Origin of the sequence: Sphingomonas ginsenosidimutans, assembly GCF_002374835.1 — a bacterium.
GTDB lineage: Bacteria > Pseudomonadota > Alphaproteobacteria > Sphingomonadales > Sphingomonadaceae > Sphingomonas > Sphingomonas ginsenosidimutans.
The window spans coordinates 1-57,671 of record NZ_NWVD01000006.1; the positions used below are offsets into that span (position 1 = coordinate 1).

General features: G+C 68.9%; 33 protein-coding genes and 1 pseudogene (1 of these 34 running past the window's edge). 24 read left to right on the forward strand and 10 right to left on the reverse strand.

Going from position 1 to position 57,671, the window contains the following annotated elements; translation table 11 throughout:
* The 3 genes and pseudogenes from COA17_RS20170 to COA17_RS19410 form a co-directional block, all read left to right on the forward strand.
* The coding region (locus COA17_RS20170) for an ATP-binding protein (protein ID WP_217991017.1) at positions 1-73 on the forward strand (73 nt) is incomplete at its 5' end.
* Between the two features lie 176 nt (positions 74-249).
* Positions 250-1,608: pseudogene (locus tag COA17_RS13075) on the forward strand (transketolase); the annotation flags it as partial.
* A gap of 93 nt (positions 1,609-1,701) precedes the next feature.
* Positions 1,702-1,848 carry a hypothetical protein gene (locus COA17_RS19410; protein WP_176484905.1) on the forward strand — a complete coding sequence of 49 codons (147 nt, stop codon included), beginning with the start codon at positions 1,702-1,704 and terminating at the stop codon, positions 1,846-1,848.
* 65 nt (positions 1,849-1,913) lie between these two features.
* On the opposite strand, the gene COA17_RS13080 is transcribed toward COA17_RS19410, so the two are convergent.
* Positions 1,914-2,906: an aldo/keto reductase gene (locus tag COA17_RS13080; protein ID WP_096613022.1), complete on the reverse strand. Its 993-nt coding sequence runs from the start codon at positions 2,904-2,906 to the stop codon at positions 1,914-1,916.
* A gap of 100 nt (positions 2,907-3,006) precedes the next feature.
* Here COA17_RS13080 and COA17_RS13085 point away from each other — a divergent pair, with 100 nt between their 5' ends.
* A complete protein-coding gene (locus COA17_RS13085; protein ID WP_096613024.1) occupies positions 3,007-3,912 on the forward strand; it encodes a LysR family transcriptional regulator in 906 nt (301 codons plus the stop codon).
* A 6-nt stretch (positions 3,913-3,918) separates the two neighbouring features.
* Here COA17_RS13085 and COA17_RS13090 read toward each other — a convergent pair whose 3' ends face one another.
* Positions 3,919-4,818: a LysR family transcriptional regulator gene (locus COA17_RS13090; RefSeq protein WP_096613026.1), complete on the reverse strand. Its 900-nt coding sequence runs from the start codon at positions 4,816-4,818 to the stop codon at positions 3,919-3,921.
* A gap of 94 nt (positions 4,819-4,912) precedes the next feature.
* On the opposite strand from COA17_RS13090, the gene COA17_RS13095 reads away from it, so the two are divergent.
* Both COA17_RS13095 and COA17_RS13100 read left to right on the forward strand, forming a co-directional pair.
* A complete protein-coding gene (locus tag COA17_RS13095; protein ID WP_096613194.1) occupies positions 4,913-6,097 on the forward strand; it encodes an MFS transporter in 1,185 nt (394 codons plus the stop codon).
* Between the two features lie 26 nt (positions 6,098-6,123).
* Positions 6,124-7,140: a zinc-binding alcohol dehydrogenase family protein gene (locus tag COA17_RS13100; protein ID WP_096613028.1), complete on the forward strand. Its 1,017-nt coding sequence runs from the start codon at positions 6,124-6,126 to the stop codon at positions 7,138-7,140.
* A gap of 219 nt (positions 7,141-7,359) precedes the next feature.
* Here COA17_RS13100 and COA17_RS13105 read toward each other — a convergent pair whose 3' ends face one another.
* Entirely contained in the window at positions 7,360-8,013 is a 654-nt protein-coding gene (locus COA17_RS13105) for a Crp/Fnr family transcriptional regulator (protein ID WP_176484906.1), read from the reverse strand.
* A gap of 85 nt (positions 8,014-8,098) precedes the next feature.
* Here COA17_RS13105 and COA17_RS13110 point away from each other — a divergent pair, with 85 nt between their 5' ends.
* Positions 8,099-8,932: a TauD/TfdA dioxygenase family protein gene (locus COA17_RS13110; protein WP_066490967.1), complete on the forward strand. Its 834-nt coding sequence runs from the start codon at positions 8,099-8,101 to the stop codon at positions 8,930-8,932.
* Between the two features lie 4 nt (positions 8,933-8,936).
* Here the strand turns inward: COA17_RS13110 and COA17_RS13115 are convergent, their stop codons facing one another.
* Together COA17_RS13115 and COA17_RS13120 are read right to left on the reverse strand one after the other, a co-directional pair.
* Positions 8,937-10,376 (reverse strand): TolC family protein, encoded by a 1,440-nt coding sequence (locus COA17_RS13115; protein ID WP_066490969.1) that lies wholly within the window; start codon positions 10,374-10,376, stop codon positions 8,937-8,939.
* Between the two features lie 80 nt (positions 10,377-10,456).
* Positions 10,457-11,845, reverse strand: a complete 1,389-nt coding sequence (locus COA17_RS13120; protein WP_176484907.1) for an HlyD family type I secretion periplasmic adaptor subunit — start codon at positions 11,843-11,845, stop codon at positions 10,457-10,459.
* 203 nt (positions 11,846-12,048) lie between these two features.
* On the opposite strand from COA17_RS13120, the gene COA17_RS13125 reads away from it, so the two are divergent.
* The 5 genes from COA17_RS13125 to COA17_RS19930 all read left to right on the forward strand — a co-directional run bounded on the left by COA17_RS13125 (position 12,049) and on the right by COA17_RS19930 (position 38,164).
* Positions 12,049-14,154: an ATP-binding cassette domain-containing protein gene (locus COA17_RS13125; protein WP_176484908.1), complete on the forward strand. Its 2,106-nt coding sequence runs from the start codon at positions 12,049-12,051 to the stop codon at positions 14,152-14,154.
* Between the two features lie 83 nt (positions 14,155-14,237).
* Complete coding sequence (locus COA17_RS13130) at positions 14,238-14,996, forward strand: hypothetical protein (RefSeq protein WP_096613036.1); 759 nt, start codon at positions 14,238-14,240, stop codon at positions 14,994-14,996.
* Positions 14,997-15,007: 11 nt separating this feature from the next.
* Entirely contained in the window at positions 15,008-16,630 is a 1,623-nt protein-coding gene (locus COA17_RS13135) for a coiled-coil domain-containing protein (protein ID WP_096613038.1), read from the forward strand.
* Positions 16,631-16,635: 5 nt separating this feature from the next.
* Complete coding sequence (locus COA17_RS13140) at positions 16,636-17,013, forward strand: PilZ domain-containing protein (protein WP_141397098.1); 378 nt, start codon at positions 16,636-16,638, stop codon at positions 17,011-17,013.
* A 127-nt stretch (positions 17,014-17,140) separates the two neighbouring features.
* Positions 17,141-38,164, forward strand: a complete 21,024-nt coding sequence (locus tag COA17_RS19930) for a cadherin domain-containing protein (protein ID WP_096613042.1) — start codon at positions 17,141-17,143, stop codon at positions 38,162-38,164.
* Positions 38,165-38,186: 22 nt separating this feature from the next.
* Here COA17_RS19930 and COA17_RS13150 read toward each other — a convergent pair whose 3' ends face one another.
* Together COA17_RS13150 and COA17_RS13155 are read right to left on the reverse strand one after the other, a co-directional pair.
* Positions 38,187-39,152 carry a FecR family protein gene (locus tag COA17_RS13150; RefSeq protein WP_096613044.1) on the reverse strand — a complete coding sequence of 322 codons (966 nt, stop codon included), beginning with the start codon at positions 39,150-39,152 and terminating at the stop codon, positions 38,187-38,189.
* Entirely contained in the window at positions 39,149-39,703 is a 555-nt protein-coding gene (locus tag COA17_RS13155) for an RNA polymerase sigma factor (RefSeq protein WP_096613046.1), read from the reverse strand. The genes COA17_RS13150 and COA17_RS13155 overlap by 4 nt, the downstream gene beginning before the upstream one ends.
* A gap of 163 nt (positions 39,704-39,866) precedes the next feature.
* On the opposite strand from COA17_RS13155, the gene COA17_RS13160 reads away from it, so the two are divergent.
* The 10 genes from COA17_RS13160 (at position 39,867) to COA17_RS13200 (ending at position 52,467) form a co-directional block, all read left to right on the forward strand.
* Positions 39,867-43,268 carry a TonB-dependent receptor gene (locus COA17_RS13160; protein WP_096613048.1) on the forward strand — a complete coding sequence of 1,134 codons (3,402 nt, stop codon included), beginning with the start codon at positions 39,867-39,869 and terminating at the stop codon, positions 43,266-43,268.
* A gap of 15 nt (positions 43,269-43,283) precedes the next feature.
* The gene (gene ggt / locus COA17_RS13165; RefSeq protein ID WP_096613050.1) at positions 43,284-45,032 is read left to right on the forward strand and encodes a gamma-glutamyltransferase; all 1,749 of its coding nucleotides are present in this window, start codon (positions 43,284-43,286) and stop codon (positions 45,030-45,032) included.
* A gap of 49 nt (positions 45,033-45,081) precedes the next feature.
* Complete coding sequence (locus COA17_RS13170) at positions 45,082-45,876, forward strand: thymidylate synthase (protein WP_096613196.1); 795 nt, start codon at positions 45,082-45,084, stop codon at positions 45,874-45,876.
* Between the two features lie 68 nt (positions 45,877-45,944).
* Entirely contained in the window at positions 45,945-46,070 is a 126-nt protein-coding gene (locus tag COA17_RS20090) for a hypothetical protein (RefSeq protein ID WP_269450497.1), read from the forward strand.
* 37 nt (positions 46,071-46,107) lie between these two features.
* A complete protein-coding gene (locus COA17_RS13175; protein WP_096613052.1) occupies positions 46,108-46,575 on the forward strand; it encodes a dihydrofolate reductase in 468 nt (155 codons plus the stop codon).
* Between the two features lie 32 nt (positions 46,576-46,607).
* Positions 46,608-47,759 (forward strand): dipeptidase, encoded by a 1,152-nt coding sequence (locus COA17_RS13180; protein WP_066489848.1) that lies wholly within the window; start codon positions 46,608-46,610, stop codon positions 47,757-47,759.
* Between the two features lie 10 nt (positions 47,760-47,769).
* Positions 47,770-48,696 (forward strand): bifunctional riboflavin kinase/FAD synthetase, encoded by a 927-nt coding sequence (locus COA17_RS13185; RefSeq protein WP_096613054.1) that lies wholly within the window; start codon positions 47,770-47,772, stop codon positions 48,694-48,696.
* Between the two features lie 24 nt (positions 48,697-48,720).
* The gene (gene ileS / locus COA17_RS13190; RefSeq protein ID WP_096613056.1) at positions 48,721-51,516 is read left to right on the forward strand and encodes an isoleucine--tRNA ligase; all 2,796 of its coding nucleotides are present in this window, start codon (positions 48,721-48,723) and stop codon (positions 51,514-51,516) included.
* A gap of 5 nt (positions 51,517-51,521) precedes the next feature.
* Positions 51,522-52,022, forward strand: coding sequence for a signal peptidase II (gene lspA / locus COA17_RS13195; protein ID WP_066489859.1), 501 nt, complete (start codon positions 51,522-51,524; stop codon positions 52,020-52,022).
* Positions 52,015-52,467, forward strand: coding sequence for a DUF3035 domain-containing protein (locus tag COA17_RS13200; RefSeq protein WP_096613058.1), 453 nt, complete (start codon positions 52,015-52,017; stop codon positions 52,465-52,467). The genes lspA and COA17_RS13200 overlap by 8 nt, the downstream gene beginning before the upstream one ends.
* A 154-nt stretch (positions 52,468-52,621) precedes the next feature.
* Here the strand turns inward: COA17_RS13200 and COA17_RS13205 are convergent, their stop codons facing one another.
* Genes COA17_RS13205 through COA17_RS13215 form a run of 3 tightly spaced genes read right to left on the reverse strand, consistent with a single transcriptional unit; the run spans position 52,622 to position 55,952 of the window.
* Positions 52,622-53,905, reverse strand: a complete 1,284-nt coding sequence (locus COA17_RS13205; protein ID WP_070321426.1) for a mechanosensitive ion channel family protein — start codon at positions 53,903-53,905, stop codon at positions 52,622-52,624.
* Entirely contained in the window at positions 53,902-55,107 is a 1,206-nt protein-coding gene (gene metC, locus COA17_RS13210) for a cystathionine beta-lyase (RefSeq protein WP_096613060.1), read from the reverse strand. Before metC ends, COA17_RS13205 begins: the two co-directional genes overlap by 4 nt.
* Entirely contained in the window at positions 55,104-55,952 is an 849-nt protein-coding gene (locus COA17_RS13215; protein WP_096613062.1) for a sulfurtransferase, read from the reverse strand. Before COA17_RS13215 ends, metC begins: the two co-directional genes overlap by 4 nt.
* Positions 55,953-56,026: 74 nt before the next feature.
* Between COA17_RS13215 and queF the strand changes: the two genes are divergently transcribed.
* Together queF and COA17_RS13225 are read left to right on the forward strand one after the other, a co-directional pair.
* On the forward strand, positions 56,027-56,473 hold the full coding sequence (queF, locus tag COA17_RS13220) for a preQ(1) synthase (RefSeq protein WP_066484278.1): 447 nt from the start codon (positions 56,027-56,029) through the stop codon (positions 56,471-56,473).
* Between the two features lie 170 nt (positions 56,474-56,643).
* Positions 56,644-57,671 carry the 5' end (the start) of a glycosyltransferase family 4 protein gene (locus COA17_RS13225; RefSeq protein WP_096613064.1) on the forward strand. The gene runs 1,249 nt beyond the window's last position, so 1,028 of the gene's 2,277 nt are visible here — the first part of the coding sequence; its start codon is at positions 56,644-56,646; its stop codon lies beyond the right edge, outside the window.

Sequence of the window (57,671 nt, forward strand, 5' to 3'; positions counted from 1 at the left end):
CGACCGCATTACCCACCACTGCGACATCGTCGAGACCGGCAACGACAGCTGGCGATTCAAGCACCGCAGCTGACGCGCGGGACCACCGGCAGAAGATGCTTCGCGCTGGTTGCGCCTCCGGTCGGGCTACGCCCGCCCTACGCCGCAACCAGCGCGAACGGCACGCCCGCCATACCCGTCACACCGCTCGACAAACGGGGTCCCTTTTGGACGCCGATAGGGGGTCCTTTTTGGACGCCGATTGACACCTATACGATCAAGGGCCACGGGCTGCCCTTCGCCGGACACAAGGACAATCACGCCGGCCTCATGAACCCGGCGCAGATCGCCGCGCTGCGCAACGAGATGGGGATCGCGCCGGGCGACGAATGGACGCGCTGGGCGGGTGCGGGCAGCAACGTCGCGGCGGCGCTGGCCGATCTGGTCGCCGCCACGCCGATCGCACGGCAGAAGCGCTCGACCGCGCTGCCCGAGTTGCCGGTGCCGAGCATCGCCGCGCCGGCGGGCACGGAACAGTCGACGCAGGCAGCGTTCGGCAAGATCCTGCTCGATCTGGCCAAGGACGGCTCGCCGCTCGCCGATCGCATCGTCACCACCTCGCCCGACGTCACGGTCTCGACCAATCTCGGGGCGTGGGTGAACCAGCGTGGATTGTTCCGGCGACAGCAGTTCGAGGACGTGTTCCGCCGCGCACGCATCCCGTCGGCCCAGAAGTGGGAGGGCGGGGCAGCCGGGCAGCATATCGAGCTGGGCATCGCCGAGAACAACCTGTTCCTCATGCTGGCCGCCCTGGGGCTGGCGGGCGCGGTGTTCGGCGAGCGGTTGATCCCGATCGGTACCGTCTACGATCCCTTCATCGCGCGTGGCCTTGATGCGCTGAACTACGCCTGCTACCAGGATGCCCGCTTCGTGCTGGTCGCGACGCCATCAGGCGTGACGCTGGGACCGGAAGGCGGCGCGCACCAGTCGATCAACCCGCCGCTGATCGCGATGGGGCAGCCCGGCCTGCGGCATTACGAGCCTGCCTTCGTCGACGAGCTTGCCGTGCTGATGGAGGAAGCATTCCACCTCGTGCAGGCACCCGACGGAGAGTCGGTCTATTTCCGTCTGACCACGCGCAGCGTGGCGCAAGTCGCGCGCACCGACGACGCCTGGCGGGCGGATGCGATCCGTGGCGCCTATTGGCTGAAGGTGCCCGGCACCGCGGCGGAGGCCGCGATCGTCGTGATGGGGGCGCTCGCGACCGAGGCGCTCGCGGCATGGGAGATGATGCGCGACGACTTGCCCGGCCTGGGCCTGCTGGTCGTCACTTCCCCCGACCTGCTGCGCCGCGACTGGGGCGCGGCAACCGCGGCCTGGGGCCCGGTGCGTCGGGGCTCGCACATCCAGCGGTTGCTCGGCGCCTTGCCGCCTGGCGCCGGGCTGGTCACCATGGTGGATGGTTCACCGGGTGCGTTGTCGTGGTTGGGCAGCGTCGATGGACGGCGCGTCTCCCCGCTCGGCGTCGACCGGTTCGGTCAGACCGGCGACCTGCCGGATCTATATCGGCATCACCGCCTCGACGCCGATGCGGCGGTCGACGCGATGGCCCATCTGTTCGTGGGCTGACGCCGGTGTGCCGCACCACGTCGCCGCGGTCTCGGGGAGGCGACGGTCGCGCATTGCCTCCCCTAGGCGAAGCAGGCGATCCCGTACATCTACGTGACCATCGATATCTGTATGGATGTACTGCCTACTCTTCGCCCGGATTTGAATGTGGCATCGGCTGCGCGCGATGTGCAGCTGATGGTCGATGATTTCATCTTCAGGGCGCTGGCGCTGATCGAGGTTGGGGGTGCAACGCGATGATCCGTACGGACGAGCCGGGGCGGACGGCACGGCCCGGGTCGACCACCCGACCCAGGCCTTCGCGTCTATCGTTGCGGCAGCATCGCCATCTCGCGCTCGGCATAGCGCGCGCCCTGCACGCCGCTCATGGCGTCCGCGATCCGCGCGCGGTCCTCGGGCGTCAGCTCGATGTCGACCGCGTCGATATTGTCGTCGAGGTTGGCGATCTTGCGCGAGCCGGGAATGGGGACGATGTCGTCGCCCTGCGCCAGCACCCAGGCGAGCGCGAGTTGCGCAGGCGTCACGCCCTTCTCCTCGGCGATCGCGCGCAGGCGGTCGACCAGCTTCAGGTTTGCGTCGAGATTGGCGGCGTCGAAGCGCGGTAGCGTGGCGCGGAAGTCGTTGGCTTCGAGATCGGCCTTGCTGCGAATCTTACCCGACAGGAAGCCACGGCCGAGGGGGCTGTAGGGCACCAGGCCGATGCCGAGTTCGCGGCAGGTCGCCAGCATCTCCTCTTCGACGTAGCGTTCCCAGAGCGAGTATTCGCTCTGCAGCGCGGTGATCGGATGGACCGCATGGGCGCGGCGGAGCTGGTCGGCGGTGACTTCTGACAGGCCGAGGAAGCGCGCCTTGCCTGCCTGTACCAGTTCGGCCATCGCGCCGACCGACTCCTCGATCGGCGTCTTGGGGTCGGGGCGGTGCAGATAGAACAGGTCGATCACGTCGGTGCCGAGCCGTCGCAGCGATCCCTCGATCGCGCGACGGGCATTGTCCGGCGTGCCGTCGGCGCCGCGCATCCGCTCGAATCCGGTGCCACCCTCCGGCGCGACGTCGAAGCCGAACTTGGTGGCGATCACGACCTTGTCGCGGACGTCCTTGAGTCCGCGGCCGACGATCTCCTCATTCTCATAGGGGCCATAGACCTCGGCGGTGTCGAAGAAGGTGATGCCGCGGTCGACCGCATGGTGCAACGTGGCGATCGACGCCGCCTCGTCCTGTCCGCCATAGGCGGCGGTGAAGCCCATGCAGCCGAGGCCGATCGCGGATACCTCGAGCTCGCCCAGTTTGCGTTCTTGCATCGTCGTCGCTCCTTGTTTCGATGACGGCGGCATTATTGGCTCCCCGCATTGTGCGGAGTAGATGGTGCTGATCGAACGTGCTGTTCGACCAGGTGAGACAATGGATCGCGAACGGCTGGCACGATTGAGCATCTTCGCAGCGGTCGCGAAGGCGGGCGGGTTCCGGGCGGCGGCCAGGGGGCTGCGGCTGTCGCCCTCCGCCGTCAGCCATGCGGTGGCGGAACTGGAGGCGGCGCTCGGGGTGCGGCTATTCAACCGGTCGACGCGCAGCCTGGCGCTGACCGATGCCGGATGCGCCCTGCTCGATCGCGTCGGCCCCGCGCTCGGCGAGATCGACGCGGCGGTGGCCGATGCACGCGACAGCGATGCGGCGCCGGCGGGACCGGTGCGGATCACCTTGACGCCCTTGTCCGCGCATGCCCTGTTCGCACCGCATCTCGCCGCCTTCGTGGCGGCCTATCCGGGGATCACGCTCGATCTGGTGATCGACGACCGGTTCGTCGATACGGTGGCGGAGGGCTATGACCTCGGCGTGCGACTGGGCGAAACGCTGCGGCCCGACATGATCGCGACGCGGATCGGCGGGGCGCTGCGGATGGCGGCAGTGGCCTCGCCCGGCTACCTCGCGCGTCATGGGCGGCCCCGGACATTGGAAGACCTGCCCAGCCACCGCTGCCTGCATCGTCGGCTCGGCGCGGGCGTGTATCGCTGGGAAGTGACGCGCGATGGCGCGGACCTGATCCTCGATGCCCTGCCGCAAACGCTGATCGTCAACGACGATGCGCTGCTGCGGCGCGCGGTGTGCGACGGGGCGGGCATCGCGTTCGTGATCGAAAGCGTCATCGCCGACGACTTGGCGGCGGGGCGACTGGTTGAGCTGTTCCCCGAACATTGCCCGCCCTTTCCCGGCTTCTTCATCTATCACGCCAGCCGCCGGCAGATGCGTCCGGCGGTGCGGGCGACGATCGACTTCTTCGTCGCCGCCAACCGCGTCGATGGAGGATGAACCGCTTCACGCTCCATCGCCCAGCCGCTCGGCGAGGAAGTCGATCAGGACGCGTACGCGGGCGGGCATGGTCGAGCCCCCGACGAACAGCAGGTGAAGCGGTTCGCGGTCCTGCGGATTGAACGCTTCGAGCAACGGGATCAGCCGGCCATCGGCCAGCTCGTCCTTCACCGCGAACGTCCCGATCCGCGCGATGCCGACCCCGGCGAGCGCAAGCTGGGCGAGCGATTCTCCGTTATTGGCCTCGATCGAGCCGGTAACGTCTGGTGCCATGTCGACACCGCCGCGGCGAAAGGGCCAGCCCGGCTCCGCGCGCCGAAAGCTGAAGCTGAGGCAATTGTGTCGGAACAGGTCTTCGGGCTGCTCGGGTGTCCCGTGGCGTGCGAGATACGAGGGCGAGGCGACCACCACCCGGCCGGTCTCGCCAATGCGGCGCGCCGTCAGCGGGCTGTCGGCTAGCTGCCCGAAGCGTATCGCAACATCGGCCTGTCCGCCAAGTATGTCGACCACACGGTCGCTGAGGTTGAGATCGACGAGGATGTCGGGATAGCGGGCGGTAAATTCCGCCAGCAGCGGCACGACATAGAGGCGGCCATGGGCGAGCGAGGCGGTCAGGCGCACACGCCCACGCGGCGATGCCTGATCGGCGATGGCTTCCTCCACCTCGGTCAGGTCGGCAAGGATCCGGCGCGCAGCGCGCAGATAGGTCTGGCCTTCTGCGGTCAGCGTCAGGGTCCGCGTGGTCCGGATCAGTAGCCGAACACCCAGCCGCGCCTCGATCCGCGCGATCACCCGGCTGACCGCGGACGGTGCCAGTTGCAAGGCGCGGGCCGCCGCCGACAGGCTGCCCTGCTCCATGACGGTGACGAACACCATCATCTCACCCGATCGGCCGCTGAAATCCATTCGTGCTTCCATCGCAAAGGTGCTTGCCAGAATCACAGGCTACACAGTGCGGCTTCGGATCGCCATTCCTGCTCACGCAATGATGGAGGTCGATATGCGCTTGAATCCCTCTCTGCTCGCGCTGGCGGCGGGCGCCTTCGGTATCGGCGTCACGGAATTCGCGCCGATGGGGATGCTGCCATCGATCGCGGCCGATCTGCACATCTCCATTCCCGTCGCCGGGTTGCTGGTCAGCGCCTATGCGATCGGGGTGGTGATCGGCGCGCCGTTGATGACGCTGACCACGGGGCGGGTGGACCGGCGGACGTTGCTTATCGCGCTGATGGGCATCTTCACGCTCGGCAACCTGCTGTCCGCGCTGGCGAGCGGCTATTGGATGCTGATGGCGGCGCGGATCGTGACCTCGTTCAACCATGGCGCCTTCTTCGGCGTGGGATCGGTGGTCGCGGCGAGTCTCGTCGCGCCCGACAAACGCGCGGGTGCGGTTGCGGCGATGTTCACCGGGCTGACGATCGCGACGATCGGCGGCGTGCCGCTGGCGACCTGGGCGGGCGAGGTGCTGGGCTGGCGCACCGCCTTTGCCGGGATCGCAGGGGTCGGCGTCGTGGCGATGCTGTCGCTGCGGCTCGCGTTGCCGTCGCTACCGGCGGTGGAGGGCGGCGATATACGTGCGGAACTGGGCGTGCTGACCCGCAGGCCGGTGCTGCTGGCGCTGGCGCTGACGGTGGTGGGGGCGAGCGCGATGTTCACCGTCTTCACCTATATCGTCCCGATCCTGCGCCACGAGACACAGGCCTCGACCGGGTTCGTGACGGCAATGCTGGTGCTGTACGGGATCGGCCTGACAATCGGGAACATGGTCGGTGGCAAGCTGGCCGACCGCTCGGTCGAGCGGACGCTGGTGGGCAGCTTCATCGTGCTGGCCGCGGTGCTGGTCATGTTCGCGGGCGCGATGCACTGGCCGGTGCCGGGCGCCATCGCCATCTTGATCTGGGGCATCGCCAGCTTTGCGATCGTGCCGCCGTTGCAGATGCGCGTGATGGAGGCGGCGGCCGAGGCACCGAACCTCGCGTCCGCCATGAACATCGGCGCGTTCAACCTCGGCAACGCGATCGGCGCGGCGCTGGGCGGTGGCGTGATCGGGGCCGGATGGGGCTATCCGGCGGTGTCGCTGGTTGGTGCCGGGATGGCCGCCGCTGCGCTGGCGATGGTGTTCGCGTTCCGTCGCGGCCGTTCTGCCGGTCGCAGCAGGGCATTCTCGCCGGTCGCACAGCACTGATCCACGCCACTTTATGGAGACTGACCATGCGCGCCATTGGATACCGTGACACCGGGACTATCGACCGGCCGGACGCGCTCGTCGAGTTCGATCGTCCCGATCCCGTCCCGACCGGCCGTGAGCTGCTGGTCGAGGTGAAGGCGGTGTCGGTCAATCGCGTCGACGTGAAGGTGCGCGGCGGCATGGTCCTCCGGCAGGACGGCGAGCGGGTGATCGGCTGGGACGCCAGCGGCATCGTCCGCGGCGTCGGGCCGGACGTGTCGCTGTTCCGCATCGGCGACGCGGTGGCCTATGCCGGTGAGATCGGGCGGTCGGGTACGAATGCCGAACGGCACCTCGTCGATGAACGACTGGTCGGTCCCAAGCCCGCCAGCCTCGACTGGGCGGAGGCGGCCGCGCTGCCGCTCACCAGCGTGACCGCCTGGGAGATGCTGTTCGACCGGCTCGACGTCAATCGGCCCGTCGTCGGCGCGGCGCCTGCTATCCTTATCATCGGTGGCGCCGGCGGGGTGGGGTCGATCGCGATCCAATTGGCGCGTCAGCTGACCGACCTGACGGTGATCGCAACCGCCTCCCGGCCGGAGACGCGCGCCTGGGCGGAAACGATGGGCGCGCACCATGTCTTCGACCATGCCCGGCCCCTGCCGCCGCAGGTCGAGGCGCTCGGCATCGGCGCGCCGGCGTTCGTCTTCTCGACCACCCATTCCGACCGGCATCGACTCGCCATCGCGGAGTTGATCGCTCCGGAAGGGCGGTTCGGGCTGATCGACGACCCGGAGGTGTTCGACATCGTACCGTTCAAGGCGAAGTCGGTATCGATCCACTGGGAACTGATGTTCACCCGATCGCTTCCGCCGGCGGCGGACATGGGGCGCCAGGGGCAGATTCTGGGCGAGATCGCGCGGATGGTCGATGACGGCCGCATCCGCTCCACCCTCACCGAACGGCTTTCGCCTATCGGCGTGGCAACGCTCGCCCACGCGCACCGCAAGGTCGACCGCGGCACCATGCGCGGCAAGATCGCGCTGGAGGGATGGGCGTGATCCATCCGTAGCCGAGCCGAAGCGACGCCGTCATGATGATCCCTTCATGGAACCCGGATCGTCGACGGGGATCGCGGCGGCGGCTGGTTCTCAGCCGACCGATGCGGTGACGGTCGCGTCGGGCTCTCGTGATCGACGCGCGTCGGTTTGATGACGCGCAATGGCCGCTGAAGAGGTGCAGCGCCGCCATCGGGATGCGGATCGCTATCGCCGCCCCGCCTATACCGTCTCGGCGGCGCAGAAGCGGGCTAGCATATCGGGGTCGGTCAGCCGGATGCTGCCATAGCCGCGCGCGATCGCGCCCGCCGCCTCCAGTGTCGCCAGATGCACACTCGTGGTCTTGCGCGACAGGCCGCACAGTTCGGCGAGGTCCGCCTGTGACAGCGGCGCTGCGCCGTCCTCCGCGAACGGGCGCAGGCGCGCGGCGATGCGTGCGATCGGCGGCAGCGCCAGCATCTCGGCCAGGCCGTGGACGCTGGCGTCGAGCTGGGCGTAGACCAGCGTGCTGACGGCATGCCAGATCGCGGGCTGGTCCACCGCGATCCGCCCCAGCGCGCTGTCGCCGACGGTCACGACCCGGCTGGGCGGCCCGGCGCGCGCGGTGACAATGCGCGGGCCGCCGCCGTGCCGCCGTGATTGGCCGAAGGCGGTGCCGGCGCGTGCGACGCCGATCAGGACGGTCCGTTCGTCGACCACCGTCTCCAGCCGCAACAGCCCGTCGACGACCATGACGATGCCGGTATCCTCGTCGCCCTGGCCGTATACCCATTGCCCCGGCGCCAGCGCGCGTGGCGACGCCGCGGCGGCGATCGCGTCGCGCAGCGCGGCGGGGAGGGGGGCGAACCAGCGGTTCGCACCGAGGCGATCGGCCATGTCCACCCCACAATGTAACGAAGGTGGCATTTGCTGGCGAGGGGGCCTGCTACACCCGCGACAGCAATGGACGAGGAGAGAGTGGATGGCTTCAGTGACGTGGCACCCGTTGTCGGAGCATGTCGGGGTCGAGGCGCGCGACGTCGACCTGAACGCGCTGGACGACGACACGTTCGGTGCGCTGCGCGCGGCGGTCGCGGACCATGGCGTCCTGTTCATCCGCGACCAGTCGCTGACCCCCGAACAGCATATCGCCTTCGCACGCCGCTGGGGCGAGATCGACATCAACAGATACTTCCCAGCCAATGGCGGCCACCCCGAAATCGCTGAGGTGCGCAAGGCGGAAAACCAGCAGACCAATATCGGCGGCGGCTGGCACACCGATCACAGTTACGATCCGGTCCCCGCGATGGGGTCGATCCTGCTGGCGCGGGAGACCCCGCCGACCGGCGGCGACACGCTGTTCGCCGGGCTGGGCGCGGCGTTCGACAGCCTGTCGGAGGGGATGAAGGCGACGCTGCGGGGCCTGCGCGCGGTGCATTCGGCGGACCATATCTACAGCGCCGACGGCATCTATGCGAAGACCGACCAGGCCGCCGACCTGAAGGGGCATGACGAACGCACCCATGCCGAACATCCGGTGGTGATCCGCCATCCGGCGACCGGGCGGGAGATATTATACGTCAATCCCGCCTTCACGCTGCACTTCGCCGGCTGGACCCGCGCGGAAAGCCTGCCGCTGCTGACCTATCTCTACCAGGTGGCGATGCAGGAGAAGTTCCACTGCCGCGTCAGCTGGGCGCCGGGTTCGATCGCGATCTGGGACAATCGTTCGACCTGGCATTGCGCGATGAACGATTACCAGGGCCACCGGCGCCTGATGCATCGCATCACGATCGCCGGCGAACCGTTGACCTGACGGGTTACAGGTTCGGACCGATGCGCGCGGGCGGGCGCGGGACGACGATCTCGCGCCCGTATTTGGTCAGCGGCTGTCCCCCGCTGACGAAATCGAACAGTCCGGCCAGCTTCTGCAGCACGCGCAGCCCGCTGACCTGCTTCTGCGTAAAGTTGGTCAGCCGGTTCAGCCGCGCCTGGAACAGCGCCTGCTGCGTGTCGAGCAGGTCGAAGACCGAGCGGTTGCCCGAGCGGAATTGCTCGCGATACAGCGTCACGACCTTTTCCGCGGCGGCGACCTGCGATTCGATCGTCGCCATCTTGTCGTTGGCGGCGGCGAGCGACTGGAAGTCGATGCGCAGATCCTGTTCGACGTTGCGGCGCACGCGATCCACCTCGTAATCCGATTCGCGCACGCGCGCCTCGATCCGGCGCATCAGCGCATAATCGGCGCCGCCGCGCAGGATGTTATAGGTGAGGGTGACGACGACGCGCGCATCCTCGTTGCGGCCGGTGCGGCCCATCACTTCGTTGCGGAGGTTCGCCTGCGCATCCAGCCCGATGCGTGGGTAGAAGGCGGCCTTCTGGCTAAGCAGCTGCTTTTCGATCGAGCGGCGGTTCTGCACCGCCTGTGCCAGTTCGGGGTTGTGATCCTCGATCATCTGGACTGCCGCATCCGCATCGGCGGGCAGCGCGGTATCTACGGGCGGCAGGTCGGTCGCGCGGCCCGGCAGGTGCCCGGTCAGGCGGCGGTAGGATTCGCGCTGCTGCTGCAACTGGCTCTGCGCGTCCAGCAGCTGCGCCTGAAGGTTGTCCTGCCGCACCTGTGCGCGGCTGACATCGGCGGCGGTGGTGAGGCCCAGGTCCTTCTGCACCTGGATCGTGCGCGACATCTTCGCCTGGGTGGCGATCTCCTCCTCGATCAGCTCGACCGTGCGCTGCTTTTCCAGCAGGCTGAGATAGGCAGCGGTCGTTTCGAACGCGATCCGCTCGATCTGTTCGCGCGTGTTCCATTCCGCGCTGGAAAAGGCGGCGCGTGCGCGCTTTATGTCATTGATCGTCGCGCCGAAGTCCCAAATGTTCTGGTGGAGCGACAGAACGCCTTCGCTACGGCGCAGCACCGTGTTGTCGGTCGCCTGATAGGGCAGGACATATTCCGGCCCGCTGGCCAGCGACAGGTCGATGCGCGGCAGATAGGCGGCGCGCGCCTCGCCGATCGCGTAGCGCGCATCGTCCTGGCGGGCGAGCGCGATCTGAATGTCCGGGTTCTTGCGCAGCAGCTCGATGATCGCGGCACGTAGCGGCTCGTTCTCGCCCGGTCTGGCGAGCGCCGCGGGATCGGCGGGCGCGGCGATCGCGGGCGCGTCCTGTGCGGCGGCGGCGGACGGGCCGCACAACACGGCACCGGCGAGCAGCGCGGCGCCCAGGCGATGACCCGCGCGAATGCGGGCGGACGGACTGGACATGAAAACTCCCCCGGTCTTCGTGTGATCGGCAATGCGGCGGCCGCGCGTGGCGGCCGGTGCAAGAGTGGTGAGCGGCGAGATCATTCGCGCAGCGCCCCGTCGCGGATGCGGATGAATGGCCCAAGGATGTAGTCGAGGATGCTCTGGTGGCCCGAGCGGATGTCGACCTCAGCGGTCATGCCCGGCAGCACCGGCTTTTCCGGGCCGAACCGTCCGGTGTCCGCGCGCAGGCGGACGCGATAATAGAGTTCGCCCTTGGGATCCTGGATCGCGTCGGGCGAAATATCGTCGACGGTGGCGTCGAGCCCGCCGTAGATCGCCGAGTCATAGGCGGAGATCTTCGCCACCGCGGGCAGCCCCGGCCAGATGTTACCGCGATCGCGCGGCGCGACGCGCGCCTCGATCACCACCAGCTTGTCGGCGGGGACGATCTCCACCAGCGGATCGCCCGGCTTGGCGACGCCGCCGACGGTCTGCACCAGGATCTTGTTGACGTAACCGTCCATCGGCGCACGCACCTCCTCGCGGAAGTTGCGATCCTGATAGGCGTTGAGCGCCTGACCGGCCTTCGACACCTCCAGCCGCAGCGTCGCGGCTTTCTCGCGCGTGTCGGTCAGGTAGCGGGTCCATGCCTCGCCGCGCTTGGCGACGGTCTCGGACAGGTCGGCCTGCGACTTGGGGATCGAGGTCATCGCGTCGGAAATGCGCGTGCGCAGCTGTTGCAGGTCGGTCTGCTTTTCCAGCACCGCGGTTTCCGACACCGCTTCCGCCAGCAGCGCCTTTTGCAGGCGGTCGAGCTGGTTCTGCACCATCCGTTCCTCCGCGCGCAGGCTGGCGATACGCGACTGCGCGCTGCCGATCTCGGCGCGATAGCCCTGGATCTGGCGGTCGAAGACGCTCATCTGCTGCTGGATGTCGGCATGGCGCGAGCGGAAGAACGCTTCTTCCGATGCGGCGATGTCCGGCGCCAGCCGCGCAAGGTCCTTGGGCGTGGTGAAGGACGACGCGCCGGCGGCCTCCGCCTCCAGCCGGGCCAGCGCGATATGGCGCGCGGCGACGTCGGTCTGGGCGTTGTTCAGTTCGGCGCTCGACTGCTGGTTCGACAGTTTGAGCAGGATGTCGCCCTTGCGGACGCGCTGCCCCTCACGCACCAGAATCTGTTTGACGATGCCGCCTTCCAGATGCTGGACGACCTGGTTCTGCACGGACGGCAGCACCCGGCCGGCGCCGCGCGTGACCTTGTCGATCTGGAAGAAGGTGGCCCAGGCGATCGCGATCACCAGAAGGAGGCCCATCACCTTCAGCAGGCGGCGCGACGGCTCGGTGCGCACCCGCGCGCTCCACGGATGCAATCCGTCGATCGCGGTGGTGCGCGCATCGGTTTCCGAAAAGGATTGCCGGTTCTGGACTATATGCTTGAGAGCATCCGTCCAGCGAACGCTCCCTGGCATGTCGGCAAAGCTGCTCATCATCGTTCCCGTCGAAGTTACGGTCCATGTAATCGGCAGCTGTTTACGAAGTGTTATCCTTAAAAAGGCTTAAACCATCCCACGATTGTGGAGAAACGCACGTGGCGGTTCGGTGGGATAACGTTGGACGGATAGTAAAAGGCCGGATCGACAGCTTTCGCGGCAAGTCGATGGGCCAATGGAAATCCGATGATTTCAATGGGATGCTTCTGGTCGAGGCGTTGGTCGGCGTGGCGTCTTCGGCGGGCAAGGCGATCGACGCCGCCGGGCTGACGGCGGCGCTGCCGACCGCGAGCGGCGATCTCGATCCGCGATTCGCGCCGATCGCGATGGCGCGGATCGACCTGGACGCACGCTGGGTGGCGCGGCCGATCCGCGAGCTGGCGCCGGTCGACCTACCCGCGATCGTGCGGCTGCCGGACGACCGGTTCGTGGTGGTCACCGCGATGCCCGCGCCGGGCGTCGTGACGCTGGTCGACGGCGATGGCGAGCGCAGCGTGCTGCTGGAGGAATTCGCGCCCGCCGCAACCGGCGACCTGTTGATGATCGGGCATATCGATCCGGCCAACGGCAGCCTGGTCGGCGACGAGCGCGAGCGCATCCGCGCCAATCCGCGGCTCTGGCTGATCTCCAGCTTCCTGACCGAACGGCGCAACTTCATCCAGCTGCTGGGCGCGGCGCTGTTCCTGAACCTGTGCGGGTTCGCCATCCCGCTGTACATGCGCGCGATCTACGACCGCGTGGTGCCCAACCTGGCGCTGGAATCGCTGTGGGCGCTGTCGTCGGGGATCGTGCTGGTGCTGATCTTCGAATGTCTGTTCAAGCAGATCCGCTCGACCTTCATCGACGCGATCGGGCTGCGCATCGGGCAGGCGATCCAGCATCGCGCGATGTCGTCGATCCTGCAGGCGCGGATCGACAAGTCCAACTGGACCGTCGGCAGCATGATGACCGCGCTGCGCGACATCGAATCGATGGCGATGCTGGTGCCGACCGCGATCGTGACCTTTTGTATCGACATTCCGTTCTTCTTCCTGTTCCTGGCGCTAATCGCGATGATCGGCGGCTGGACGGTGATGGCGCCGGTGCTGGGCGCGCTGGCGATGCTGGCGGCGGGCGCGGTGTCCGCCTATGCGCTGAAATTCGGGGCGAAGCGCAGCAACAAGCTGCTCCAGGCGCGCAACAACCTGGTCGCCGACGTCGTCGCCAGCCTGCACACGATCAAAAGCAACCAGGCCGAGGGGCGCTTCCTGCGGCGCTGGGACAATCTGTCCGACCATGTCGGCATGACCGGCAAGGCGACGCGCGCATGGGTGGACCTGCCGTCCACCGCGTCCGCGTTCATCGTGCAGGCGGTGACGGTGGTGATCGTCGTCATCAGCATCTACCAGATCCAGGCGGGCGTGATGACCGCGGGCGCGCTGATCGCTTGCAACATGCTGGCGGGACGCGCGATGGGGCCGATCTCCGCCGCGATCATGGTGGTGTCGAAAAGCTACCAGAGCCTGGGGCAGTTCGCCGCGCTGGCCGACCTGCTGGCGCTGGAGCCGGAGAGTGAGACGTCCGACGCCGCGGTGCAGGGGCGCACGTTCCATGGGCGGATCGCGTTCCAGGAAGTCGGCTACGTCTATCCCGATACCAACGTGTCGGTACTGCGCGACATCAACGTCGAGGTGAAGCCAGGCGAGAAGATCGGCATCATCGGCGCGGCCGGATCGGGCAAGTCCACGCTGCTCAAGCTGATGGGCGGGCTGATCGCGCCGGGCGCGGGGCGGGTGCTGGTCGACGGCCATGCGATCGAGCAATTCTCCGCCGCGCAACTGCGCGAGAACATCGCCTTCGCCACGCAGGAAGCGGTGCTGTTCGACGACAGCATCTACGAGAATATCGTGCTGGGCGCGCCCAATCCCGATCCGGCGCTGCTGGAGCGTGCGGTGCACACCGCCGGCGTCCACCATTTCGCCGCGCGGTCGAAGGAAGGGCTGAGCCGCTCCGTCGGCGTCGGCGGCTGCCGCCTGTCGGGCGGGCAGCGGCAGGCGGTGGTGCTGGCGCGCGCGTTCATGCGCGATCCGCGCATCCTGCTGCTGGACGAACCGACCGCGGCGATGGACGTCGACGGCGAACATGCCGTGATCCGCGGACTGCGCGAATTCGGCGCGGGCCGCACGATGATCATCGCCACACATCGGTTCGCGGTGCTCGAACTGGTCGATCGCGTCATCTGGATGGAGGACGGGCGGATCATGAGCGACCTGCCGCGCAGGGAGATGCTGGAGAGCCTGCGCCAGCAGAAGGCCAAGGCGGCCTAGCCGGCGGATGAGCAAACACGGTTATCAGAACGTTAGCGAAATGTTCGTAAGAGGCGGCATGACGCTCGGGGCGGAGGCATAAGGTGGCAGGCGCATCGGAAGACGGCGAGGCAAATCACTGGCCGGCGTTTGTCGACGTGCTGACGGCCGTCATCATGGTCGTCACCTTCCTGCTCGTCATCATGAGCGCGGCGATCATGCATCTGTCCAAGCGCACCGTCGAGGTGATGCAGCAGAAGATCGAGGTGCTTCAGGACAGCCGACGCGCCGCCGAGGCTGCGCGGGCCGGAAAGGCGCCGGCGGATGGTGGCGGTACGCAGGACACCGGTGCAATCGGGCTGAAGCCGATTTCCTCCCCGCGTGACGCCGCGGCGGGTTCCTCGATCGCGCAGCTCGGCTCGCCGCTGGTGTCGGAAACGATCGTCAACGGCAAGGACAGCCTGACGATCCTGACCCGGGACACGCCCGACACACAGCGTATTCGCGTGAAGTCGGCCGAACAGCCCAAGGAAACACGCGGCGCGCAGGTCACGTCATCCTCCACGCTGCTGCGGGTCGATTTCGATGCCGATGCGATCCGCTACACCGACGAGGACGCCAAAAAGGTGCTCGACTTCCTGAAAACGTCGGTCCGGCCGGGCACGAAATATGAGGTGTGGTCGCTGGTCGCTGGGGCCGGATCGGTGTCGGAACCGATGCGCATCGCCTTCTACCGCGCCGCGACTACGCGCAACCTGCTGATCCAGGCAGGCATCAAGCCCGGCGACATCGTCACGCAGAGCCGCGTGGTCGATCCGACGTCGGGCGACGGCAACAGTGTCCGCATCGTGGTGAAGAACTGAAGGCGATCGAGATGGAACGAAAGATACGCTCCGAACTCATCAAGATGATCGTCATCATGACGATCCTCCTGTCGATCGGCGCCTACGCCCACGACTTCGTCATCGCCGGCATCAAGGCGAAGGCGGCGCTGAACCTGTCGATCTTCGCGCTGTTCGGCGTCGCGGCGGGGTTGGCGTTCCGCAACGTGCTGGGGCTGCGCAACGAAGTCACCGCGCTGCACGCGTTGCAGACCGATTTCGACAGCGGCCGGCGCCGCGACGACGAACGTATCTATACGCAGCCGGCGATCATCTTCCGCGAACCCGTCCTGCTGGGGCAGGGCTACCGGCTGATTACCGAGCAATTGTCGAAGCAGGACGATTTCCAGATGCCGTCGGGCGTCGTGGAATCGCTGGTCCACAGCGTCGACCAGCGGATTGGCGACCGCAAGTCGGTGGTCGCCTATTTCGCGGGGCTGATGGTCTTCATGGGCCTGATCGGCGCGTTCATGGGGCTGATGCACACGGTCGGGTCGGTCGGCGACCTGATCGGCGGCATGGACATGTCGGGCAAGGGCGGCGACGATGCCATCGCCAAGATGATCGAGGGGATGAAGGCGCCGCTGCGCGGCATGTCGGTGGGCTTCAGCTCGTCGCTGTTCGGCCTGTCCACCTCGATGGTGCTGGGCGCGCTGGAACGGTGCATGACCACCGCGGCCAAGGCGCTGCGCGACGAATACGAACACTGGCTGTCGAACCTGGCGAAGCTGGAGACCACCGAGGCGGCCGAGGGCGATGCCGGCGGCATGGCGCACGTGACCCGGGCGATCGAGATGGCGGGGCGCCAGCTGTCGACGCTGCACACGACCGTCGAGGACAACCGCCGGCGCGAGGCCGCGACGCAGGGGTCGCTGACCGAGCTGGGGCAGGCCATGGTGGCGCTGACCCGAACGGTCGAGCGCGTCAGCGACCCCGCGCCGCTCGTCGAACCGATTGCGCGCACCGTGACCGACGTCGTGCGCCAGCAGGCGCGGCTGGTCGCCGAGATGGAATTGCTGTTCGAACAGGCGCGCGAGGATCGCGCGGTGATCCGCACGACCCTCGACGCGATCGCCCGGGCGACCGCGGCGCAGGCCGACGCTGCGCGCAGCGGCGCGGTGGTGGAGCGGCTCGACCGGCTGATCGCCGCGCAGGAAGCGGCCGCGCAACAGGATCCAGTGGTGATCGAATGGGGCGGCGGCGGTCCCGTCGACGCGCCGCGCGGTGCCCGATCGTTGCAGGAGCGGCTGCGCCAGGTGTTCACCGCCCGGCGCGACGATGTCGCGACCAGCCGCACCCAGCGGCGGATGGCGCAGCGGCTGGAGGCGCTGATCGAGCGCCAGCGACAGCTGGAGCAGGACCTGCGCAGCGAAGCCCTGCAGCTTCGGCGCGGGGCGGAAGCGGACAGCGCCGCCGCCGCCGAACTGCGCCGCGCGCTGGAGAGCGAGCGTGAGCGGCTGGCCGTCCTTGCGGAACTGGTGGGGCAGGACGACGTGCCGGTCGACATCGATGCCGCGCTGGAACGCGCGCGGCTTCAGATGGAGCTGCTGGCCATCAAGTCCGGGCGACTGCGCGATGCGCGCGCGGCGATGACCCAGAAGACCGCGAAAGGGTGACCGACATGCCGCTTTCCCATGACGTCGCCGCGCCCGCCGGCGCCCCCGAGATCGTCCGTGCGCCCGTCGCGGCGGGGCGTGGCCTGTTCCGGCGCAAGAAGCCGAGCCGGTACTACCGGCGCGTCGATTGCTATGCCGAAGCGTCGTTGCTGATGATCAGCAGCCGCGTGACGGTGGACGGGCGCGTACTGGACATTTCCCCCAAGGGTTGCCTGTTCCGCCCCGGACTGCGGTATCTGTTGCACCGGATGGACACGCCTATTCGCCTGACGATCGGCGACGTCGAGATCGATGGCCGGATCGTCAATACGATCACGCGCGGCTACGGCGTCGATTTCGACATGGAGATTTCGGACGAGCTGTTGCGCAGCATTGTCGACTGAATTGTCGGCCATTTCGCGCGGTCATTTCCGTTACTACTCGGAAATTGCTAGAGATTAGCATCGCAAGGATCAATTAACCACGTCTGGCTATCCTCCAACCTCGAACAGAGGTGGAAGAACCGGCGTCATGGCAGGCAACGCGACCAAATCTCCCGCAGGGCCGACGGGTGGCAAGACCGGCCCGGTCGCGCTCACGACAGCGCACGCCGTCGAAGGGGCACCTGGCGTCGATCCAGCGGTGACCGCGTCGGTGGGAGCGGAGATCAAGTCGCTCTCCGCGCTGAAGGTCGTCCAGCTCGGACCGGACGGACACGCCAAGCTCGACATCCCGTATTCGCCGTTCAAGGCGCAGATCGTCGACGTCGACATCGTGCTGGTCTTCGCCGACGGCAGCCGCATCGTCATTCCGGGCATGGCGCTGACATCCTTTTCGGGTCAGTCGGTCGCGATCGATTTCCTCGACAAGAGCTTCACCGCGTCCGACCTGATCGGCACGGTCGGCGAGATCAAGGAACAGAGCCAGCTGTTCAAGCTGAACCTGTCGTCGGAAGTCGCGGACAAGCCGGCGAAGGAAGCACCCGACGAGAAGACCAAGTCGCCCGAGGTCCAGCCGCAGGACGCCACCCAGGCGCAGGAAGCGGAGCAGAAGCAGGAGAACGAGCGGCACACGTCCGACGAACAGAGCAAGCGGCTGACCGAGAAGCTCAGCGATACGCTCGCTTCCTCCGCCCCGCCGCCCAGCCCGGCGCCGGCGCCCAGTTCGTCGACCCCGTCCGACGGCAAGAACAACGGATCGGGTTCGGGCATCGGGCTGGGCAAGCTGGTGCCCACGCTGAATTTCGAGCTGTTCAACAAGGAAGGCGTCAAGACCGCCACCGAGGGCAAGGTCAACGTCGTCACCGGATCGACCGGCGGCACCGGTTCGTCGACCAGCGTCAACTATACCGCACAGTCCGCGCGCGAGACGATCACCGGCACCGGCAGCGCCGACCGCATCTATGCCGACAGCCCCGCGCAGGCGCCGTCGGGCACGTCGCTGCGCACGCTGCACGTCAGCGCGATGGTGCCGGCCAAGGGCATCTCGCTGCTCCAGGTGCTCGTGCCTTCGCTGCCCGAAGGCTATGCGGTCGAAAATGCGAAGCTGACCGACAAGGGCTGGGTCATCACGGCTGAGCAGGGCAATATCAAGGTCGTCACCAGCTATACCGATGCCAACGGCGTCCTGGTGACCTATCCGACGAGCGAGACGCATTTCAGCTTCGACATCCAGCTGACCTATGCGCTGCCGGATGCGGGCAAGGCCCCGGCGGCGAACGGCTTCCAGTCCGAATTCTTCCTGCCCGTTGACCTGGGGCTGTCGACCGACGGCACCAATTATACCTATGCCGTCGAGGTATCCTCGCGCTTCGGCATCAAGGTGGTCACCGGCGATGCGGACATGAAGGCGACCGATCCGGTCACCGGTGCGCCGATCTACGTGCTGTTTTCCAACCCGCCGGGCAATATCATCGACGCCGGTGACGGCGACGACGTGGTGATCGCGGGTGCCGGCGCCGACCAGATCGAGGGCGGCGGCGGGACCGACACGGTCAGCTACGAAATGTCCAATGTCGCGGTTACCGCGGACCTGAAGGCGGGCGCGGGCAAGGGCGGCTATGCCGAGGGCGATACCTATACCCGTGTCGAGAATCTGACCGGATCGGCGTTCAACGACACGCTGACCGGCAACGACGGCGACAATGTCATCGACGGCGGCGCGGGCGCGGACACGATCGACGGCGGCGCGGGGAGCGACACGGTTTCCTATGCCGCGGCCTTCCTGCGCGAGAAGGGCACGCCGAAGGATCCGCTGAAGGGCGTCGAGGTCCATCTGGACGGCACGGTATCGCATGGCGGCGACGCCGAGGGCGACAAGCTGACCAATGTCGAGCACGTCATCGGTTCGGATCGCAACGACGCGCTGTACGGCGCGGCGTCGGCGGACACGCTGGATGGCGGCAAGGGCGACGACCTGCTGGTCGGCGGCGGCGGCGCGGACGTGCTGAAGGGCGGCGAAGGGACTGACACCGCCAGCTATGCCGCGTCGTCGGCGGCGGTCACCGCCTATCTGGACGGGACCGCGGGCACCGGTGCCGACGCGCAGGGCGACACGTTGTCGGGGATAGAGAATCTGGTCGGATCGGCGTTCGACGACACGCTGGTCGGCGACGATCAGGACAATGTGCTGACCGGCGGCGCCGGGGCCGACAGGATCGACGGCGGCGCCGGTATCGACAGCGCGACCTTCGCCGACAGCAAGGTCGGCGTGACCGTCTATCTCGACGGCCGCGAGGGCGCGGGCGGCGATGCGCAGGGCGATACCTATGTCCGGGTCGAGCGGCTGACCGGATCGGCCTTCGACGACCGGCTGGTCGGCGATGCGGCCGCCAATATGCTGACCGGCGGTGCGGGCGATGACGTGCTGGAGGGCGCGGGTGGCGCCGATGTGCTGGATGGCGGCGAGGGCTTCGACATTGCCAGCTACGCCGGGGCGAGCGCGGGGGTGCGCGCGGCGCTGGACGGATCGGCGATGACCGGGGATGCGGCGGGCGACAGGCTGACCGCGATCGAGGGGCTGGAAGGCTCCGCGTTCGACGACACGCTGGTCGGCGACGAGGGCGACAACCGGCTGAGCGGCGGCGCGGGCGACGACGTACTGGTCGGCGGCGGCGGCACGGACCGGCTGGACGGCGGCGACGGCGTCGACGTGGCGGACTATTCCGGGTCGCGCGCGGCGGTGACCGTCCGACTGGACGGCACGGCGGGCAGCGGCGGCGATGCGCAGGGCGATATGCTGACCCGCGTCGAGAACCTGACCGGATCGGCGTTCGACGACACGCTGTCCGGCGATGGCGGGGCGAACGTACTGAGTGGCGGGGCGGGCGACGACACGCTGGTCGGCGGCGGCGGGGCGGACGTGCTGGACGGCGGGCGCGGCCGCGACGCCGCGGACTATTCCGCGTCCGCCGCCGGCGTCACCGTCGGGCTCGACGGTCAGGCGGGGCGCGGCGGCGATGCCGAGGGCGACCGGCTGACGGGAATCGAGGAACTGCGCGGCTCGACCTTCGCCGACGTGCTGACCGGCAGCAGCGGCGATGACACGCTGCGCGGCGGGGCGGGCGACGACCTGCTGATCGGCGGACTGGGCGCGGACACGCTGGACGGTGGCGCGGGCTTCGACACCGCCGATTATTCGGACACGACCGCGGGTATCCAAGTCTATCTGGACGGGCGCGAATCGACCGGCAACGCGGCCGGCGACCATCTGGTGGCGGTCGAGCGGGTGCTGGGCGGCAGCTTCGACGACCTGCTGGTCGGTGACGCCGCCGACAATGTGCTGGCCGGCGGGGCCGGCGACGACGTGCTGGCGGGGGGCGGCGGCGCCGACACGCTGGACGGTGGCGCGGGCCGCGACGTGGCCGATTACGGCGCCTCGACCGCGGCGGTGACGGTGGACCTGTCGACGGGCATCGGCCGCGGCGGCGACGCCGAGGGTGACCGGCTGACCGGGATCGAGGATCTGCGCGGGTCGGCGGGCGATGACGTGCTGACGGGTGATGCGTCCGACAACCGGCTGTCGGGCGGGGCGGGCGCCGATATGCTGATCGGCGGCGCGGGCAACGACACCGCCGATTACGCGACCTCCGCCAGCGGGGTGACGGTCGCGCTGGACGGCACGACCGGGCGCGGCGGCGATGCGCAGGGCGATACGCTGAGCGGTATCGAAACGCTGGTCGGGTCGGCGTTCGACGACGTGCTGGGCGGCGATTCGGGCGCGAACACGCTGTCGGGTGGCGCGGGGGACGACCGGTTGTCGGGCGGCGGCGGGGCCGACCGGCTGGTCGGCGGCGCCGGCACCGACATCGCCGATTACGCCGCTTCGGGCACCGGGGTCGATATCGGGTTGGACGGCGGCGCCAATCATGGCGGCGATGCCGAAGGCGACGTGTTCGACGGGATCGAGGGGCTGTCGGGTTCGGCGTTCGCCGACCGGCTGCGCGGTTCGGCGGGCGCCGACGTGCTATTCGGGCAGGGCGGCGACGATCGCATCGACGGATCACTGGGCGCCGACCGGATCGACGGCGGCACCGGGTTCGACACGATCGATTACTCCGCATCGACCGCGGCGGTCAGCGTCGACCTGACGACCGGCGCCGGCGCCGGCGGCCTGGCGGGCGGCGATACCCTGGTGTCGATCGAGGAGGTGACCGCCACCGCCTTCAACGACCAGCTGCGCGGATCGGGCGCGGACGAGCTGCTGTCCGGCGGCGCGGGCGACGACCAGCTGGCGGGGCTGGGCGGCGCCGATACGCTGGACGGCGGCGCGGGCTATGACACTGCGAGCTACGCCGAATCGGGCGCGGGCGTGCAAATCGCGATGGATGGCAGCGTCGGCGCCGGTGGCGATGCCGAGGGCGACCGCCTGATCGCGATCGAGCGTGTGGTCGGTTCTGCCTTCGACGATGCGATCACCGGTACCGCTGCGGGCGACATGATCCTGGGCGGCGCGGGCGCGGACGTGCTGTCGGGCCAGGGTGGCGACGATGTACTGGAAGGCGGCAGCGGCGACGACCAGCTGCTGGGCGGCGCCGGCGTCGACACGCTGCGCGGCGGCGAGGGCAACGACACGTTGGCCGGCGGCGCCGACGCCGACGTGCTGGCCGGCGGCAGCGGGCTGGACACCGCCGACTATTCGGCATCGGCTGACGCGGTGCGCATCGACCTGAACGACGGCATCGGCCATGGCGGCGATGCCGAGGGGGATACCCTGTCCGGGATTGAGAACCTGACCGGATCGGCGGGGAACGACCGGCTGACCGGCGACGGCAATGCCAATGTCCTGACCGGCGGGGCGGGCGACGATTATCTGACCGGCGGCGCGGGCGCCGATACGCTGGCGGGCGGCACCGGCATCGACACAGCCGATTACTCGACGTCCGGATCGGGCGTATCGGTCGACCTGGCGACCGGCTTTGCGCAGTTCGGCGATGCCGAGGGCGACCGGTTGTCGGGCATCGAGAATGTTATCGGCTCGGCGCACGGCGACCAGTTGCGCGCGGCCGTGACCGGGAGCATTCTAACCGGCGGCGCGGGCGACGACATGCTGATCGCCGGGCGCGGCGCCGACGTGATCGCGGGCGGCACCGGTATCGATACCGCGAGCTTCGCCGGTTCCGCGGCGGGGGTGACCGTCAACCTGGCGACCGGGCTTGCCGATGGCGGCGACGCGACCGGCGACGTGCTGATCGGGGTGGAGAACCTGGCCGGTTCGTCATTCGACGACGTCCTGTCCGGTACCGAGGCGGGCAGCACGATCGACGGCGGTGCGGGCGACGACCGGCTGGCCGGCGGCGCCGGCGACGACACGCTGATCGGCGGCACCGACGACGACATGCTGGACGGCGGCGCGGGCGCCGACAATCTTCAGGGCGGGTCCGGCTTCGACACCGCCGACTATCACCGGTCGACCGTGGCGGTGGACGTGAACCTGGCGACGGGTGTCGGCCGGCGCGGCGATGCCGAGGGCGACCGGCTGACCGGGATCGAGGCGCTGACCGGCAGTGCGCAGGGTGACACGCTGACGGGCAATGCGGGCGCCAATACGCTGGACGGCGGCGCGGGCGACGACATGCTGGTTGGCGCCGCGGGCGCGGATATCCTGCGCGGCGGCGACGGGTTCGATACCGCCGATTACCGGGCGTCGGGGGCGGCGGTGGTCGTCAACCTGACCACCGGGGCAAATGCGGGCGGCGACGCGCTGGGCGATATCCTGGACGGGATCGAGCAGGTGCTCGGCTCCGCGTTCGACGATGTACTGACCGCTGCCGCGGGTCGGGAGACGCTGCGCGGCGGGCATGGCAACGATACGCTGGCCGGCGGCGCGGGGGCCGACGTGCTGGACGGCGGCGACGGCACCGATACCGCGGACTATTCCGCGTCGCTGGACGGGGTGCAGGTCGACCTGTCCGTCGGCCTTGCGCATTTCGGCGATGCCGAGGGCGACACGTTGGTCGAGATCGAGAACGTGACCGGTTCCGCCGAGGACGACACGCTGATCGGCGACGACGGCGACAACGTCCTGATGGGCGGGTCGGGCGACGACCTGCTGGACGGCGCGGCGGGCGACGATACGCTGCGCGGCGGCTCGGGCGACGACGTCCTGACTGGCGGCGCGGGAGCGGACATCATCCAGGGCGGCGACGGCTTCGACACCGCCGACTATTCCGGTTCGCAGGGCGGCGTGACCGTCAACCTGACCAGCCAGCGCGGCACCGGCGGCGATGCCGATGGCGACATGCTGACAGCGATCGAGGCGGTGATCGGTAGCGTGCACGATGACGTGCTGATTGGTACGGCGGGTGTCAACGCGCTGATCGGTGGCGCGGGCGATGACGTGATCCAGGGCGGCGCCGGCGGTGACGTGCTGGACGGCGGCGCGGGCAACGACACGCTCGACTATGCCACGTCCGCGACCGCGGTCAGCGTCAACCTGGCGACCGGGCTGGCGCAGGGCGGCGATGCGCAGGGCGACCTGGTCGTTCGGTTCGAGAACCTAATGGGGTCCGACTTCGACGACGTGCTGACCGGCGATGCGGGTGCCAACCGGCTGCGCGGCGGGGCGGGCGACGACCGGCTGGCCGGCGCCGCCGGGGCCGACGTGCTGGATGGCGGCGCGGGCAGCGATACCGCGGACTATGCGGCGTCGGGCGCGGCGGTGACGATCGACCTGGCGGCCGGCACGGCATCGGGCGGCGATGCGAATGGCGATACATTGGTGTCGATCGAGAATGCGATCGGTTCGGCGCATGACGATATCATCAAGGCCGCTGCCGCCGGCTCCGTGATCGCGGGCGGGGCGGGCGACGACGCCATCGCCGCCGGTGCCGGTGCGGATACGCTGGACGGCGGGCAGGGCGAGGATCGCGTCGATTATTCGGCGTCGTCCGCCGGGGTCACCGTCAATCTGGCGACGGGCAGCGGCGCGGGCGGCGATGCCGCGGGCGACCGCTACACTGCGATCGAGGACGTGACCGGCAGCGCCTTCGCCGACCGGCTGACCGGCGATGCGGGGGGCAACCGGCTGAGCGGCGGCGCGGGCGACGACGTGATCGCCGGCGGCGGCGGTGGCGACGAGATCGACGGCGGCAGCGGGTTCGACACGCTGGATTACGGCGCGTCGGTGCAGGGCGTGACGATTGATTTCGCCAGCGGCACCGGGCAGGGCGGCGACGCGCAGGGCGACAGCTTCACCGGGATCGAGGCTGTGATCGGCAGCGGATCGGCCGACCGTTTCGTCGGCGATGCGCACGCGCATGTCGTCCGCGCGCAGGGCGGCGACGATACGCTGGTGGCGGGCGCGGGTGCGGAGACGTTCGACGGCGGATCGGGCAGCGACACCGTCGATTATTCCGCGTCGACCGCCGGCGTGACGATCGACCTTGCTAGCGGCACGGCCGGCGGCGGCTTCGCGCAGGGCGACGTGCTGAGCGCCGTCGAAGGGGTGATCGGCAGCGATTTCGACGACGTGCTGACCGGATCGGCCAGCGCCAATGCGATCGCCGGCGGCGCGGGCAACGATATCGTCCGCGGCGGCGCCGGGGCGGACACGCTGGACGGCGGCGCGGGAGTCGACCTGCTCGACTATTCCACCTCGTCCAGCGGGGTGACCGTCAACCTGACCACCGGCTTGGCCGCTGGCGGCGATGCGGCGGGCGACCAGATCAGCGGGTTCGAGGATATCCTGGGGTCCGCGCAGGCCGACAGTCTGACCGGTGACGGCGGCAGCAACCGCCTGACCGGCGGGGCGGGCGGCGACGTACTGGCCGGCCTGGGCGGTGCGGACGTGCTGGACGGCGGCGCGGGCGACGACACCGCCGATTATTCGGCATCGGGCGCGGGTGTGACCGTCGATCTGGCGACGGGCATCGGGGCCGGCGGCGACGCGGCCGGCGATACGCTGATCTCGATCGAGAAGGTGATCGGTTCCGCCTTCGTCGACCGGCTGAGCGGCGGCGCGGGCGCGGATACGCTGGTGGCGGGCGCGGGCGACGACGTGGTGCTTGGCAGCCTGGGCGCGGACAGCCTGACCGGCGGGGACGGCGTCGACACGGTCGATTACTCGGCGTCCACGCCCGGCGTCCGCGTCGACCTGGGCAGCGGTACCGGCGTCGGCGGGTTCGCCGATGGCGATACGCTGCGCGAGATCGAGAATGCGATCGGCACCGCCGGCGACGACGTGCTGGTCGGCAATGGCGGCGCCAACACGCTGACCGGCGGCGCGGGGGCGGACATGCTGGACGGCGGCGCGGGCGCCGACACGCTGGACGGCGGGCTGGGCGACGACGTGCTGCGCGGTGGTTCGGGGGCGGACGTGCTGCGCGGCGGTGCCGGGTTCGACACGATCGACTATGCAACGTCGGGAGCGGGCGTCACCATCGACCTGCAGAACGGGACCGCTGCCGGCGGCGATGCCAGCGGCGATGTCATCTCCGACATCGAGCGCGCCGTCGGTTCGGCCTATGACGACCTGCTGCAGGCCGCGGCGGTCGGATCGACGCTGGAAGGCAATGCGGGCGCGGACACGCTGCGCGGCAATGTCGGGGACGACATGCTGCGCGGCGGCGACGGCGACGACCTGTTGGTAGGCAACGTCGGCGCGGACGAACTGGACGGCGGCAGCGGCGTTGACACCGCCGATTATTCGGCATCGGCGCAGGGCGTGGCGGTCAATCTGGCGCTGGGCACCGGCATCGGCGGCGACGCCGATGGCGATATCCTGCGCGGGATCGAGCGGGTGATCGGCTCGGCGGGCAACGATACGCTGACCGGCGACGCGGCGGTCAACACGCTGCTGGCCGGGGCCGGCGACGACATGCTGGACGGCGGCGCGGGAGCGGACATGCTGGACGGCGGCGCGGGCAGCGATACCGCCAGCTATGCCGGATCGGCCGCGGGTGTCGCGGTCAGCCTGACCACCGGCACCGGCATGGGCGGCGATGCGCAGGGCGACACGCTAACCCGGATCGAGCATCTGGTCGGATCGGCCCTTGCCGATACGCTGACGGGCGATGCGGCGGACAACCGGCTGACCGGCGGTGCGGGTGACGACGCGTTGGCCGGGCTGGGCGGGGCGGACACGCTGGACGGCGGCGCGGGCAGCGACACGGTCGATTACTCGGCGTCGGCCACCGGCGTCACGCTGGACCTGGCGACCGGCACGGCGACGGGCGGCGATGCGCAGGGCGATACGCTGATCTCGATCGAGAACGCCATTGGTACCGCCTTCGCCGACGTGATCCAGGCGGCCGTGGCGGGCAGCACGATGCTGGGCGGCGGTGGCGACGATCGGCTGGTGGCCGGCGAGGGCGCGGACGTGCTGGACGGCGGCACCGGCACCGATATCGCCGATTATTCCGGATCGACCGCGCGGGTGACCGTCAATCTGGCCAGCGGCGTCAACAGCGGCGGCTATGCGCAGGGCGACGTACTGCGGTCGATCGAACAGGTCGTCGGCTCAGACTTCAACGACACGCTGACCGGCGACGCGAGCGCCAATATCCTGACCGCCGGCGCGGGCGACGATATGCTGGAAGGCGGCGCAGGCGCCGACCGGCTGGACGGCGGCGCGGGGATCGACACCGCCAGCTACGCCGGCGCGACCGGCGGCGTCACGGTCAGTCTGGCGACCGGGACCGGCACGGCGGGCGATGCCGCCGGCGACATGCTGGTCGATATCGAGAATCTGACGGGTTCCGCCTTCGCCGACCGGCTGACCGGCGATGCAGGCGTAAACGTCCTGACCGGCGGCGCCGGCGACGACGTGCTGGCCGGGCTGGGCGGCGCGGATGCGCTGGACGGCGGCACCGGCAGCAACACCGCCGATTACGCGGCGTCGACCGCGGCGGTGCAGGTCAATCTAAGCACGGGGTCGCTTTCCGCCAGCCAGATCATCGGCGGCACGATCCAGGCGGGCACCGGGCTGGGCGGCGACGCGCAGGGCGACACGCTGACCAATATCCAGAACCTGATCGGTTCCGCCTATGGCGACTATCTGATCGCGGGCACCGGCGGGCGGATCTCCGGCGGTGTGGGTGCCGACTTCATCGTGGCGGGTGCCGGCGCCGATGCGATCGACGGCGGTGCCGATGTCGACGTGGTCAATTATGTGCGATCGAACGCGGGCGTGACCGTGAACCTGACGCTGGGCACCGGCATTGGTGGCTTTGCGCAGGGCGACACGCTGGCGTCGGTAGAAAGCATCTACGGATCGAATTATGCCGACGTGCTGACCGGGACGGCCGGCGCCAACAACATCACCGGCGCCAACGGCGACGACACCATCGAAGGGCTGAGCGGTGCGGACACGCTGACTGGAGGAAACGGCTTCGACACGGTCACCTATGCCGGTTCGGGCAGCGGTGTCACCGTCGACCTGACCCTGACGACGGCGCAGACGTCGGGCGGGGATGCGGCGGGCGACGTGCTGAGCGGGTTCGAGAAGCTGATCGGGTCGGCCTATGCCGACCGGCTGATCGCGGCGACGACGGGCAGCACGCTGGTCGGCGGCGCGGGCAATGACGTGCTGGTCGCCGGAGCGGGGGCCGACGTGATCGAAGGCGGACTGGACAATGACGCGGTCGATTACGCCGCGTCGACCGCCGGCGTCGTCGTCAACCTGGCGACCGGCGTCCTATCGGGCGGCTATGCGCAGGGCGACCACCTGACCGGCATCGAGAATGCGATCGGTTCCGCTTATGCCGATCAACTGACGGGCGACGGCGGGGCGAACGTCCTGACCGGCGGCGCGGGCGACGACGTGCTGGACGGCGGCGCGGGCGCCGATACGGTGGACGGCGGCGCCGGGATCGACACCGCGGACTATTCCGCCTCGATCGGCGCGGTCGCGGTCAATCTGACGACAGGGATCGGTTCGGGCGGCAATGCCGATGGCGACGTGCTGGTCGCGATCGAGAACCTGACCGGCGGCGTGGGGAACGACGCGCTGACCGGCAGCGCGGCGGCGAACCTGCTGCGCGGCGGCGCGGGCGACGACGTGCTGGCCGGGCTGGGCGGGGCGGACACGATCGACGGCGGGTCGGGCAACAACACCGCCGATTACGGCGCATCCGGTTCCGCCGTCTACGTCGACCTGGCGTCCTTCGCGATCGCGACGCCGGCGGGATCGGTAACCGGCGCGATGGCGCGCGGCGGCGATGCCGAGGGTGACGTGCTGAGCAACATCCAGAACGTCATCGGTTCGGCCTATGACGACATTCTGGCGGCGTCCTCCACAGGCGGGAAGCTTTCGGGCGGCGCGGGCGACGACGATCTCGTCGCCAATGCCGGTGCCGATCGGTTCGACGGCGGTGCGGGCACAGGCGACGTCGTCAACTACGTCATGAGCAATACCGCCGTGACCGTGAACCTGACCACCGGGCTGGGTTCGGGCGGGTTTGCCGAGGGCGATACCTATGTCGCGGTCGAGGGCGTCTATGGGTCGACCGCCGATGACCTGCTGATCGGCGACAGCGGGGCGAACCTCATCAAGGGCAATGGCGGCAACGACGTCATCGAGGGCAAGGGCGGCGCCGACCGGCTGGAAGGCGGCGCCGGCACCGACACCGCTTCCTATGCCGGTTCGAACGCGGGCGTGACGGTCGACCTGGCGCTGGCGACGGCGCAGCAGTCCGCAGGGGATGCGTCGGGCGACATATTGTCCGAATTCGAGAACGTTCTGGGTTCGGCCCTGAACGACACGCTGACCGGCGATGCGAACGCCAACGTCCTGACGGGCGGCGCGGGCAATGACGTGCTGCAGGGCGGGGGCGGGGCCGATACACTGGACGGAGGCGCCGGCACCGATACCGCCAGCTATGCCGCATCGAGCGACGCGGTGACGGTCGACCTGCGCGTCACGACGGCGCAGACATCCACTGGCGATGCCTCGGGCGACCTGCTGGTCGAGATCGAGAATCTGACGGGTTCGGCGTTCGGCGACGTGCTGATCGGTGATGCCGGCGACAACGCGCTGGCCGGTGGCGACGGCGACGACATGCTGGACGGGCTGGAGGGCGCGGACACGATCGACGGCGGTGCGGGGATCGACACCGTCAGCTATGCCGGGTCGCAGGACGCGGTTGCGGTCAACCTTACCACCAACGTCAACACCGGCGGGGATGCCGGAGGCGACCTGCTGTCCAATGTCGAAAATGTAACCGGTTCGGCCTTCAACGACGTGCTGACCGGCGATGCCGCTGCCAACACGCTGCTGGGCGGCGACGGTGACGACGTGCTGGCGGGCATGGCGGGCGCGGACGTGATCGACGGCGGCGCGGGCAACAACACTGCCGACTATTCGGGGTCGGGTGCGGGCGTGGCGGTCAACATCAACGCTTCCTGGGTGGGGTCGCCGCCGGTCAGCACTGGCCCCGCCCTCACGGTCAATCCCAACAGCGGCGTGGGCGGGGATGCCGAGGGCGATACGCTGACCAATATCCGCAACGTCATTGGATCGGCGTTCAACGACTATCTCTATGCCAACGACACCGGCGGCCGGCTGGATGCCGGCGCCGGCGACGACTATCTGGTCGCCGGCAGCGGCGCGGACAATCTGGTCGGCGGTGCGGGCAGCGATACCGTTTCCTATGGCCGTTCGAACGCGGCGGTGACGATCAATCTGGCGACCGGCGCGGTATCCGGCGGGTTCGCCGCGGGCGACGTGCTGACCGGGATCGAGAACGTCAACGGATCGAACCTCAACGACGTCCTGACGGGCGACGCCTACGCGAACACCATCAAGGGTTCGACCGGCAACGACATCATCGACGGCGGCGCCGGCAACGACACGCTCGATGGTGGCGACAATAACGACACGATCAGCTACGCCAGCGCCACGAGCGGCATACGCACCATCGTCAATTACTACGTCACCGTATCGAACGTCCGCACCTATAGTGTGGTGAATACAGTCGGCGCCGGGTCGGATATCACGTCCAATTTCGAAACCGTGATCGGTTCCGGCTTCAGCGACATCCTCAAGGGCTGGGCTTCGCTCGCCAATTTCAATGCCGGTGCCGGCAACGACCTGATCGTCGCCAATTTCAACTCCGGGACGATGGACGGCGGTTCGGGGATCGACACGGTCACTTATCAGGAAACGAACGGGTGGGGCGGCGTGACCGTCGATCTGGCCGTCAATGCGAACTCGTCCACCAAGGCATGGGGCGGCGGGTCCACCAACGACACCATCACCAACGTCGAGAATGTCGTCGGGAGCATCGCCAGCGACTATCTCGCCGGGGACAGCGGCGCGAACGCCCTGGACGGCGGCGTCGGAAACGACCTGCTGTTCGGCGCGGCTGGCAACGACGTGCTGTATGGCGGCGCGGGAGACGACACGCTGACGGGCGGGACCGGCGCGGATGCGCTGATCGGTGGTGCGGGCGTAGACACGGCAAGCTGGGCCGGATCGGGCGCGGGCGTGAATGCCAATCTGGCCACGGGTGTCGCTTATGGCGGGGACGCCGGGGTGCAAGGCGCCAGCGCGGTCTATGGCAACGCCAGCCTCATCGCGGGCTGGAGCTTTTCCGAAGGAAGCGGCGCCACTTCCAACGCGATTAGCGGGGCGCAGCGCGTCACCCTGAACGACGCCGGCTGGGTGGCCGATGGCCATGGCGGCTCGGCGCTCGATTTCACCGGCACATCGACCAGCATGGCCACCGTCGGCGCGCTCACGTTCGGCGAAAGCTTCACTGTTGTGGCGAAGGTCAACTTCGATCGCGCAGCAGGGGTGAACGAGGGGATCTTCCGCTTCGGCGCCGGCACATCGAGCAGCAGCGCAGGACAGATCTTCCTGTCGCGCACCAGCAGCGGCGCTCTGTTCTTCGAGGTCCGCGACGGCACGACGGCGATGACCCAGGGGGTTCAGACCGCTGGGGGGCTCACCGCGGCAGAGACCTGGTACGACGTCGCGGTGACCTATCAGGCCGGTCGGATGATCATCTATCTGAACGGGGAGCTCGTCGCGTCCGCCGACAATGTCGCCACGCTGACCAACCGGAACTACACCGACAACTACCTCGGTCGCGATTATGCTTCCACGCGCGCGCTGGACGGAAAAATCGACGATTTCGCGGTCTTCAGTTCGGCGTTGACCCAGGCCGAGATTCAGCAGCTGGCAACACAGGCCAAGGGGCTGGAGGGTTCCGGGCTGGTGGCGGATACGTTGTCGGGTATCGAGAATCTGACCGGGTCCGATCATGCCGATACGCTGACCGGCGATGCCGGGGAAAACCGGCTCGACGGCGGACGAGGAAATGACACGCTGTCCGGCGGTGCGGGCGACGACGTGCTGATCGGGGGCGCGGGCGCGGACCGGCTGGACGGCGGCGCGGGAACGGACGTGGCCTCCTATGCCCTGTCCGCGACGGCGGTGACGATCAATCTGGGCAACGGCACCGCGACCGGGGGCGATGCGCAGGGCGATACGCTGACCGGTGTCGAGAATATTATCGGGTCGCTCGGCCATGACGTGCTGACCGGCGACGTCGCCGACAACCTGCTGGTCGGCGGTCTGGGCAATGACGTGATCGCGGGAGGCGACGGCGGCGACGTCATCTATGGTGATGCGGCCGGCGCGAATGACCTGCGGAACCTGATCACGTTCGGCAATGCGACCAACCTGTTGGTGAACGGAGGTTTCGACGCCTACACCGGGATCGGGCGGAACGGCACCGGAAGCCCTGCGACCGGCAATGCGACCACCGGCTGGCAGACGGCGACCGGACAGCTGCAGATCTTCAACGGGGTGGTGCTTGCGGACGGGACGTCACTGAATCAGTCGGTACGCATGTCGGGCGGCATAACGAACGACATCTGGCAGAATGTCACGACGGTCGCGGACGCGAACTACGTCATCAAGTTCGATCTCGGCAACTGGAGCGCCACCGACCAGGGCCCGTTGCAGGTTCTGTTCAACGGGACGGTGATCGACACGATCAGTTCCGGCGGTACGACCAATTCGTGGACCAGCTATGCCTATACGGTGACCGGGACGGGCGGAAGCGACCGGATCGAATTCATCCATAACGGCAATGGCGTCGCGCTCGACAAGGTCGTCTTCGCGGAAGCAGGCGGCAACGACACGCTGTCCGGCGGGGTCGGTGACGACACGATCGACGGCGGTTTCGGCAACGACGAGATCGACGGGGGCGACGGCAACGACATGGTCGTTGGCGGAACCGGTGCGGACAGGCTGGACGGCGGTGGCGGCGACGACATCATCAGCGGCGACACCAACGCCTTCGGCTCGACCGGGTTGGACACGTTCGATTCCAATCCGTCCGGCTGGCAGGGGCTAAGCGCGGCCACACCGCCGTTCACGACCCTTTCGAACGGCGCGACCGTGCTCGGTCCGATCCCAGGATCGGGCAGCAGCATCAATTTCTCGCAGCAGATCAGCAAAAGCTACGATCTGGTCGATCCGGTCGCGGCCACGACGACCGTCAGCTTCGACCTCTACCTGCTCGATTCATTCGATGCGAACGAAGGCGTCCACGTCTACGTCAATGGCGTCGTCGCCATGACGTTGATCGCGGCACGCTCCTACAGCGGCGTTTCTTCGCTGAACGACATCGTCATCACGCCCGCGAGCGGCACGACCTATACCGCCAGCCTGGCACAGGGCGTCTATGCGGCCACGTGGAGCGGGGTGGACAGCAAGCTGACGCTGACCATGACGGTGCCCACACCGGCCGATGGCGTGCTGACGCTCGGCTTCGGATCGAACCTGAACGAATCGGTCGCCAACGAAAGCTATGCGATCGACAATGTGAACGTGCCGGGGCGCGAGACCGATGTCGGTGCGCCGGGCGGTAACGACATCATCCGGGGCGGCGCGGGCAACGACCAGATCGACGGCGGCGCCGGTAGCGACACCGCGATCCTTGCGGGCAATCGCAGCGCCTATACCGTCAGCTACGACGGGCAGTCGCGAACCTATACGATCGACGGGCCGGACGGGCACGATACCGTCCGCAACGTCGAGAAGTTCCAGTTCGACGACGGCACGCTGACCGCGGCCCGGCTGATGACCGGGATGACCATCCAGCCGGCGGGTACAATCGCGGAGAACAGCGCCGGCGGCAGCATCGCCGCGACGCTGGCGCTGGCCGATGGCGGTGCGGCGACCTATGCCATCACCGGGGGCGCGCACGCATCGTTGTTCGCGATCTCCGGTGATCAGCTCCTGCTCGCGAACGGGACGGCGCTGGACTACGAAGCGGGTGCGACGCGCACGGTGCAGGTCACCGCGACGGCCGCTGATGGCTCGACCCATATCCAGACGATCACCGTCAACGTCACCAACGTCAACGAAGCCCCGGCGATCACCTCCGCGGCGTCGCTGGCGCGGGGTGAGAACGGTACCGCGATCGGCACACTGACCGCCGTCGATCCCGATGCGGGCACGACGCTGTCCTGGTCGATCGCGGGCGGCGCGGATGCGACGAAGTTCGTCATCGGCGCGAACGGCGCGCTGTCGTTCGCGACCGCGCCCGATTACGAACACCCCACCGATGCCGGTGGCGACAATGTCTACAACGTCACCGTGCAGGTGTCGGACGGCACCAATGTGACGACACAGAACCTGGCCGTCGCGGTGTCGAACGTCAACGAAGCGCCGACGCTGGCGCTGACGGGGGCGGGCACCATCGACGAAAATGCGGTCGCGGCAACCGTCGCCACCTTCGCGGCGGGCGATCCGGATGGCGGCGACACGCTGACCTATACGCTGGGCGGGGCCGATGCGGCGCTGTTTGTCGTCGATGGCGGCACGGTGCGCCTGCGCGACGGCGTCAGCCTTGACTATGAACAGGCTGCTACGCGCAACGTCACGCTGACGGTCACCGATGCGCAGGGCCTGTCGCAGACGCGTGCGCTGACGGTCAACGTCGCCAATGTGGACGAAGCACCGGCCTTCACCTCACCGGCGAGCCTGTCGGTGGGGGAAAACGGCACCGCCGTCGTCACCGTTCGCGCGGCCGACCCGGACGCCGGCGCGACCGTCAGCTATTCGGTTTCCGGCGCGGATGCGTCGCTGTTCACGATCGACAGCGCCACCGGCGTGCTTCGCTTTGCCGCGGCACCCAATTTCGAGGCGCCGGGCGATAACGGCGGCGACAACGTCTACAATCTGGTGGTCAGCGCCAGTGACGGGACGAACACCGTCAACCAGGCGATGGCGGTGACGGTGACCAACGTCAACGAAGCGCCGGTGCTGGCGGTCGCGTCGTCCTATACGCTGGCGGAAAACGGCACCGCGGTCGGCACCGCCACCGCGAGCGACGTGGATGCGGGCGCGACGCTGACCTATTCGATCGCGGGCGCGGATGCGTCGCTGTTCACCATCGACAGCGCGACCGGCGCGATCGCGTTCCGCAACGCGCCGGATTATGATGCGCCGGCGGATCAGGGGCAGGATAACGTCTACGACCTGACCGTCTCGGTCAGCGACGGCGCGATCACCACGTCGCGTGCGACCAGCGTGACGGTGACCAACGTCGACGAGGCGCCGGTGTTCGCCTCCCCTGCGGCGGTGTCGGTAGCGGAGAATGGTGCGGGCGTCGTCACCGTGCGCGCCAGCGATCAGGACGCCGGCACGACGCTGAGCTATTCGATCTCGGGCACCGATGCTTCGCTGTTCACGATCGACAGCGCCACCGGCGTGCTGCGCTTCGTCGCGGCGCCGGATTTCGAGGGGCCGGGCGATAACGGCGCGGACAACGTCTACGATCTGGTCGTCAGCGCCAGCGACGGCACCAATACCGTTACCCAGGCGATGGCGGTGACCGTCACCAACGTCAACGAAGCGCCGGTGCTGGCGCTGTCGGGTGTCGGCACGATCATGGAGAATGCCGTCGCCGCGACGGTCGCGAACTTCACGGCGAGCGATGTTGATGCCGGCGACACGCTGACCTACACGCTGGGCGGGGCCGATGCAGCGCTGTTCGTGGTCGACGGCAACAGCGTGCGGCTAAAGAACGGGGTGAGCCTGGACTATGAAGCCGCGCAGACCCGTGCGCTGACGCTGACCGTGACCGATGCGCACGGCGCATCGCAGACGCAGGCGCTGACGATCAACGTCGGCAACGTCAACGAAGCGCCGACGATCGCGACCGCCGCGGCGCTTTCGCGCGCGGAGAACGGTACGGCGGTGGCGACGCTGTCCGCGAGCGATCCGGATGCAGGGACCACGCTGACCTGGTCGATCAGCGGCGGGGCGGACGCGGCGCGGTTTGCCGTCGATCCCGCCACCGGCGTGCTCACCTTCGTGTCGGCGCCGGACCATGAAGCGCCCGCCGACGCCGACGGCAACAATGCCTATCAGGTGACGGTGACCGTCAGCGACGGGACCAACAGCGTCGACAAGGCGCTGACCGTGACCGTCGGCAACGTCAACGAGTCGGCGGTGTTCACGTCCGCCACCACCGCGACGGTGGTCGAGGGTGCGACGGCGGTGCTGACCGCGGCGGCGACCGATCCGGAGGGGCAGACGCTGCAATATGGCGTGTCGGGCACCGATGCGGCGCTGTTCACGATCGACAGCGCGACCGGCGCATTGCGTTTCGTCACCGCCCCCAGCTACGACAATCCGTCAGACCAGGGGCACGACAACCGCTACAATGTCGTCGTCACGGCCAGCGATGGCACGAACACCACGCAGCAGGCGGTGACGATCGACGTTACGCGCGACCAGCGACCGCCCGCGATCACCTCCGCCGCGACGGCGACGATCAACGAAAACAGCAATGCGGTGATGACCGCGACGGCGAGCGACCCGAACAGCGGCGATACGGTCAGCTGGTCAATCGCGGGCGGCGCGGATGCCGCGCGCTTCGCGATCGATGCAAACACCGGCGCGTTGTCGTTCGTGTCCGCCCCCGACCGCGAGGCGCCGGCCGATAGCGGGGCGAACAACGTCTATGACGTGATCCTGCGGGCCACCGACCAGACCGGCCTGTCGTCGGACAAGGCGGTCGCCGTGACCGTCGCCGACGTCGACGAGGCGGCGGCCTTCCAGGGTGGCAGCGCGCTGACCGTCGCGGAAAACAGCCAGGCGGTGGCCACCATCTCCGCGCTGGACCCCGAACGGGCGGCGGTGACCTATTCGATCACCGGCGGTGCGGATGCGAACCGCTTCGCGATCGACAGCAACACCGGCGCGCTGTCGCTGGTCGCGGCGCAGGATTACGAGACGGTCGGCGCGGGCAATTTCCAGGTGACGATCGGCGCGTCCGACGGCACGCAGACCGCGACCCGGGCCTTCACCGTCACCGTCACCAACGTGAACGAGGCGCCGGTGCTGGCGCCGACCGCCAACGTCGCGATTGACGAAAATCAGACCGCGGTCACGACGATCGCGGCGACCGATCCCGATGCGGGTCAGACGCTGGTCTATGCCATCGCGGGCGGCGCGGACGGCGGCCGCTTCACGATCGATGCCGCGACCGGGCAACTGGCGTTCCGCGCCGCGCCCGATTACGAATCGGGGCAGACCAGCTACCAGGTGCAGGTGCTGGCATCGGACGGGTCGCTGGCGACCACGCAGATGGTGACCGTGACCGTCCGCAACGTTGACGAGGCGCCGCGCATCACCGCGCCGTCCGCCGTGACCGTGGCGGAAAACGGCGCCACCGTGATGACCGTCACCGCCAGTGACCCGGAAGGGGCGGCGCTGACCTATTCGATCACCGGCGGCGCGGATGCGAACCGCTTCGCGATCTCTGCAGCGGGCGTCCTGTCGTTCGTCAGCGCGCCCGATTACGAAAGCGGGAACCGCACCAACCAGGTGCAGGTGAGCGTTTCCGACGGCACCAATACCAGCGTCCAGACGATTCAGGTATCGGTCAGCGACGTCAACGAGGCGCCGATCGTCACCACCGCCGCCTTCTCGATCAACGAAAATGCGACCGCGGCGGGCACGGTGCAGGCCAGCGACCCGGAGGGCGCGACGCTGGTCTATGCCATCGGCGGCGGCACCGATGCGACCTTGTTCAACATCGATTCGGCGACCGGGGCGCTCAGTTTCCGTGCGGCACCGGATTTCGAGACGCCGGCCGATGCCGGACGCGACAATGTCTACGACCTCAACGTGCTGGTGTCCGACGGCACGCTGGTGACGATGCAGGCGACGACGGTCAGCGTGCTGGACGTGGTGGGCGAGGTGCTGACCGGCACCGGCGGCGCTGACCGGCTGGTCGGCGGCGCGGGTGCGGACACGTTCTCGGGCATGGCCGGCGACGACATGCTGATCGGGGGCGCGGGCGCCGACACGCTGCACGGTGACTCGGGGATCGACACGGTCGACTATTCCGGTTCGTCGGCGGCGGTGACCGTCCATCTTGACGGATCGGCCAACAGTGGCGGCGATGCGCAGGGTGATACAATTGACGGCGTCGAACAGGTTATCGGCTCGGCGCATGCCGATTCGATCTTCGGCGATGCGCTGGCCAATGCGCTGAGCGGCGGGGGCGGCGACGACGACCTGCACGGCGCGGGCGGCAACGACTGGCTGATGGGCGGCCTGGGCGCGGACACGCTGGACGGCGGGGCGGGCGACGATACCGCCAGCTATGCCGATGCGACCGCCGGCATATCGCTTGACCTGTCGAGCGCCACCGGATCGGGCACCGGCGGCGAGGCGAACGGCGATACGCTGACCGGGGTCGAACATGTGCTGGGCAGTGCGTTCGACGACCAGATCCTGCTGAACGTCGACGCCGGGATCAGCTTCGACGGGTTGGGCGGGCATGACACGGTGACGCTGACCGATGTCGGCCGGACGATCACCGCCAGCGACCTGTCGGGGCTGAGCCATGTCGAGGAGATCTCGTTCACCGGCAACAACGTCCAGGCGAACATGACGATCGACGCCGATTTCATTCGCAACATGGCGGGTCAGGGCAATGATTCGGTCCTGACCATCACCAAGGATGCGAACGATACGATCAACGTCGCGGCCGGCGCCGAGGTGGTCCACACCGGCAATACCTGGGAATTCTACAGCGATTCCAGCCACACGGTGAAGATCGCGACGCTGGCGATGACCGGCTGATCCCCGCCGGCCATCGTAGCGGCTACGACGCCGTGGGCGAAACCGGGGCGGGGGCGGCGCGCGAGATGGCGAGCGCGTCCGGATCGTCGATCAGGTCGCGCACCGCCGCCACGTCGCCCTGGTCGACCACGCCGAACACCGGCGTCGCGGCGCGGCGCCGATCGGTGAGGCGCAGCTGTTCGGTGGCATAGCGGTTCACCGTCGCCACCACCTCGGATAGCGGCTCGCCGCGGAACACCAGCTTGCCGCGCGTCCAGGCGGTGATCGTCTCGGGATCGGCGGCCACCGACTGGCTGATGAAGCCGACGTCCTGCCCGTCGCGCCGCGCGGTGCCGAATGCCACCCGCTCCCCGCGGGAGGCGAGCTTGACGATCGGCTCGGCCGCCCCCGGCCCGGTATCGCGCAGCGCGATGCGGATCGTCCCGTCCACCACCGCCACCGACGCATCGCCCGCGCGCAGCGCCACGTCGAATGCGGTGCCGACCGCGCGCACCTCGCCGTGCGGGGTCGCCACCACGAACGGGCGGGCGGTGTCGTGCGCGACCTGGAACAGGGCTTCTCCCGCGATCAGCCGCAGGTCACGGCGCGTCGGCGTCAGGCGCACCGCGACCCGGCTGTCGGCGGCCAGCGTGACCGTCGACCCGTCCGCCAGCCGCACGACGCGGCGCTCGGCGTGGCCGGCGGCATATTCGGTTGCGGCCGGCGCGGCGGTGGTGCCGGCACCGGTGTAGAGTTGGCGCCCCCCGACGGTGAGCGCGAGCGCGGCCGCCGCGGCGGTCAACGCCATCCGCCATCCGCGGCGGAGCGGCGGGGTGGCCCCGTCCTCGACCGCGGGCGCATCCTGCCGGCCCAGCCACTCCCAGAAGGCTTCCGCCTCGGCGCGGTCGTCGGGGTGCAGGTCGGCGCCGCGTCCGTCGTGCAGCGCGTCGAACACCGCCTCGGCACGCAGGCCCAGCGGCGCGGGCGGGCGCGGTGATGGGCCGGTCATGCGCCGCGCTCCATCAGATGGTGGAGCCGGCGATAGAGGTGCGCGGTCGCCTTCGTCAGGTGTTTCTGCACCATGCGCGGGCTGATCCCCAGATCGCGGGCGATCTCGCCCGTGCTGCGTTCCTCGAACCGACGCAGAACGAAGACGTCGCGCACGCGCGGCGACAGTTCGGCCAGCGCATCGGCCAGCGCGGCGCGCACGTCGGCGGCGCGGCGGCGTTCCTCCTGCTCGGCGGCGACGGCGGGGTGGTGTTCCTCCGCCAGCGGGACGGTCGGCAGGTTGCGGCGGTGCCGGTCGGCGATCAGGTTGGCGGCGATTCGGAACAGATAGGCCTGCGGCGTTTCCACCTCGCGCTCGCGCACGCTCGACATCAGGCGGGCGCAGGCTTCCTGCACCAGGTCGTCGACCTCGTGCGGGTCGGCCACGCGGCGCGCGACGAACGCACGCAGCGCGGCGCGATAGGTGGCAAGCGTCCCGTCGCTCCACGCCCGTGCCGCCCCGCCGCCGGCCGCCGGCGCGTCACCCGGTCCGGGCACGCTGTCGTGTCTCATGCGATGGTCACCCCCGCGGACATGACGCGAAAGCGCGGCGAATGCGAACGGGTAATGGAGTGGGCGCAAAAAAATTATCCGCGCGGCGGTTCGCGATCGCCAAATCGTGCGTCATCTTCACGGAGGACAGGTGCAGGGAGCCTGTCGACGGTCGGGGGACCCAATGAAGAAGACGATGCATTTCCTGTCGCTGTCCGCGTGCGCCGTGGCGCTGGCCACACCCGCCCAGGCGGCATCCGGCGACCGCGCGGTGGCGGTCGACGTGGCGGCGGGGCGGCTGGACAGCGCGCTGTTGCAGGTGGCGCAGCAGACGGGAGTGCAGCTGGTCTTTACCGACCCTGCGATCGGCACGAAGACGGCGCCGCGGCTGGCCGGCCGTTTCACCACCGGCGGTGCGCTCGACCGGCTGCTGGCGAACAGCGGCTATACGTGGCGCTACACCGGGCCGAACCGTATCCGTGTGATCGCGCAGCCGGCCGCCGCCGCGCTGCGTCCCGCCGCGTTGGTGCAGGCCGCGCCGCCCGCGTCGGACGAAGGGCGGGTTGTCCCGTCGAACGAACAGGTCGAGGCGGCGCTGGCGGCGGATGACGCTGGCACCGCGCCCGCCGCAGCCGACGACATCGTCGTCGTCGGCAGCCAGATCCGCGGGGCGAAGACCACCGCGGCGCTGCCGGTGACGGTGGTCGACGAGCGGCAGATCGCGAACACCGGCGCGGTCACCGGCGACGAGCTGTTCCGCTCGATACCGCAGCTGGGCGACGTTACCTTCAACAGTTCTTACCTGCCCAACAGCTCGAACGCGGCGCGCGGCGATGTCGGCTCGGTGAACCTGCGTAACCTGGGCGTCGGCAACACTTTGGTGCTGCTCAACGGGCGGCGCGTGGTCAACCACCCGACCAGCCGCGCCGACGAGAATCTGGTGCCGGTGCTGACCTACAACACCAATGCGATTCCAGTGTTCGGGCTGGAGCGGCTGGAGGTGCTGCGCGACGGCGCGGCCGCCATCTATGGCTCCGACGCGGTGGCCGGGGTCGTCAACACCGTCCTGCGCACCGACTATGACGGCGTGCAGATCGAGGGGCAGACGGGCTATCCCGAGGGTACCAGCCTGACCGAGAGCAACCTCAACCTGTTGCTGGGCAAGAACCTGGGCGGCGGGCGCGGCAACGTGACGCTGTTCGCCAGCTACGCCACGCGGTCGGGGCTGCGCAGTTCGGAACAGGATTACACCGCCTCCGACGACACGCGCCCGTTGTTCGTCGGCACCCGCTTCGAAGGGGTCAGTGCGCTCGACGGGCGCGCATCGATCACGCCATGGGGATCGTTCCAGACCGTCGGCAACGTGCAGGTGCGCCAGAACGGTACCGCGCTGACCAATGCGTCAGGGCAGTTCCATATCCAGCCGTCGACCAACACCGGTTGCCAGACGAACGCGACGACCGGGCTGAAGAACGGGCTGTGCATCGACGACGGCACCAACACCGCCGCCGCCGACCGCAACCTGCGCTTCGATCCGCGCGTCGCGTATGACACGTACATCCAGCCGAAGGTGGAGCGGATCAACCTGTTCCTGAACGGCCATTACGACCTGACCGACGGGCTGGAGCTGTTCGGGGAAGCGGGCTATTATTCGGCGACGACCGACAGCATCCAGTCTTCGTCGGGCACGCTCAGCTCGCTGCCGATCGTCATCCCGGCGACCAATTACTACAATCCGTTCGGCCCGACCGTGCTGAACGGCGCCGCCAACCCCAACCGCCTGCCCGGGATCAACGCCCCGGCCGCCGGGCTGCCGGTGACGCTGTCGAGCTACAATATCGCAGATGCCGGCCCCAATCTGGTGCATGTGAAGAACGACCAGTGGCGCGCGCTGGCCGGGCTGCGCTGGGAATGGCTGGGCTTCCGCTGGGAAAGCGCGGCGCTCTATTCGGAGGCGTCGGTACGCGACACGTCGGACGGCATCAGCGCGACGGCGCTCCAGCGCCAGCTGGGCCTGTCCACGCCCGATGCCTATAATCCGTTTAACGGCAGCGACCTGGCCAATCCCAGCGGCGCGGACACGACGCTGAGCAATGCCGCGGCGCTGAATGCGATCCGCATCAAGTCGACGCGCTTCAGCAAGTCGACGCTGGCGCTGGCCGATCTGAAGGCGTCGCGCGCGGACTTGCTGACGCTGCCGGGCGGCAATCTGGGCATCGCGTTCGGCGCGGAGGTGCGCCGCGAAACGCAGCTGGATGACCGCGACCCGCGCGTCGACGGCACGATCACCTTCACCGACAGCGTGACGGGGAGGCAGCTGGGGTCCGACCTGGTCGGCACCAGCCCGTCGCCGGATACCAGCGGGCGCCGCACCGTCGCGGCGGCTTTCGTCGAACTGGCGGTGCCGGTGGTCGGCCCGGACATGAACGTGCCGCTGATGCGCAGCCTGGAAGTCCAGCTGGCGGGCCGTTTCGAACATTACAGCGACGTCGGGTCGGTGGCCAAGCCGAAGGTCGCGGCGGCATGGGAAGTGGTGCGCGGGCTGCGCCTGCGCGGTTCCTATGCCGAGGGGTTCAAGGCGCCCAACCTGGAACAGATCAACGCGCGCGTCGTGACGCGGTCGAACACGCGCACCGACTGGATCCGGTGCGAGGCGCAGCTGCGCACCGGCGCGATCAACAGCTTCGCCAATTGCGCGCAGAGCTTCGCCATCCAGGCGCAGCGCGCGGGCAACCCGGACCTGAAGCCGGAGACGTCGAACACATGGAGCGCGGGCGTGGTGCTGGAACCGCGCTTCCTGGAAGGATCGCTGGGCCGCGTGACCTTCACCGCCGATTACTGGCACGTCCAGCAGAAGGGGATCGTCGGCATCTTCGGCGAGGGTAATGCGCTGATCGCCGACTATCTGGCGCGGGTCAGCGGATCGACCAACCCCAACGTCATCCGCGCCGCGCCGACCGCCGACGACATCGCGCTGTTCGCCGGATCGGGGATCGCGCCGGTCGGCCGCGTCGACTACGTGCGCGACCAGTATGTCAACCTGCTGCCGCAGGAGGCCGCCGGCGTCGACCTGAGCGCGACGTGGGAATTGCCGGACTTCGGTGCCGGGCGCTTCTCGTTCGCGGCCAATGCGGCCTATCTCGACAAGTTCTTCCTCCAGCCCTCGCCGCCGATCCAGGAACTGATCGACGCGCGTGCCGCAGGGACGATCAACGCCGGCACCAATATCGCCGACGCCGGCAGCCTGGTGCGCCAGAACGGCAAGCCGCGCTGGCGCGTCACCGGATCGGCCAACTGGCGGTACGAGAAGTTCGAGCTGGGGGCGTTCACGCAGTACACCGGCGACGTCGAGGATACCGGGCTGATCGACAGCGCGGGCGTGCCGTGGCTGATCGCCAGCCAGATGACCTACAATCTGTACGGCCAGATCACCGTCGGCAACAAGCGCGAGGGCCGCTACCGGATGCGCATCGGCGTGCGCAACCTGACCGATGCCAAGCCGCCGCTGTCGTCGAACGGCTTCCTGGGATCACTCTACACCCCCTATGGCCGCTACTGGTACGCCAACCTGCGCGCCTCGTTCTAAGGAAGGACGCCCCCGATGCTTCGCCGCCTGACCGTCGCCGCGCTGATCGCCGCGCTTCCGCTGATGCCGGTCGTGGCGGCGCAGGAGGAGCCGCCGGCGCGGGCGGCGACGCCGTCGGGCGGCGACATCGTCGCCTATGACCAGATCCACAAGCCGGTGGTGGGGCGCGGCGGGATGGTCGTCAGCCAGAACATCCTGGCGGCGCAGGTGGGCGCGCAAATTCTGCGCAAGGGCGGCAATGCCGTCGACGCGGCGGTCGCCACCGGCTTTGCGCTGGCGGTGACGCTGCCGCGCGCGGGCAACGTCGGCGGCGGCGGCTATATGCTGGTCCACATGGCTGCGCGCGACGGCCGCCCGGCGCAGACGATCGCGATCGATTACTACGGCCAGGCATCGCGCAATACGACGCCCGACCTGCTGCTGGATGCGGCCGGCAAGCTGGACCAGGCGAAGGTCATGTCGATGAAGGGCGTGGCGATCCCCGGCACCGTGGCGGGCCTGTGGGAGGCGCATCGCCGCTTCGGATCGCTGCCGTGGGGCACGTTGCTGGCGCCCGCGATCGCGATGGCGGAGAAAGGCGTGCCGCTGTCGGAGGACGAGGCGAAGGCCAATGGCGAGCAGCGGCGGCTGATGGCCGACGATCCGGCGGCGATGGCGATGTTCTTCAAGCCGGGCGGCGCGGCCTATGCCCCCGGCGAGACGTTCCGACAGCCCGATCTGGCCGCCACGCTGAAAGCGATCGCGGCGGGCGGGGCGGACGCTTTCTACCGCGGTCCGCTGGCGCAGGAGCTGGCGGCGGGCATCCGCGCGGGCGGCGGGATCATCGATGCTGCGGACCTGGCAGGGTATCGCGCGATCGTGTCCGAGCCGATTTGGTCGAGCTATCGCGGGCGCCGCATCGCCTACATGCCGCCGACCGCATCGGGAGTGAGCGTCGCCGAGGCGATGAACATCCTGGAACGCTTCCCGGTCGCCGAGGCGAAATGGGGCAGCGTCGCGAACCTGCACCTGTTGTCGGAAACGATGAAGATCGTGTCGGCCGACCGCCGGCTGGTGGGCGGCGCGCCCGACTGGCAGACCCCGGCACGCGGGCTGGCGAGCAAGGAATATGCGGCGCAGCGTGCGGCGTTGATCCGCCCGGACCGTTCGCTCGACGCGCGCACCCTGCCGGACGGCAACCCCTATCCGTTCGAAAGCAAGGACACGACGCATTTTTCGGTGGTGGATGCGCAGGGCAATGCCGTCAGCAACACCTATACGTTGTCCGCTTCCTATGGCGCGCATGTCGTCGCGCCGGGGACGGGGGTGCTGCTCAACAATTCGCTGGGCAATTTGTCGTGGTCGCGGCGCGGCGGCGGGGCGACGCGCGATGCGACGCGGCCGGTGCCGGGCAAGCGCGTGGGATCGACGATCACCCCGCTGATCGTGTTCAGGGACGATCGCCCGTGGCTGGTCACCGGGACGCCGGGCGGCGGCTACATCATCGCGACGATGGTGCAATTGCTGTCGAACGTCATCGACCACGGGCTGAACGTCGCCGAGGCCGCCGAACGGCCGCGTATCAACCAGGGCGGCGGGGATGCGCCGCTGGAGCTGGAGGGCGGATTTTCCCCCGATATCGTGCCGTTGCTGGAAGCGAAGGGACATCGCGTGCGCCCGTCGAACACGATGGGCAGCATCCAGAGCATCATGGTGGAGGGCGATGCCTTCCTGGGCGCGGCGGATACGCGCCGCCCCGACGCGGCGGCGGTGCCCGCCCGCTGATCGCCCGCGCGGGCTTGGCGGCGCGGGGACGGGGGGCTATCCCGGCGGGGTGCAGCAATATCTCGACCTGATGCGCCGGGTGCTCGATTCGGGCGCGCGGCAGATGGACCGGACCGGCACGGGCACGCTGAGCGTGTTCGGCCACCAGATGCGTTTCGACCTGGCGCAGGGGTTTCCGGTGCTGACCACCAAGAAGCTCCACCTGCGATCGATCATCGTCGAGCTGCTGTGGTTCCTGCGCGGCGACACCAACGTGCGCTGGCTGCAGGAGCGCAAGGTGAGCATCTGGGACGAATGGGCCGACGAAAACGGCGATCTGGGCCCCGTTTACGGCAAGCAATGGCGTGACTGGGAGACCGCGGACGGCCGCCATATCGACCAGATCAAGCAATTGATCGCGGATATCCGCACCAATCCGGCGTCGCGGCGGCAGATCGTGACGGCGTGGAACCCGGGCGAGCTGCACGCGATGGCGCTGGCGCCATGCCATTGCCTGTTCCAGACGCATGTCGCGAACGGGAAATTGTCGCTGCAATTGTACCAAAGGTCGGCGGATATCTTCCTGGGGGTGCCGTTCAACATCGCCAGTTACGCGCTGCTGACGCACATGCTGGCGCAGCAATGCGGGCTGGAAGCGGGCGATTTCATATGGACCGGCGGCGATTGCCACCTGTATTCGAACCATCTGGAGCAGGCGCGCACGCAGCTGGAACGCACGCCGGGCGCGCTGCCGAGGTTGGAAATCACGCGGTGCGCACCAGCGATCGACGCCTATGACGCCGAAGATTTCGTGCTCCACGACTATGTCGCGCAGCCGCATATCAAGGCGCCCGTCGCCGTTTGAGCGCGTTCAGGCACGGTTCAGCACGTCGATTACATATGTAAACGCAGGGTTCGGGACGGGAGCGAACGATGCGGGAATATGTCTTCGTGGCGGTGATCGCGACAATCTGCGCGCTGGCGCTGCAATGGGGCGCGGCGATCGCGCCGACCCCCGCCGGATCGGCGGCCCCAAGCCGGGCGATGCCCGCCGGCTGACTTTACGCCGGGCGCGCGCCGCGATAGCCGGGGCGACATGATCTTCTTCGTCCTGGCGCGCGCCGACAATGGCGTGATCGGCGTCGACGGTCGGCTGCCGTGGCGGCTGCCCGCCGACCTGAAACGGTTCAAGGCGCTGACCATGGGGCACCCGATGGTGATGGGGCGCAAGACGTTCGAGAGCTTCCCCGCGCCGCTGCCCGGACGCCGGCACATCGTGCTGACCCGCGACCGCGCGTGGCACGCCCCCGGTGCGGAGGTCGCGCACGACGTCGATGCGGCGCTGGCGCTCGCCGGACCGGGCGAGGTGGCGGTGATCGGCGGCGCGGAAATCTATGCGCTGTTGCTGCCGCGTGCCGAGCGGATCGAACTGACCGAGGTACATGGCGCGCCCGACGGCGATGCGCGCGTCCCCGCGTTTGACGGCTGGCGCGAGATCGCGCGCGAGGCGCATCCGGCGGAGGGCGATCGCCCGGCCTATGACTTCGTGACGCTGGTGCGCTAGTCTTCCCCGGCAACGGGCGGGGGAGAGTCGTCGTGCGAACATGGCTGATCGGCGGGGCGGTTCTGGCGTTGCTGGCGGCCGCCGGATTCTTCCTGTTCGCCCCCGCCTGGGTCGAGGGATCGATGAACCGGGTGGTGCCGGTGCCGCTGCGGATCACCGCCGCCGCGCGGGGCATCCCGGTCGCCGACATGCATGCCGATACGCTGATGTGGCAGCGCAACCTGCTGCTGCGGTCGGACCGCGGGCAGGTGGACCTGCCGCGACTGATCGCGGGCGGTTATGCGTTGCAGGTCTTCTCATCGGTGACGAAGACGCCGCGCGGGCAGAATTACGATGCCAATAGCGCCGACACCGACAATATCACCGCGCTGGTGATCGCGCAGCGCCAGCCGCGGCGTACCTGGGGATCGTTGCTGGAACGATCGCTGTTCCATGCGCAGAAACTGGCGCTGTATGCCGCCGCGTCGGGCGGGCGGATGCGCGTCGTCCACCTGCCCGCCGACCTGGACGGCGCAGGCGCGCGCGGCGCGCCGGTGCTGGCGATGCTGTCGATCGAGGGGATGCAGGCGATGGAGGGCGATATCGCCAACCTCGACCGGCTGTACGTCGCCGGGTTCCGCATGGCCGGCCTGGCGCATTTCTTCGACACCGATGTCGCCGGATCGATGCACGGCGAGCACAAGGGCGGCCTGACCCCGCTGGGCCGGCAGGTGGTGCGGCGGATGGAGGCGCTGGGGATGATCGTCGACGTCGCGCACGCCAGCCATGCCGCGGTCGCGGACATCCTGGCGATGGCGCGCCGCCCGGTGGTGTCGAGCCATGGCGGCGTGCAGGCGACCTGCGGGGTCAACCGCAACCTGAGCGATGCGGAGATCCGCGGGATCGCGCGCACCGGCGGGGTGATCGGCATCGGTTACTGGGATGCCGCGATCTGCGGCACCACCCCGGACAGGGTCGCCGCCGCGATCCTGCACGTGCGCGACGTGGCGGGGATCGACCATGTCGGGCTGGGATCGGATTTCGACGGCGCGGTGACGACCGGGTTCGACGCGGCGGGCGTGCCGGCGGTGGCGCAGGCGCTGCTGGACCGCGGGCTGTCGCGCGACGACGTGGCGAAGGTGATGGGCGGCAACGTGTTGCGTGTCGTGCGCGCCGGGATTGCTCCGGAAGAAGCACACCCCTAGAGCGCGGCACATGGAGCGGCTCGACGGCGGCTCGGCGGTGCCCCCCCAGCTGGCGGGCGGGATCGTCGCGCTCGGCAATTTCGACGGCGTGCACCTGGGCCATCAGGCGGTGGTGGGCCGGGCGGTGGCGCGTGCGCGCGCCGAAGGGCGCCCGGCGCTGGTCGCCACGTTCGATCCGCATCCGGTCCGCTATTTCCGCCCCGACGCGCCGTGGTTCCGGCTGACCACGCTGGACCAGCGCGAGCGGCTGTTCGCCGAGGCGGGGGCGGATGCGATGGTGGTGTTCCGCTTCGACGCGGCGCTGGCGGCGCTGAGCGCGGAGGATTTCATCGCCGACCGGCTGGAACGCGCCTTGCAGGTGGCCGGCGTGGTGACCGGCGAGGATTTCACGTTCGGCCACGGCAAGCGCGGCAATGTCGCGATGCTGCGCGCGGCGGGCGCGCGCGGCGGCTATTCGGTGGATACCGTCGGCCCGGTGATGCTGGACGGTGCGCCGGTATCCTCCACCCGCATCCGCGAGGCGTTGCGCGCGGGCGACATGCGCGGCGCGGCGCGGCTGCTGACGCGCCCGTTCGCGATTCGCGGGACGGTGCAGCACGGCGACAAGCTGGGCCGGACGATCGGCTATCCCACCGCAAACGTCGACATGGGCCATTACCTGCGCCCCGCCTATGGCATCTATGCGGTGCGCGGGTCCCTGCCCGACGGGCGGGTCGTGCCGGGGGCGGCGAACCTGGGCGTGCGCCCGACGTTCGAGCCGCCCAAGGAATTGCTGGAGCCGTATTTCTTCGATTTTTCCGGCGACCTGTACGGGCAGGAGATCGAGGTCGCGCTGATCGACTATCTGCGCCCGGAAGCCAAATTCTCGAACATCGACGAACTGATCGCGCAAATGGACCGCGACTGCGCCCGCGCACGCGAGTTGCTGGCGGAATAACGGCGCGCTAAGGCCTGACATTCCATGGCCGATGCACCCGACACGCCGCGCGACTGGCGCGAAACCGTCTTCCTGCCGAAGACCGATTTTCCCATGAAGGCGGGGCTGCCGCAGAAGGAGCCGGCGATCCTGGCGCGATGGCAGGAGATGGACCTGTACCGCCGCCTGCGTGCGGCGCGTGCCGGGCGCGAGACGTTCATCCTCCACGACGGCCCGCCCTATGCCAATGGCGACATGCATATCGGCCATGCGCTGAACCATATCCTGAAGGACATGGTGGTGCGCACCCAGACGTTGCTGGGGAAGAACGCGCCCTACGTCCCCGGCTGGGATTGCCACGGCCTGCCGATCGAATGGAAGGTCGAGGAGGAATATCGCAAGAAGAAGCGCAACAAGGACGAAGTGCCGCCGCAGGAATTTCGTGCCGAATGCCGCGCCTATGCGCAGCAGTGGGTGGACACCCAGCGCGAGCAGTTGAAGCGGCTGGGCATCAACGGCGACTGGGACAAGCCGTATCTGACGATGGATTTCGCCGCCGAGGCGACGATCGTCGCCGAGCTGATGAAATTCGCCGAGACCGGCCAGCTGTACCGCGGCGCCAAGCCCGTCATGTGGTCGCCGGTGGAAAAGACCGCGCTGGCCGAGGCGGAGGTGGAATATGAGGAGATCACCTCCACCCAGATCGACGTCGGGTTCGAGGTGATCCAATGCCCCGAATATCCGGGGCTGGCGGGAACGATCGCGCCGATCTGGACCACCACGCCGTGGACGATTCCGGTCAACCAGGCGATCGCCTATGGCTCGGCGATCGATTACCTGCAGTTCGAGAGCGGCGGGAAGAAATATCTGGTCGCCGAGCCGCTGTTCCCGGCCTTCTCCAAGCGGACCGGGCTGAAGCTGGAAGGGATCGTCGCGCTCATCAAGGGGCCGGTGCTGGAAGGCGCGACGGTGCGCCACCCGATGCACCATCTGGGCGGCTTCTTCGCCACGCCGCGCCCGTTCCTGGAGGGCGATTTCGTCACCATCGACGCGGGCACGGGCCTGGTCCACATGGCCCCCGACCATGGCGAGGACGATTTCGCGCTGTGCAAGACGCACGGGATCGAGCCGGTGTTCGCGGTGGATGCGGCAGGCATGTACCGCGCCGACTGGGCGTGGCTGGGCGGGCAGGGCAGCGTCATCAATAAGAAGTTCGTCGCCAGCGACGGGCCGATCTGCGCCGACTTGCGCGACACCGGGATGCTGCTGTCCGCCAGCGACGATTTCCAGCACAGCTACCCGCATTCGTGGCGGTCGAAGGCGAAGGTGATCTACCGCTGCACCCCGCAATGGTTCATCGCGGTCGACCGGCCGATCACGGACGAGGGGCAGGGCGGTACCCCGGCCGCCGACACCCTTCGCAACCGCGCGCTGGCGGCGATCGCGGCGACCCGCTTCGTTCCCGAAAAGGGCCGCAACCGCATCGGCGCGATGGTGGAGGGGCGGCCCGACTGGGTTATCTCGCGCCAGCGCGCGTGGGGCGTGCCGATCGCGCTGTTCGTCGACCGGCGCACCGGCCAGTATCTGGTCGATCCGCACGTCAACGCGCGGATCGTCGCGGCCTTCCGCGAACAGGGCGTCGATGCGTGGAGCGACGAGGCGATGCCCGCGCTGCTCGGCCCGGATCGCGACCCGGCGGATTACGAGCGGGTCACCGATATCCTGGACGTGTGGTTCGATTCGGGCTGCACCCACGCCTTCGTGCTCGACAGCGGGCGCTGGCCGGAACTGAGCTGGCCCGCCGATTTGTATCTGGAGGGGTCGGACCAGCATCGTGGCTGGTTCCAGTCGTCGCTGCTGGAAAGCTGCGGGACGCGCGGGCGGGCGCCCTATGACGCGGTGCTGACGCACGGCTTCACGATGGACGCCAAGGGCATGAAGATGTCCAAGTCGCTGGGCAACACGATCAACCCGCTGGACCTGATGCGCGATTATGGCGCGGATATCCTGCGGCTGTGGGCGCTGTCGGTCGATTTCACCGAGGACCATCGCATCGGCAAGGAGATCCTGGCCGGGGTGGCGGACCAGTATCGCAAGCTGCGCAACACCTTCCGCTACCTGCTGGGCGCGCTCGACGGGTTCGATGACGCGGAACGGCTGGCGGTGGGCGAATGGCCGGAGCTGGAGCGGTACATGCTCCACCTCACCCACGCGCTGGACGCGCAGCTGAAGCGTGCGGTCGAGGCCTATGACTTCAACGGCTATGTCCGGCTGCTGAGCGATTTCGCGAACGAGGACCTGTCGGCGTTCTTCTTCGATATCCGCAAGGATTCGCTGTATTGCGACGCCGCGGGCGACGTGACGCGGCGCGCGTATCGCACGATGCTGGACGTGCTGTTCCACGCGATGGTGCGGTGGGCCGCGCCGGTGCTGGTGTTCACCGCCGAGGAAGTGTGGCAGGCGCGCTTCGCCGACGCCGACGGATCGGTGCACCTGCTCGAATGGCCCGAACTGCCCGCGCAAACCGGCGAGGACGTCGCCGCGCGCTGGGCCGCGGTGCGCGACCTGCGCGCGCGTGTGACCGAGGCGATCGAGCCGCTGCGCCGGGAAAAGACCGTCCGCTCCAGCCTGGAGGCCGAAGTGACGGTGCCGGAACTGCCGCTCGACGCGGGCGCGCTGGCGGAGGCGTTCATCGTCGCCAAGGTGTCGCATGGTGACACGGTCGCGGTGACGCGTACCGATTACCACAAGTGCGGCCGCTGCTGGCGCCACCTGCCCGATGTGGCGGTGGACGACGGGCTGTGCGGGCGCTGCGCCGCGGTCGTCGGGGCCGGCGCGTGAGCAGGATGCCGCGTGCGGGGCTGGCGGTGGCGGCGGCGGTGTTCGTCGTCGACCAGGCGGCGAAGTGGCTGGTCACCGGGCCGCTGGGCGTCGACTTCCTGGGCGCGTATCAGACGATCCTGCCGATCTTCGACCTGCGCTTCACCAAGAACGAGGGCGTGTCGCTGGGGATGCTGCGCGCCGAGACCGAATTGACCCGCTGGCTGCTGGTGGCGTTCACCGCCGCGATCGCCACCGGCGTCGCGATCTGGATGACGCGCGAGGACAAGCGCGCCGACCGGCTGGCGCTGGGGCTGGTGCTGGGCGGGGCGCTGGGCAATATCCTCGACCGCATCCGGCTGGGCTATGTCGTCGATTTCGCCGACCTGCACTTCGGCGAGTGGCGCCCGTTCCTGATCTTCAACGTCGCGGATGCGGCGATTACCATCGGCGTGCTGATTCTGCTGGCACGCGCGCTCCTGATCCGCGAGAAGCGGCCCGATCCTTCGGAGAATGTCCATGCGTAAGTCTGTCGTCGTGGTGGCCTCGCTCACGGCGCTTGCCCTTGTCTCGGGCTGCGGGAAAAGCGGTTACGACCGCGCGCGTCCCGACGAATTCGCCGTCGCGCGCCAGCCCCCGCTGGTGATCCCGCCCGATTTCGCGCTGGTGCCGCCGCAGCCGGGCGCTGCCCGCACGCAGGGCGTCAACACCCAGGCGCAGACGCTCGACGCGCTGTTCGGCGGGCCGACGCAGCGCACCGGAACGCAGGGCGCGGTGATCGACGAGGCCGGCGGCACCGGCGCGGCGCAGGCGGGCATCCGCTCCGCGGTGGGCGATCCGCAGACCAACGTGATCGATAAGGGCCAGACGACCCGCGACATCATCGCCGCGCCGCAGGGCGACGGCCAGGGCGCGCGCGCATCCGCTGGCGCCGCGCCGGCCGCGACGGCGACGCCCACGCCGCAGCAGTAAGCGCGGGGTCGGGCGCCCGATTGCACGTCGCCCCAGCGCAGGCTGGGGCCTTTTCGTCGAGGCGTCGCGACGGTTGTGAGAGACCCCAGCTTTCGCTGGGGTGACGATTGGGGCTGGGTGACGACGCTCAGGGCGGATCATGCGGTGCCCTCCGCTATTCCCCCGGCGGTGTCGGCCAGCTGCGGATGTAGACGTCCTGCTGGGCGAAGGGGATGGCGATGCCGGCGTCCTTGAACATCCACCACAGCCGGTTGAGCACGTCGGAGCGCACGTTGCCGACGCCGCTTTCGGGGTCGCTGATCCACGCCAGTATCTCATGTTCCACCCCGTCGTTGCCGAACGCGGTCAGCCAGACGTTGGGCTTGGGGCTGGCCAGCACGCGCGGGCTGGCCAGCGCGGCCTTTAGCATCAGATCCTGCGCCAGTTTCAGGTCGCTGTCGTACGCGACGCTGACGGGGATGCGGACGCGCACGTTGCGGTCGGAATAGGACCAGTTCTCCACCTCGCGCGTCATCAGATCCTCATTGGGGATCAGATGTTCCTTGCCATCGCGGGTGACCACCGACACGGCGCGCACGCCGATTTTGTTCACCCAGCCGAAGCTCTCGCCGACGACGATGACGTCGCCCGGCTTGATCGAGCGATCCATCAGCAGGATGATCCCGGCGATCAGATTGCCGATCGTCTTCTGCATCCCGAAGCCGACCGCGAGGCCGAACGCGCCGGAGAAGACCGCGAAGGCGGTGAGGTCGATCCCGATCAGGTCGATCCCGAACAGGAAGGCGACGACCACCGCGGCGATGCCGGCGATCTTCTGCGCGAGGATCTTCTGCGTCGGGTCGAGCGCGGGGGTACGGTCGATCGTGTGCGCGACGACGCGGTTGGCGACGCGCACCAGTGCGATCAGCACCACGACCGTGACCAGAGCGGAGATCAGCGCGAGCAGCGACAACCGCCGCGACCCGATGGTGACCGCGATCGCATCCAGCGTCGAGGTGATCGGCTCCAGCCCGCCGACCGCGCGGCTGAACAGCGCGACGAACACGATCGCTTCCACCGTCCACGACGCCCAGCGCGGGATGCCGACGCCGCGCATCAGCTGGTGCGTGGTCAGCGCGGCGGCGCTGCCCAGCGCCAGCCCGATCGGCGCGCCAGCCCACGGCGACCAGCGGTGCGCGACCAGCACCACCGCCAGCAGCAGCGCGGCCGTGCCGTGGCGGACGATCAGCCCGAGCCGCGGGCGCAGCCCCTCACCGGTGTGGCCGGCGACATGGTCCTTCCACCAATCCGCCAGCTTCGGGCCGAGCGCGCGCCCCGCCGCCACGCCGATGGCAAGCGCCAGCACTACCAGTGCGCCGGCGACCGCCGCCTCCACCGCCTGCGCGCGATCGGGCAGCGGGATGCCGTAGCGCGCCAGCGCGGCGATCAGCTCGTTCATCCGCGCGCGCGCCGGAACGCCGCCAGCCCGCGATCGAGATCGGCGATCAGGTCGTCGGGATCCTCCAGCCCGATCTGCAACCGCACCAGCGGCCCGGCGAAATCGGGGGTGGTGGCCGTGCGATAGCGGTGCGGATCGACTGGCAGCGCGAGGCTTTCGTAGCCGCCCCAGCTGTAGCCGATGCCGAAATGCGCCAGCGTGTCGATCAACGCGGCGCGCGATCCTTCGTCCCCACCGTCCAGGACGAAGGAGAACAGGCCGGACGATCCCGCGAAGTCGCGCGCCCACACGGCATGGCCGGGGCAGGAGGGCAGCGCCGGGTGCAGCACGCGCGCGACGCCGGGCTGCGCGTCCAGCCAGCGCGCGATCGCCAGCGCGCCGTCCTGATGCTGTTTCAGCCGCACCGCCATGGTGCGCAGCCCGCGCGACGCCAGCCAGGCGTCGTCGGGGCTGGTCACCTGCCCGAGCTGGAACGCGGTGTCGCGCAGCGGCGCGAACCGCCCCGGCGCGGCGGTGACCGACCCCAGCATGACGTCCGAATGGCCGACGACATATTTGGTGCACGCCAGGATCGTGTAATCGACGCCGTGCGCGATCGCGGGGAACAGCAGCGGCGTCGCCCAGGTGTTGTCGAGCACCGTCGCCACCCCGCGCGCGCGCGCCGCCGCGACGATGGCGGGGACGTCCTGCACCTCGAACGTCAGGCTGCCGGGACTTTCCATGACGATCGCGCGCGTCGCCGGGCCGATCAGGTCGGCGATGCCGGCGCCGATCAGCGGATCGTAGAAGCGCGTGGTGATCCCCATCCGCCGCAGCAGCCCGCCGGCCATCGACCGCGTCGGGTCATAGGCGCTGTCGGTCACCAGCAATTCGTCGCCCGGCGACAGGATCGCGAGCAGGCAGCCGGCGATCGCGGCGACGCCGGAGGGGTAGAGGAACGTCCCCTCCGCGCCCGGTTCCAGTTCCGTCAGCGCGTCCGCCAGGCTCCATTGCGTCGGCGTGCCGCGCCGGCCGTAGAACAGCCGGTGGTGCGTGTCCTTCCCCGCGGCGGCGCGCAGCTGCGCGACATCGTCGTACAGGATCGTCGAGGCGCGCCACACGGGGGTGTTGACGATGCCGCGGGTCCATTCGTCGCGCCGCCCGGCGGTGACGACGCGGGTGGCGGGCGCGAGGTCGTGCGCGTGATGGGTGTCGTCGCTCATGCCGCCCCCGTCGCCTTGGGCGTGGACGGATCGGCGCCCCATTCGGTCCAGCTGCCGTCATAGACCGCCGCATCGCGGCCCAGAAGGTGCGCGCCGAACGCCAGCACGCTGGCGGTGATCCCCGATCCGCAGGTCATCGTCATCGGGCGGTCGAGGTCGATGCCGGCGCCGGCGAAGGCAGCGGCCAGTTCATCGCCGCGCTTCCACGTGCCGTCCGCGTGGAACAGCCGGTCGTACGGCAGGTTGCGCGCACCCGGCATGTGACCGGCGGCAATGCCGGGGCGCGGATCGGCTTCCTCGCCGGTGAAGCGCGCGGGCGAGCGGGCATCGACCAGCTGCTCCGACCCGTCGGCGACGATCGCGCGCACCGCAGCCATGTCGCGGATGCCGACGCCGACCTCGCGCGGGGTGGCGTGGCGCGGGGCGGGGGCGCCGGGGCCGGTTTCCAGCGCGCGGCCCTCCGCCTTCCACGCCGCCAGCCCGCCGTCGAGGATCGCGACATCGGTGAAGCCGAACGCGCGCAGCATCACCCAGGCGCGCGCCGCGGTGTGGTGCGCGGCATCGTCGTACAGGACGATGCGGGTGCCGTCGCCCAGCCCCAGCCGCGCCATCCGGCTGGCGAATTGCGCCGGGCCGGGCAGAGTCGAGGGTAGCGGGCTGGCGGTATCCGAAAAGCCGTCCAGATCCATGAACACCGCGAAGGGGATGTGCCCGGCGGCGAATTCGGCGCCGGCATCGCGCGGCGGCGCGCCCGGCAGCTTCACATGATAGGTGGCATCGGCGACGCGCAGGTCGCGCGCGCTCAGCTGGGCCGCGAGCCATTCGGTGGAGACGAGGGGTTCCATGCCCCCGTCATAGCCGCGCAGGGCGTGGAGGGAACAGGTCGCATTTCCGTGCGCGCGCGCCTATGTGCGCGGGCATGACACCGAAGTTCCTTGGCCAGGCCAGCACGCTTCCCGCATCGCCGGAGGAAGCGGCGCTCGACTACGTTCCCAACCCGCGCCCCGGCACCCACTATCTGGTGCGGTTCGTCCAGCCGGAATTCACCTCGCTCTGCCCGGTGACCGGCCAGCCCGATTTCGCGCATCTGGTGATCGATTACGTCCCCGGCGATACGATCGTCGAATCGAAATCGCTGAAGCTGTTCCTGGGTTCGTTCCGCAACCACGCCGCCTTCCACGAGGATTGCACCGTCGGCATCGGCGACCGGCTGTTCCGCGAAATGGCGCCGCGCTGGCTGCGGATCGGCGGTTACTGGTATCCGCGCGGGGGGATGCCGATCGACGTCTTCTGGCAATCCGGCCCGCCGCCGGAGGGGGTGTGGCTGCCCGATCAGGGGGTCGCGCCGTATCGCGGCCGCGGCTGAGCGATCGGCGGCGCGTCGGCCCGCCGCATCCCGCGTTCGATTGATCGCGATCAGCACGATTGCCGGTGGTTGCATTGCAGCATTACTGCAACCAACTGCTTCATGACGGGTTCATCGCTCCAAGTGCGTCGGTGAAACTCCCGTCGTGCTGCATCAGCGAAGGCAGAGGAATGAAGCAGTCGGCTATCCCGCAGGACGTCACGCATATCGCGCTCGTCGGCAATTTCCTTCCCCGCAAGTGCGGTATCGCGACCTTCACGACCGATACCTATACCGCGCTCAAGCGCCGTTTCCCGGACATGACGGTGGACGTCTATGCGATGGACGACCATCCGGGGCGCTACGATTATCCCGACGCGGTAACCGGCACGATCCCGCAGCATGACCGCGCCGCCTATCTGGCGACCGCGCGCGCGATCGAGGCGAGCGGCGCGCAGGCGCTGTGGGTCCAGCACGAATATGGCATCTTCGGCGGCGAGGCGGGTGCGCATATCCTGTCGCTGATCGACCGCGTGTCGATCCCGCTCGTGGTGACGCTGCACACCATCCTGGAAAAGCCGAGCGCGGCCGAGCGCACCGTGCTGGAAGGGCTGCTGCGCCGTGCCGCCAAGGTGATCGTGATGGCCGAGCGCGGGCGCGAGATCCTGGAGCGCGTCTATGGCGCGAATGCGAAGGCGATCGCGGTGATCCCGCACGGCGTGCCCGACCGCCCATTCGTCGAGCCCGATTCGCTCAAGCACCGCTTCGGCTGGACCGGGCATCGTGTGATCCTGACGTTCGGGCTGCTGGCGCCGGGCAAGGGGATCGAGACGATGATCGAGGCGATGCCCGCGGTGGTCGAGAAGCACCCGGACGCGATGTACGTCGTGCTGGGCGCGACGCACCCCAATCTGGTCGCGCACGAAGGCGAGCGGTATCGCGATTCGCTGAAGGAGCAGGCCGACCGGCTGGGCGTGGGCGCGAACGTCGCGTTCATCGACGCCTTCGTCGAGCATGACGACCTGATCGACTATCTGCAGGCCGCCGACATCTATGCCACGCCGTATCTGAACCCGGCGCAGATCACCAGCGGGACGCTGAGCTATGCCGTGGGCGTGGGCAAGGCGGTCATCTCCACGCCTTACGTCCACGCGACCGAGATCCTGGCCGACGGGCACGGCGTGCTGGTCGACTTCCGCGATTCCGCGGCGTTCGCGCG

What these genes read in the sequence shown, in the direction of transcription:
- COA17_RS13080 (WP_096613022.1), bottom strand. Translation starts at nt 2,906, where the DNA reads ATGCAAGAACGCAAACTGGGCGAGCTCGAGGTATCCGCGATCGGCCTC.
- COA17_RS13085 (WP_096613024.1), top strand. Translation starts at nt 3,007, where the DNA reads ATGGATCGCGAACGGCTGGCACGATTGAGCATCTTCGCAGCGGTCGCG.
- COA17_RS13090 (WP_096613026.1), bottom strand. Translation starts at nt 4,818, where the DNA reads ATGGATTTCAGCGGCCGATCGGGTGAGATGATGGTGTTCGTCACCGTC.
- COA17_RS13095 (WP_096613194.1), top strand. Translation starts at nt 4,913, where the DNA reads ATGCGCTTGAATCCCTCTCTGCTCGCGCTGGCGGCGGGCGCCTTCGGT.
- COA17_RS13100 (WP_096613028.1), top strand. Translation starts at nt 6,124, where the DNA reads ATGCGCGCCATTGGATACCGTGACACCGGGACTATCGACCGGCCGGAC.
- COA17_RS13105 (WP_176484906.1), bottom strand. Translation starts at nt 8,013, where the DNA reads ATGGCCGATCGCCTCGGTGCGAACCGCTGGTTCGCCCCCCTCCCCGCC.
- COA17_RS13110 (WP_066490967.1), top strand. Translation starts at nt 8,099, where the DNA reads ATGGCTTCAGTGACGTGGCACCCGTTGTCGGAGCATGTCGGGGTCGAG.
- COA17_RS13115 (WP_066490969.1), bottom strand. Translation starts at nt 10,376, where the DNA reads ATGTCCAGTCCGTCCGCCCGCATTCGCGCGGGTCATCGCCTGGGCGCC.
- COA17_RS13120 (WP_176484907.1), bottom strand. Translation starts at nt 11,845, where the DNA reads ATGAGCAGCTTTGCCGACATGCCAGGGAGCGTTCGCTGGACGGATGCT.
- COA17_RS13125 (WP_176484908.1), top strand. Translation starts at nt 12,049, where the DNA reads ATGCTTCTGGTCGAGGCGTTGGTCGGCGTGGCGTCTTCGGCGGGCAAG.
- COA17_RS13135 (WP_096613038.1), top strand. Translation starts at nt 15,008, where the DNA reads ATGGAACGAAAGATACGCTCCGAACTCATCAAGATGATCGTCATCATG.
- COA17_RS13140 (WP_141397098.1), top strand. Translation starts at nt 16,636, where the DNA reads ATGCCGCTTTCCCATGACGTCGCCGCGCCCGCCGGCGCCCCCGAGATC.
- COA17_RS19930 (WP_096613042.1), top strand. Translation starts at nt 17,141, where the DNA reads ATGGCAGGCAACGCGACCAAATCTCCCGCAGGGCCGACGGGTGGCAAG.
- COA17_RS13150 (WP_096613044.1), bottom strand. Translation starts at nt 39,152, where the DNA reads ATGACCGGCCCATCACCGCGCCCGCCCGCGCCGCTGGGCCTGCGTGCC.
- COA17_RS13155 (WP_096613046.1), bottom strand. Translation starts at nt 39,703, where the DNA reads ATGAGACACGACAGCGTGCCCGGACCGGGTGACGCGCCGGCGGCCGGC.
- COA17_RS13160 (WP_096613048.1), top strand. Translation starts at nt 39,867, where the DNA reads ATGAAGAAGACGATGCATTTCCTGTCGCTGTCCGCGTGCGCCGTGGCG.
- ggt (WP_096613050.1), top strand. Translation starts at nt 43,284, where the DNA reads ATGCTTCGCCGCCTGACCGTCGCCGCGCTGATCGCCGCGCTTCCGCTG.
- COA17_RS20090 (WP_269450497.1), top strand. Translation starts at nt 45,945, where the DNA reads ATGCGGGAATATGTCTTCGTGGCGGTGATCGCGACAATCTGCGCGCTG.
- COA17_RS13175 (WP_096613052.1), top strand. Translation starts at nt 46,108, where the DNA reads ATGATCTTCTTCGTCCTGGCGCGCGCCGACAATGGCGTGATCGGCGTC.
- COA17_RS13185 (WP_096613054.1), top strand. Translation starts at nt 47,770, where the DNA reads ATGGAGCGGCTCGACGGCGGCTCGGCGGTGCCCCCCCAGCTGGCGGGC.
- ileS (WP_096613056.1), top strand. Translation starts at nt 48,721, where the DNA reads ATGGCCGATGCACCCGACACGCCGCGCGACTGGCGCGAAACCGTCTTC.
- lspA (WP_066489859.1), top strand. Translation starts at nt 51,522, where the DNA reads ATGCCGCGTGCGGGGCTGGCGGTGGCGGCGGCGGTGTTCGTCGTCGAC.
- COA17_RS13200 (WP_096613058.1), top strand. Translation starts at nt 52,015, where the DNA reads ATGCGTAAGTCTGTCGTCGTGGTGGCCTCGCTCACGGCGCTTGCCCTT.
- COA17_RS13205 (WP_070321426.1), bottom strand. Translation starts at nt 53,905, where the DNA reads ATGAACGAGCTGATCGCCGCGCTGGCGCGCTACGGCATCCCGCTGCCC.
- metC (WP_096613060.1), bottom strand. Translation starts at nt 55,107, where the DNA reads ATGAGCGACGACACCCATCACGCGCACGACCTCGCGCCCGCCACCCGC.
- COA17_RS13215 (WP_096613062.1), bottom strand. Translation starts at nt 55,952, where the DNA reads ATGGAACCCCTCGTCTCCACCGAATGGCTCGCGGCCCAGCTGAGCGCG.
- queF (WP_066484278.1), top strand. Translation starts at nt 56,027, where the DNA reads ATGACACCGAAGTTCCTTGGCCAGGCCAGCACGCTTCCCGCATCGCCG.